We start from the raw sequence: 55785 nt of genomic DNA on the forward strand, positions 1-55785 counted from the left end.
GAGGTGCCTGTGCTGATGTTCAGCATGTCGCCTATCTCTTCGTGCGTGTAACCTTCAATGGCAAATAAGTTAAATATGGTGCGGTAGGCACGTGGTAACTGACTTACCATATTCAATAACTCGTTATAATTTAAATTCCTGTCGGCGAATTCGGTATCGTTAATATGCTCGGCTTTGTCAAGTTCCTCGGTGTATGCCACCTTCAGGTTCGAACGGTAATAATCAATGGAAGTGTTGACCATAATACGGCCAAGCCATGCCTTAAAAGGCTTGGTTATATCGTACTTCGCTAAATTTTTGAATACTTTATAAAACCCCTGGTTCATGATCTCCGAAGCCTCGTACCGGTTGTTGGCGTACCGTAAACAGATGCCTATCGCAAAGCCATAAAAAGCCTTGTACAAGAGCTTTTGACACAGCCTGTCATCTTTTAAACAGCCTTTTACCAGTTGTTGTAATTCTTCTTCGCCCATGCTTTGGGTTTCTGTTTGCCTTAAATTATTACCTTATCTGCATACATCACGAGGGATGTTGCTCAAAGGTTGCCACGGCTTTGAAAAAAATATTGATTGAAGAAAAATAGTGATAATTATCCGTTATAAAATATAGCGATTGCACATTTCAGCGTGGACGCTGAAAACTAAAAAAGCCAGGCGTGGGCGCTCGACTGCTAATTTGAAAAAGGTAATAAAAATTTTAATTCTCTGGTGTTTGATAATAATAAATGGGCGCGTAAACCCCCTCGCTGGTGGTGTAGTAGCCTTTGGCATCGCGCGTAAAAGCAACGGCCTCGCCTTGTTTTTCTTGTTTGTAAACCAATTCTTTGGGCGCGGTTTTAAGAACCCGCCAAATAGGTTCGGCGGCTTGGCGCTGCCAGTAGTACACCTTCTCGTAACTTTTCACCAATATCTGTGTACCATCGGCAGATACATCGGCCGCGGTTATCCATTTAAAGGGTTTTATTCCGCTAAAGAACAACCTTCCCCTAAAGGTTAAGGTAAGTGTATCGTTAGCTTTATATTTTAATGGCGACGTATAAATACCTACGCTGTCGCCACGCTTGGTAATGATATACAGTAGTTTCTCAATCGGGTCTATCGCCATAGCTTCTGCATCTTTGGCTCCATCCGGGTATTTTAGGTTTACTGATACAGGTACAGTGTGCGCAAGGCTATCGGTGCCCCATGCTTTGCGTTCTTCGGTTCGGTACACGGTTATGAATTTACGGTGTGAGGCATTATCGCCTATATCGCCAATGTAAACATAGCTTTTGCCTTTAACAGGGCCGGGGCCTACGGCTATATCCTCACAATCGCGCACGCCGAGGCGTTCTTTTTTATCGCCGGTAAAATAAATGGTTGTTTTGAGTTTGCCATCGGCAGTAATGGCGAAGAAACGGCTGGTGTCGCCGCTATCGTTATGTGCGTAATAAATATTGGGGTTAACGGCTGATGCTACAAGCCCCGATGTTTCGTCCATTTCTTTTGAGTACAAATGGCTTTCGGGCAGGTGCTTATTATCTACCAAACGGTGCTTAGCAAATGCCGCGATAAATAGCAGGCACAATACAGGTATAAATATTTTTAGAGCTTTACTTTTAAACATAACTAAGCTTATAAAACAAAAAACGGCCCATATTATTATGGGCCGTTTTATTTATGCTTTTAAATTGACACTACGAGTTTTGCGGCGCCATAGCAGCACCCTCTTTGCCAAAGCTCATCTCGGCATCTGGTTTAGATACATCGGTAATGGCAACTTTACCACGCTCGCGGCGCAATATCCTGTTGAATAAAGAGATCTCCCTGTCAAACAAAAACTGGAAGAATAATTTGGTCCACGAGGTATGGTAGTATAAAGTTTCGTAATATTCTGGCGCGGTTTTCTTTATCTCCGGCAATTTATTCCATGGGATAGAAGGAAAATCGTGATGCTCATTATGGAAACCTACGTTAAACGCTACAGCGTTAAAGTTACCGTAATAGCTGTAGGTTTCTTGCTCGACACTGTGGGTTAAATAATGCTCCTGGATCCAGCGGGCGCCAAGCGGGTGTAAACCTACCGAGAACGAAAAGCTCAATAGCAAAAATGCTAATGCATGCCATCCCATAAAATAATAGATAAGGCCGGTAAATACTGCTTGTATCAACCAGTTGGTCAGTATCCATCCGTCAAACGGGTGGATCTCGCGTAAACGTGATAAGCGAAATAACTGGAAAACCGGAAAAAACAATAACCAAAGTGCTTTACCAAAGAAAGAGTTGCTTATTAAACGCGCTTCCCAACGGTTTGGCAGATCGGCATCAAGCTCATGTACACCCTGGAAAGAGTGGTGTTTGATGTGATATTTTTCGAACGATATAGCGCTTGGCAGTATTTGCGGCAAGTTTGCAAACATAGATGCCCAACGGTTGGCATTGCGGTTTTTAAATAATAATTGGTGTGTGCATTCGTGAATCATCACAAACAGGGCGTGGTCTGCAAATGCGCCTAACAGGTAAGCGGCACCAAAAACCAACCACCATGATTGGTCGCGAAGGAACCACGCCAATACAACCTGGAATGCTACCAGGCCAATGATGGCCCAAATGGTTTTTGGGTTCTTCCCTATTAAATTCCTTAGCTGCGGAAACTGCTTCAGTATCTTTTTTGTACGTATGCGATGTGGTTCCGATTCCTGGGAATAAACAAAATCAGTTTTCTTCATATTGGGGTTAAAACGATAAAGATAAGAATAACGTGTTATAAAAATGATTTCCTTATAAAAAATCATCACATTTAAGGTGAAAACGCTATTCGATATTAATCGAAAAGAAATTATTTTCCTTTAAAATTGCACGTGATAAATCAAGTCGATAATTATTAATCTGTAAAAACATAAAATTATGTGGTGGATCTATGCTTTACTTTCGGCGCTATTTGCAGCCCTCACGGCAATATTTGCAAAAATTGGTATAAAAGGAGTTGATACCGATCTTGCTACGGCTATCCGTACGGTAGTGATCTTGCTGATTGCATGGGCAATAGTGCTGTACAAAGGCACGCAGCATGGCATTAATGGCTTAACAAAATTGAACTGGACCTTCCTGGTGCTATCCGGCTGCGCTACCGGGTTATCATGGATCTTTTATTTTAAGGCGTTACAGTTGGGTAAGGTATCGCAAGTGGCACCGGTAGATAAGTTGAGCGTTGCTTTGGCTATAATTTTATCGGTTGTGTTTTTAGGCGAGCCGCTTACTTTAAAAACGGGGATTGGCGCGTTGCTAATCATCGGGGGTACAATGGTGCTTATATTTTAGGTAGATATGGTGTATGTAACAATTACGAAACGTACCTAAAAATTCAGTTTTAATCCAAAGTTTCTTGACAGTTTTGCACCTCGAAATAAAGAGGTTATATGCGTACGTTTTTTGTTCTTGTTTTTCTATTTGTTACTACCTTAGATATAAATGCCCAAAATAATGGCGGCGGCAAAGGTAAGATTACCGGTAAAGTTACTGATGCTGTTAGTAAGCAGCCTGTAGATTATGCTACAGTATCCCTATTTAAACAAGGAAGTACAAGCCCGTTCAACGGCTTAAGTACCGACCCCAAGGGCGGCTTTAACTTGAATAACATCCCCGCTGGCGACTACCGCCTCACCATAGATTTTTTAGGTTATAAAAAACATACTGTTGAACATGTTATGGTTGTTGATGGCGGTACAATGGCTCTTGGCAATGTATTATTAGAGCCTGTACAAAACCAACTCAAGGGGGTTAACATCGTAGCCAAGGCGCCCATTATTGAGAACCGGATTGATAAAATGGTTTACAATGCCCAAAATGATTTGACCGCCCAAAGTGGTGCCGCTATAGATGTATTGAAAAAAGTGCCGCAGGTTACTGTTGATATTGATGGTAATGTGGAATTACAAGGCAACGCTAATATCCGTTTCCTGATCAATGGTAAGCCAAGCAGTATTTTTGGTGCCAGCCTTGCCGATGCGCTGCAAGCCATCCCCGGTAGCCAAATAAAAAGCATTGAGGTGATAACCAGCCCCGGTGCAAAATATGATGCGGCCGGTACCGGCGGTATCATCAACATTATATTAAAGGATAGCAAGGTACAGGGCATAAACGGAAGCATAAACCTTACCGCGGGTACACGCCAGGAGAACGGCTCATTTAACTTAAATGCCCGTAAAGGTAACTTTGGGGTTAATGCTTTTTTTAGCGGCAACGCACAGTTAAATACCACGGTTTTAACAACCAATAACCGTTCGTCAACAGATAGCATTGGTAACATAACACGCCTTTTTCAAAATGGTGGCTCAGATTCTAAACGGAGCGGTTACCAAAGCGGGCTAAGCTTTAATTGGGATATTACCCCTAAAGATGTGTTAACAGCAGCCATAGGCTTTGATCATTTTGGGAACCATAATAATGGGCTTACCAACCAACAGGAGAGTGTAACGGCCGCTACCGACAATATTATCTCGAATTTGTTAAGTTTACGTAATTCGGATAGTAAGTTTACTGCCTACTCTACCGATTACAGCCTTGCCTATAAAAAGAACTTTAAGAAAGAAGGTCAGTCGCTTGAGGCGTTATTTACCAGCAGTTACAGTAAAAACACGGCCAATTATTTCCAAACGCAGGATTACCTGAACGACCCGAGGGAAACCACAGGCATCCGTGGGAACAACCCCGGCAATGACAGGGAAACCAATATTTCTATAGACTATACTCACCCGGTTACTAAAACCTTCACTATAGAAGGTGGCGTAAAGGCAGTAATAGAAGACCTGAAGAACACCACCATTACCGATACGTTACGTAGTGGCAATTACGTAAACAATGCCGATCAAACCTACGGCTTTGACTATAAGCGCAATATTTACGCGGGCTATGTATCGGTATCAACATCGCTTTTCAAAAACTTTTTGGATGTTAAAGCAGGGTTACGCAGCGAATACACCGATACAAAATCAAACTTAGCCGGCGTGGTGATACCGGGTTACAACACCTTTGCACCATCGGCGGTAATATCACACAAACTAACGCCAACGCAAAGTATTAAATTAAGCTATTCGTACCGTATAGAGCGCCCGGATTACGGCGAGATAAACCCGTTTTATAACATCAGCGACCCAAAAAATATCAGCACTGGTAACCCTAACTTAAAGCCCGAGAAAAGCAATAGTTTTGAGTTGGGTTACAACAAGTCGTTTGATAGCGGCGCCAATATTTACATCGGGAGCTTTTACCGCCACAATACCGACGATATCCAGCAGTTTACCACCCGTTACAATCTGCTCACCATTAACGGTAAAGATTACACCAACGTATTGCTAAACCAGCGCGCCAACCTGGGCACACAGGCAACCTTAGGCGGTAATATATTTGCATCGGTACCTGTTACTAAAAAGCTTAACCTGCGTACCAATATATTCCTGGCACAGCGCAACAACAAGGCACCGGGTATCGATTCTGTCAAAGCCTTCCAATACCGTATGAATCTTAATGCCAGTTACCAATTTGGCGGCAACTTTATGGCCGAGGCATTTGGTAATTACAACTCATCATCGCGCACGTTGCAGGGCACAAGGCCGCATTTCTTTTTTTACACCATGGCGGTGCGCAAGCAGTTTTGGGATAAAAAGGCGAGTATTGGTTTAGTTGCCAATAACGCCTTTAGCCAATACATTAACCAGGAATCTACAACCAAAGGGCCGGGCTTTAATCAGACTAGCATCAGGCAACTGCCATTCCGTTCGTTTGGTTTAACGCTGAGTTATAAATTTGGTAAACTGGAGTTCTCAAAGGACAAGGATAAAGACGGCCGTGACGAGGGTGGGAATAATATGCCAAGCGAGCCAGCCGGCAGGTAATTTTAAAAACAATTAGGCGTTTAATAGTATTACTATAATGATATATCTAAAAGCAATATCGTTATGAATACTGCTGACAAACACTATAAATGCATAAACAGTAAGACTGGGTATGTTATTTTCTATTCGTCGTTAAGCGCCAAACTAAGCCCCGAAGAAGTTAAGGCCGAATTGGATAAAGTAAAAGCGCAGGTTGCCATCAAAAATGGCATCTATGAGGGTACGCTTTACTGGGAAGAGATAAAGGAAGAATAAGTTAGGTAATTTTCAGTCCTGTATATCCATACGCAAAAAATACTATTTGGAGTATTCGTCTGAATATCAGTATATTTATATGCCAATTATAACCGGACCAACCATCCGCAATTTATCGCATATAAATATCTCACACCATGAAAAAGTTTTTCTTAATGTTGTTTGCCGCAGGCTGTGTAAATGCGGCTGTACAGGCACAGGTATCGCCTGTAAAAAACGAGGGCACTTTAAAAGATGTTGTAGGCAGGCTGCAATCGTTATCAACAGACAATATCATTGAGAAAGCGTATCTACACTTCGATAAACCTTACTATAACCCCGGGGATATCATATACTTTAAAGCCTACGTAACCGCAGGCGAACAGCACGAACTATCAAAAATAAGCGGCGTTTTGCATGTGGATCTGGTGAGCAAGAATGACTCGGTAATGCAATCGCTTATTTTGCAATTAAAAAACGGATTGGCCTGGGGCGATTTTTCGTTGCCTAACTATCTTTCAAAAGGAAATTATAAAGTAAGGGCATACACCCAATGGATGCAAAATGCGGGTAACGTTTATGTGTTTAACAAAACCATAGCTGTGAATGGCAAAAGCATAGCGCAGTTATACCCGGCAAAAGCAGCCAATAACAAAGCCGATGTACAGTTTTTCCCCGAAGGAGGTACATTTATAACCGCAGTGCCTTGCCGTATCGCGTTTAAAGCAGTTGGCAGTAATGGATTGGGCGCTTATGTAAAAGGTATAGTGGTTGATAGCGATAATAAAGAAGTTGCAAAATTTACGTCGGCGCATTTGGGGATGGGGCAATTTTATATCACGGCCGATGCAGGCAAAACCTACAAGGCAAAAGTAACCTATCCGGATGGGTCGGTAAATACGGTTTCGCTCCCGGTGCCCGAAACAAAAGGCATGTCGCTTACGGTTAACAATAGCGATGCTGCTAAATTATCTATCGATATCAATGCCAACAAAACGTATTACCTGGAGAATAAGGATAAAGAGGTGAATGTAGTGATCTATTCGGCTGGCGTTGTTAAAACGGTTAAAACGACGTTAGATAATCAGGGAATAGGATTTGATGTGCCTAAAAAAGAACTAAAAAGCGGCATAGCCCAAATCACCCTTTTCTCGCAAAGCGGGATGCCATTGTGCGAACGTTTAGTGTTTATTCAGAACGATGATGGCGTTAATTTTACGATAAATAGTGATAAGGCGACCTATGTAAATCATGATAAGGCAACCATTACGCTTAACGCAAAAAATGCAGATAAAGCATCTATGGGTAATTTCTCGGTTGCGGTGATCGATGAAAGTAAACTACAAAGCAATGAGGATACCGAAGGTTCGATCCTATCCGATCTATTGCTAACCTCGGAGTTGCGCGGATATGTTGAACAGCCCGTCTATTATTTTAACAACGTTACTTCCGATACGCGCAATAACCTCGATATTTTGATGCTTACCCAAGGTTACCGCCGCGTACAATGGAAAGAGCTGCTTAACGGGCCGCAAGCCCCAATGGCATATAAGCCAGAATTTGGCATACCAATAAGCGGATTAATGGTAAATAAGTCGGGAAGACCAGTGCCAAACGAAAGAATAACCTTGATGTTATCGGCCACCGGGCAAAGTATGACCACTACTACAAATACAGCCGGTAAATTTAATTTCCCTGACCTTGAGTATGCAGACAGGTCACAATTTTTGTTAAATATCGATAACAAATCGCTTCGTGATAAAGCCAAACTAATATTAGATAATTATTATATTGCAGCTGTACTACCTGCTTACAGCCAAACGGCAGAGAAGGTAATTGATAACTTGCCGGAATACACCGGTGTGGTGACCGGGCAACCAGGCAAAACACGCGAATTAAAACCGGTATTTGTGACAGGTAAGACGAGCAATTACCGTACATTGAGCCTTGCAGGTGCGGGTAATGCCGACCAGGTTATTTTTGGTAAAGACGTTAAAAATTTCGCAACGTTATCACAAGGTCTGAGCGGGGTTGCCCGTAACATTGATTTTAATAACGGGAAAGCTTATCTTAAAACTTCACTTACTGTGGCAAACGGGGCAACCATAAGCGAACCTATGTTAATAGTTGTTGATGGTGCTATAACATCGGGCGGGATAGATGTTGTTCAACCCGCTGATGTTGCTTCCATAGAGATATTGAAAGGGGCAAATGCCGTAGTTTATGGTATGGGCGCCGGTAGCGGGGTTATGGTAATCAATACAAAACAAGGTGGGGAACCGGCAGAAATAAGCAAGGAAATGTCGCCGGGTATATTTACATTGTCGCCCGAAGGCTTTTATATAGCGCGCGAGTTTTATTCGCCGGTGTATGATGTAACTAAGAAATACCCTGCCGAAAACCGTAGCACCATTTACTGGAAACCAAACCTGGTTACAGATGCTGCCGGCAATGCGTCCTTTAATTATTTTAATGATGGCCCTGGCCAATATCGCGTAATAGTTGAAGGAATAGATAATATGGGCAATATAGGCAGGGCCGTTTATAAATATAACGTGCAATAACCTACTTGCTGATAAGGTACGCCTTAGAAAGTACCTGGCTACGCGTATCGCTGTTTATAAATTTTGGCAGTATGTTTTCCTGCGGATAATCAATAAAGGCCTGAATGATCTTAAAATTGGTATGGGCGGTGGTAAGATAATCTACCGATGCCTGGCTGGCGAAAAATAGTGCTTTGCCTGTGGGCTTAAAATCTTTAAAGCCTTCAAGCGGTACAAACTCCACAGGTTTATTGCTATAAAACTGGAACGAGTTGTTAGACATGCGCAGGGTGTAAAGCTTTGCGTTGGCAAACTGTTGCTGGCTTGCATACCTGGCGGCAGGTATTTGCGCGTTATAAGACGCAACAAGCGGGAAGAAAACCGTATTCAAATAAAAATTTGCAAACAGTACAGAGCAGCAGGTAAGCATAAAAATCTTGTAGGCCGTTTCTTTTACTTTTATAGTTATAGCAACGGCTATTAATCCAAAAAGCGCAATAGCTAACATAAACAGCAGGTTAGATGGCGGTTTAGCGTAAACATGTATCGCAACAATAACTATTGGTAAAGCAACGGCAAATAAAAGCAGAACCATCTTGCGGTAAATTGTACCTGCCCTGCTAAGTTGTTTAAAGCAATGGGGCGCCATTATAATGGCAAATAATGGGAAAAGGATGTTGGTATAAAAAGGTAACTGAAACCGGGATAAAGAGAAAAGGATCAGCAACAGTAACGCTCCACTCAGGGTGTAATACTCAGGCAAAGTTGCTTTTTGCCAAACACTTTTAAAGCTTTTGTAAAGCGAGTAATAGAATAACAGGCACCACGGCAAAAATGCCCAAAGCAGGGTATGTACAAAAAAGAATTTATCGCCACCTTTTTTTTGTTGGATAGGCCCGTGGTTTATAAAGCGCCCAAACTGGCTATCCCACAAAAACCACTTTATCCCGCTTACATGTTGCCTGTCGAAAACCGTCTTCTCCGGATGTGCGTCAAACTGCACGTAAAGGGAATAAAGTTCGGGCAGGGTGAACAGAAAAGTAAGAGCATATAGCAGTAACCATTTTGGATAAAACAACTGAAAAAACTTTTTTTGCGCGATGAATTGCCCCAGCAACGCTCCGTAAATAGCTACGATTACAAAGATGCCCTTCGTCATGATTGCGCAAGCTGTAAGCAGGGCTGCCAGCAGCAAATGTTTAGCTATTGGTTTATCATTATATCGGGCTATGTGATAAATGCTGCCAATTATCAATGCTAAAAGGTATGGTTCGGCACGCACATCAATATTTGATAGCAGCAGGTGCTGGGCTGTCGTCAGTATTAAAACGGCTGTAAGGGCTATCTCTTTGGTGTAAAACCTGCGGGTAAATAAGTAGGTATAAAGCAGGCTTAACAAAAGGAAGAGCAATGCCGGCAAGCGATACGCCCAGGCACTAACGCCAAATATTTTAAAGCTTACCAATACTGCCCAAAACGGGAAGTGGGGTTTGTCCAGCCAGTCGGTGTTATAAGTAAAGAGTTGGAGTAAGTCATGCTTGTAAAGCATGTTTTTGGAGATAGAGGCGTAAAGCCCGGGGTCGTCGGTAAAAAAATCGGCGTCGATGCCGATGAAGTTAACCACTAGCGCCAGCAAAAACAGTAAAATGTAAAAGGGCTTGTAATTATTGGCCATTGTAATGGCAAATATAAGTGTAATGGCGGCAAATATTTATGACGCCAAAGGCATAAAAAACCCCCACCTTGCGGCAGGGGCCAAAAACTCACAACAATTGTTTAACCTTTCGGTCAATTCCTAACTGCAATGTGAATTCGGCTTATATAACACGCTGTGTTTATGAAAGTTTTAGTAGTTAGCGGTAATAAGTAATTTTTTAAGATGTTAGGCGTTTATGCGTTATCTTTATCCCCATATAAACTACAATAATACCATCATGAAAAAAACATTTCAACTAAAAGCAGCAGTGCTATTTGCGTTTGCCATGCTGTTTACAGCCGTTACTTTTGCCCAAAACAAACCTGTTGCAAGCCCGCGCGATAGCGTTAGTGCTCAAATTGGTGCAGCTACTATCAGCATCAACTACGGCAGCCCATCGGTAAAAGGCCGTAAAATATATGGTGAATTAGTGCCGATAGATTCAGTTTGGCGCGCCGGTGCAAACGAAGCTACCGTATTTAAAACAAGCAGGGATATTTTAGTACAGGGAAAAAAATTACCTGCTGGCACTTATGGGCTTTTCGCTATTCCCGGCAAATCTACCTGGACGATCGTTTTTAACAAGGTGGCCAAACAATGGGGGGCCTACAAATATAAAAAAGCAGATGATGCTTTGCGGGTGACCGTTAAACCGATTGCTGCAAAAGCTACCGAGCGTTTGGTTTACAAGATCAACAAAAAAGGTTTTAGTTTAACCTGGGACAAGCTAACGGTACCCGTTGCTGTAAAATAAGTTATTGCGATTTTACGTAAAAACCCCGGCCAATTTGACCGGGGTTTTTTATTGCGCTATATAAAAATAAAGCGTAATATTTGCCTGTAGCAATTTTACCCTAAACATGCAAAAACAAAGGCCGGGCAAGGTTTTATTAAGGAGATGGTTAATTGTCCTTAGCCTTATGCTGGCGGTAAACCTGCTGCTTGTTTTTGCCGACCACCCCCAAGCGGTTGAGAAATATTATTCGAAAGGGTTTTACCCGTTCATTTGCCACGTACTGCACCCGGTTTTTAATCTGTTTCCCTTTAGTGTTGGCGACCTCATATACCTGTTTGTGATAGGCTACCTGGTTTATGCGCTGATCCGGCTAATTGTACTCTGCATCAAAAAAAAGTTTATGCACGCCGGTATTTTTGCAGCTGGCATTGTAATAGCAGTGATGGCAGGCATATTGATGTTTTACTCGTTTTGGGGACTTAACTACTTCCGTCCATCGGCAGGGGAGCGGCTTAATCTTCGCGATAGCACTTATACCAAAGCCGAATTGCAAAGAGTTACCACTATACTGATAGATAGCGCTAACGCTGCCCGTGCAAGGGTTACAGCGGCAGATCTGAAACAGGGCAACGATTCTATTTATAGCATTGCAAACAAAGCGGTTATCAAACTATCGAACACCAATGCCCAATACTATACTTACAGCCCTAAAATAAAACCATCGCTATTAACAGGACTGCTAAATTATATTGGTACATCCGGCTACTATAACCCGTTTACAGGCGAGGCGCAAATGAACTACCAGATGCCGGTGGTTAACCGGCCGTTTGTGGCCAGCCACGAGATGTCTCACCAAATGGGTTACGGGCCCGAGGATGAAGCAAACTTCGTTGGCTTTATAGCGGCAACAGGTTCTAACGACAGACTGCTAAGATACTCGGCCTATAACCTCGCGGTTAACGAGTTTATGCACACTGTGCGTTATACGGATACCGTTGTGTTTAAACAATTAAAAATCAAAATATCCCCGCAGGTACTGGCGGATTTTAAAGAAGAGCGCCTTTATTGGCTATCGTATCAAAGCAAAATAAACACCATTACCAGTGTTTTTTACGACAACTTTTTAAAGGCCAACAACCAACCCCAAGGGCTGGATACCTATAACCGAATGGTGTTATTAGTCCTCGCAACATATAAGGGTAAGAAAGTGGCGTCCCGATAGCTATAGGGATTGTTGGAAAACTAATCGGTGAAATTAATCTTAATCTAACTGCTGTAAGCGCAATTGATGTAAACAAAAAAATGCGTTCCGTATCTCACCCCGGAACGCACTACAACATCATTCAAATAATGTTGATCAACTAAACCTCAGATAACATGTTTAAAAATTACCCAAGCTCTTTATAGCAAAGCCATTGCGGCTGCATATTTCCTAATATATTCTGTCTGTGTAAGTTACACTACAAAAAGTGTTCCCAAGCACACTAAGTGTCAAATATACACAATGAACGAATGGGATAAAAGCTTATTATAGTAAAAGACTGTTTAAACACATAAAAGTTACAAAACTGTGAAAAATACAGTTCTGAAGTAATACGGGGGGCTAAACACATCTGCAACAGATGAAATGAATTTTGTTTAAAAAATTGACCTTTTGCGCTAACGGGCCAAATGTGTTTAATGGGTGATGCCCTTTAAAGTATACAACCATAAGTAATTACAAAAAATGGTTAGGGAATGTGAGTTTACCGGCTATTCCTAAAAGCGATAGGCGCGGCAGTACCGAAAACAAGGCCAGGTAGTGGTTCATCAAAAAGAATTTATAGGTTATTAATCAAAAATCCCCGGCATTCGCCAGGGATAATTATTATAATTTCTAAATCCACTTCCATACCATAGCGGGGTCAATACGCTTTTGTACAGCGGTTGCCTACAAAATCAGGTTTAATATTAAGCGGTTAACTCTTCATAAGCGGCGGTAAGGCCACGTTGGATGCCATCGCCCTGCCAGTCGGTAACGCCGGGGATAGCCGTTGCGGCCAGGATCTGTTCTTTGGTTTTACCTGCTTTTATGCTGCCATCAACAAAGGCCACAAGCCTTTCCATATAGTTTTGCATAGCCTTAAGGTCGGCCATGGTGCCGGTAACTTTTGTAGGGTCAAAAGCGTGGCCATAAACAAATAGAGTATCCTTGTTAAATTGTTTTTGTGCCTGCTCAAGCGCTACGGGCCAATGCTTGCATGATGCGCCCGCACTGCGGTCGATATAAGGGTACAAGCGGTTAAACACCTGGTCGCCGCAATGCACAATGTTGGCGTTTTCGAAATGTATAAAGCTATCGCCATTGGTGTGGCCCGCGCCAAAATAATGCGCGGTGATGTGTTCGTCGCCAACTTTTACTTTCCATTTATCTGTAAAGGTGGTATCGGGGTAAAGCTGTTTATCTTCCGACTTTTGTTTAACGGCGGCGGCCTTTTGGTTAATGAGCGAGTTGGCGTGCGCAGCCACGTTTTTTACCGTGCCTTTAAAAGAGATATTGCCGCTGGTATGGTCGCCGTGGTGGTGGGTGTTTATCAGCCATTGAAAAGGCTGGTCCGATTTTTTCTTCAGCTCGGCTATCAAATGGCTCGCTGGTTCCGGGAACTCGGCATCAATACAAACAACACCTTCCTTATTCACCATCCAAATAATAGTACCTCCCTGCTCTGTAAAAATACCCACGTTGTTGCGCAAAGCGGTTAATTTATACTCGGGTGCTGTAAGTATGGATGCAATGCTTTTGTTGTTTAAAAAAGCCAATGCCCCTGCTGTTAAAGCTGTATTTCTTAAAAATTTGCGGCGTTCCATAGATAAAAGAATAGAGATTAGATAAAATTGAGTTCAGTTAAAGTTACGTTTTATTAGGCGAATAGTAAATAGCTAACTGATCATTAAATCCATTTCTATTTACCATCACCCATTAGTTATCAACTTATTAATACTGATGAAACGCCTGTGATACAAACTCCAGCACATTGGGTAACGATGCCCGCCAGTACGTCCAGTTATGGGCGCCATCCCTAACACGGTACTCGTGCGGGATATTGTTTTTACGCATCAGGTTATGCACCAATCCGTTGCCTTCGTATAAAAAGTCGTCGTCGCCAACATCCATAAACCAGCGCACGTCCTTCTTTTTAGCGTCGGGTATGGCGTTCATCAATTGTGATACGCTGTATTTGTTATAATAGTTGCTTATCGCGGTATCTGTAACCTGCGGATACTCTTCTTTGCAATAACCTTTGGCCTCATCCAAATTCCAGAAACCGGTAGCGGCACTCAATGGGCATGCCGACGAGAAAAGTTCGGGATGGTGCAGCGCGTAAATAAAACTGCCTTCGCCACCCATGCTTAAACCGGCAATGGCGCGGTAATGCTTCTCCGCTTTTATCTTGTACTTTTTCTCTACAAAAGGCATCAACTCGGTAAAAAAGAAATTCTCATAATTCCAGTCGCCTTTAACATTGTTAAAATAGCCCCTGTGGCCGGTGTTGGCATCGGGCATAATAATGATCATGGGCGTAGCCACGCCATCGCGGATAGCCTTATCTGTAATGCTAAGCACCTCACCAAACTGCACCCAGCCTGTTTGGTCGTCGCCTGCGCCATGCAACAGGTAAAGCACCGGGTAAGTGCGTCCACTGGTTTCATAATCTGGTGGCAGGTAAATGGCATACTTGCGTTCGCTTTTCAGGATCTTGCTGTTAAGGGTTAAGTTATCATATACTTTACCCGTTTGTGCAAACAGCGCTACAGGGCAAAGCAGTAGTAATAAAATAGCTAATTTTTTCATAAAGGTGTAATTGTAATTAAGCAACAAGGGTTATTGCTTTGGCTAAAATTAGTGATAAATATCAATGTCTGAACCGGGATCAAACAGATTTTAAAGATTAACAGGATTTGTTTTCATGGCGGGGCGGATGGCTTTTATCCCTAACACAAATCTCAAATCCGGTATCTCAAATCTCACATCTAAAATCTAACTTTGCGCCGCATGCAACAACCCAATCCGGATCAATACAAATGGCTGTACTGCTTTATAGGGCTGGCGGTACTGCTTAATTTTACCGGGTTGTTTATTCCTATTCTGGCGCCCGATGGCACGCTTTACGCGGTCATAGCCAAAACCATGGTACAGCGTAACGACTATATTAACATCATCGTAAATAACACTGACTGGCTGGATAAACCGCATTTCCCATTTTGGGTGGCTGCCCTGTCGTTAAAGGTATTTGGCATAAACACCTGGGCGTATAAACTGCCCGGTATATTGTTTATGCTGATGGGGGCTTGGTACACTTACTTGTTAGCCAAGCAACTTTATACTAAGCAGATAGCGCTATGGGCGGTGTTGATATTGCTTACCTCGCAGCACATCATACTATCCAACAACGATGTACGTGCCGAGCCTTACCTTACGGGATTGATAATCGCATCGGTATATTATTTTTACATCGCGTATACCCAAAATAAGTTTTGGCAACTGGTGTTGGGCGCCTTGTTCGCCGCCTGCGCCATCATGACTAAAGGAATGTTTGCATTGGTGCCGATAGGCGGCGCCATAGTATGCCACCTTGCTATCACCAAACAATGGAAACAGCTTTTTAACCTGCGCTGGCTGCTTGCCGCGGTGTTGATATTGGTGTTTGTCCTGCCAGAGATCTATTGCCTGTATGTACAATTCGACAGCCACCCCGAGAAGCTTGTTTTTGATACGCATAACGTATCGGGTATCAAATTCTTTTTTTGGGACAGCCAGTTTGGGCGCTTTTTTAATACCGGCCCTATTAAAGGCCACGGGGACCCTTCCTTTTTTATACATACTACGTTATGGGCATTTTTGCCATGGTCGCTAATATTATTCGCGGCTATTTGGCATTTTATTAAAACAGGCATTAAAGATGTGCAAAAGCGCGAGTGGCTTTGCATTAGCGGGGCTATGTTAACCTTCCTGTTGTTCTCGGCATCAAAGTTTCAGTTACCGCATTATTTGAATATCGTTTTCCCGTTCTTCGCTATCATTACGGCGCAGTACCTGGTTGGATTGAGATCAGAGAGTAGCATTAAAGCCATCCGTATTATGCAAATGGGGTTGGTTGTATTGCTTTTATTGATAATTGCCACCCTGCACTACTTTTTTAAACCACAGGAGTTTAGGTGGGATATCGGCATAACGGTCTTAATTTGGCTGGCAATGCTGTTGATAATACCCGGCAATTTTAGCGATACCGATTTCAGGCAAACGGCATTCCGAACAGTTATCATCGCCTTTGTGGTGAACCTGTATTTGAACATGGCTTTTTACCCGTCGCTGTTAAAATACCAGGCCGGGAGCGAGGCGGCGTTTTGGATAAATGATAATAATAAGGAAGGCCTCCCTGTTGCACGCAGTTTTGAATTTGCCTCCTTTCCGATGGAGTTTTATTTGAAGCAACCTATAGTGGAGTTAAATGAAGATGGCAGCGGGCATTTACCAGCGACACCGTTCATATTCTACGGCCCTGCAGAAACAGCGGCGTCATTTGCCGCAAAAGGTTATAAAGTAACCACGCTGGCTAAATTCGAACGTTTCCATATCTCTAAACTAAAGCCCGCCTTTTTAAACAAGGCCACCCGCGATAAACAGGTAGCGCAAATGGAAGTAGTGCGAATTTCTAAATAATCCTGCCCATCACCGGGTCCGAGAAGCTGGAATGGCCGGTTTCTACCCTGCCTGCATAACGTTTCTCAAACTCAGCAAAGCCTTTTACTTTCACGGTAAAATCATACCATCCGTGGTTTTTGCTTAGATCCAGTTTTATCGTTTGCGCCGCGAAACTTTCCTGTTGGATGGTCAATTGTTTTGTGCCTGTTTTGTAGGCGTTATCTACCACCTCAACGGTTAGCGGCACGTTTGTGCCAATAAGCCAAAAAGTAAGGTCGACGTTACCGTTTAGCTTTTTACCCGCCGTTTGGTAAGCGAATTGCACACCTATACCCGGGTCTTTAAAGTTGCCTTTATAAGCACGGTAAAAGCCGTTAGGGCCATAAGTGCGCAGGTAGTAATTGCTGCCCTTAAATTCATTTAGCGGCCAGGAGTCGGTAAGGGTGTCACCTGCTTTGGCAGCATAACTCCAGGTGCGCACGGCTTCCATTTTCTGCGGATCGTTAAAGGAAGCATATTTACCTGGTGCGTACACGTTAAACGGCGCACCAATGGCTTTATCGCCAAAAGCCGTATTACCTGCTTTAAATTTTATCTCGAATGCGGTTTTGTCTTCGTTCAATTGTCCATCCGCATAAAGCTCGTAAGGCAAGGCGCATGATGGTTTTATGCCGGGTTCCTGCTTGGGCATATATGGCGATGATGCAGGATGTTTCTTAATAACAGCTATCTCATCTGCCGAAAGGTTTTTATACCCCGAAGGCAGTTTTTTAAACTGTGCCTTGTGGATGCCTTCTACAAACTCATTCTTTTTTAGCGGCGCAGGGGCGGCAAACTTTTCACCGTGGTAGGCACGGAATACCGAGGTAAGGTCGCCGCAAATGGTGCGGCGCCAATCGCTGATGTTGTGCTCCTTTATTTTTTTACCTGTTTTTTTGGTAAGAAAGGTTTCTAAAAATTGTAGTGACGAAGTGTGGTCAAATACTTCCGAGTTTACATATCCGCCACGGCTCCACGGCGACGCAATAACCATAGGAACCCGGTAGCCCAGGCCAATGGCATTTTCACGGTCGTAATTATTAGGGAAACCTTTGCGTTCCTGCTCCTGCTCAAGGGTTACAAATTCAACGCGCGTATCAATGCCGTCAGATACCTTTCCTGTTCCCTTTTTGTGCGAATGGGGGGCAGTAAAAGGTGGAATATGGTCAAAATATCCGTCGTTTTCATCGTAGGTAAGAATGAAGATCGTCTTCTTCCAAACATCCGGGTTTTTGGTAAGGATGTCCAAAACCTCTGATGTGTACCAGGCACCATACCAGGGTGCGCCGGGGTGGTCAGAGAAATTTTCGCCGGCGGTTAACCACGATACGGTGGGTAAGTTGCCTGTTTTTACATCCTGCCTAAACTGGTAAAGTACATCTCCTTTTGGCACCAGCATTTCGCGTTCGGTGCCGTTATCGTTGTATTTTAGTGTAGTTAATTTGTGGTAATCGGGGTCGGCTTTGTTGGTTGTAAAAGCTTTTAAGTGCAGGTTTTTTTCTTTAGCGCTCAGTTTATCAAACGCGCCAGGCTCTAAAATAGCCTTGTTGTTATTTATGCTATCCAGTGCCTCTTTTAGTTGCTTAAGCTGCTTTTTTAGCTTGGCAGGGCTTGCATCGCCGGTAGGCAAACCATCTATTTTAGCCTGTGTTTCGGCAATTTCTTTCGGTAATACAGTAAGCTGTTTTTTTAGATAAGCAATATGTTTATCGTGCAGCTTAACGTTGTATTGTTTAAAAAACTCCAGGTTGTTATCGGTAAAGTTTGATAGCCAGGAGTCCTCTTCCCCTTCAAAACCCACGCCTACCGAGATCTCGTTCTGGTAACATTTCCATGAAATGCCGGCATCTTCCAATCGCTCGGGGAAGGTGGTCCAGTTATGCGATTCAAAGTCCGAATCCTCGTTCCACACATTAGGGCGCGAGTTTTCACTCTGTTCCTTACGGATGGTGCCCGTCCAAAAAAAGTGTCGGTTGGGGGTTGTGCCGGTTAACGATGAGCAAAAATTTTGGTCGCATACCGTAAAGGCATCAGCCAAAGCATAGTTAAAAGGCAAGTCGGCACGGTTGTGATAACCGAGCGTTAAAGGCATATTTTTATAGTCTTTATTACCCGATTGCTTTTCCATTAGCCATTGGTCAAACTTGCCATCGTTGCGGGCATTTACCTGGTTGTTCCAGCTATGCGGCAACGAACTCATCCAGGTAGAGCGGGTGTTTTTTATATCGAGATGGAACGGCGCATAAGTTTCGCCTTTAGCGTTAGATTGTAGCCAAACCGGGTTTTTGTTAGGCAGATCAATAGCACGTGGGTCATTAAATCCCCTAACCCCTTTAAGTGAGCCAAAGCAATGGTCGAACGAGCGGTTCTCCTGCATTAAAAAAACAATATGCTCAGCATCTGCCCAGGTAGTGCCCGGCAACGGGTTTATTGCCATTGCTTTTAGGATAGAGGCGGGGAGTATATTTGCTAAACCGGCGGTACCGGCAAGCATGGCTGCTTTTTTAAGGAAATCTCTGCGTGTATCTGGCATCGTAATAAATTATTTACCGCTTCAAATATCTGTACTGTTTAGTAACGGTAGTATTATGTTATTGTAAAATCAACGTGTAAAGCAAAAGCGCTTCGCCTCCCGGTGGGGTTACTGTGCCAGTTAAGGTAAATCCGCACCTCTCCAATAAACGCCGCGATCGCAAATTAGTGTCGGTAGTAGTGGCATATAGTTTATCTATAGGGTAATGCCCGTTTATGTAAGCTAAGGAAGCTGTGCAAGCTTCATAGGCAAGCCCGCGGCCCTCATAACCCGGCATAAAGGCAAAGCCAAGGTCGGGGCGGTCAAGGTAGTCGCGTTTAAACAGGCCGCACATGCCAATGGGTACTCCGCCCTCATTTAGTTCTACCATCCAAGGGCCAAAACCGTGCTGGGCATAAATAGCCGTAGGGCCGTTAAGCAAGTAATTAACGGCATCTGTTTGGGTGTTTATGTTGCGGTCGCCGATGAATTGTTTCCATGTAGGGGTATTAAGCAGCTCAAAGATAAAACCGGCATCGTTAAGCGTGAAACGGCGCAGGTTAACATTGGTGGATGGGATCAAAATAGCGCTCATAAATTACTAAGCTATGAATTTTACCGAAAGCTATTGGCACCGCTTGCTTTTACGCCAAACATTTGCTTACTTGTATTATCGTTGTAACCCCCGTTTACCTTACCAGATGCCTATGAAAAAGTACTGCCTTACCCTCAATTTGAAAGACGACGAAGACCTTATTGCCCAATACGAAGAGCACCACAAAGCGGTTTGGCCCGAAATTTTGGACAGTATTACCGCGTCGGGCATTACCAATATGGAGATCTACAGGCTGGGAACAAAGCTGGTGATGATCGTGGAGGCTAACGCCGGGTTTAGCTTTTCTAAAAAAGCTGCAATGGATGCGGGCAACGCCAAAGTGCAGGAGTGGGAAGACCTGATGTGGAAGTACCAGCAACCTGTAAAGGGCGCGTTTGCCGGCGAGAAATGGGTGCTGATGGATAAGATATTTCAGCTATAAATTATGGTTATGAAGAAGAGACTACTTGCAATATGCTTGTTTGTTGCTATCGCGATAAATGCATCGGCACAAAACACTTATACGCCAACAGCCGAAAATCTTGCCCAAAGGAAGAAATTCCAGGATATGAAATTCGGGCTGTTTATTCACTGGGGAATCTATAGTATTTTGGGCGATGGTGAGTGGGTGATGCATAACAAAAACATCCCCTACGATAGTTATAAAAGGCTTGCAGGTTTTTTTAATCCGCAGGAATTTAACGCTAAGGAATGGGTGGCTTTTGCCAAACAGGCGGGGATGAAATACATCACCATTACATCGCGCCACCACGATGGGTTCAGCATGTTCGGCACCAAAATGTCGCCTTATAATATTGTGGATGCCACGCCTTACCACCAAGACCCGCTGATGGAGCTGGCAAAGGAATGCGAGAAGGAAGGCATCGAGCTGCACTTTTATTATTCGTTGCTTGACTGGGGCCGGCCCGATTACGCCTTTGGCAGCCCGATAGTTAACGGGAAACCCACAAAAGGAAATTGGGACAGCTACATTAAATTCATGAAAGACCAGCTAACCGAATTGATAACTAAATACCCCGGCGTAAAAGGCATTTGGTTTGATGGCGATTGGGAACGCACCAAAGTAAATTGGCATTATAAGGAGATCTACGGGCTGATACACAAACTGAATCCAGCCATAATGATAGGTAACAACCACCACGTTGCAGTGAAGGATGGTGAGGACTTCCAGATGTTTGAGAAGGACCTGCCGGGTGGAAATACCACCGGCTTTGCACCAGATCAATCCATAGGCAAGCTGCCGTTGGAAACCTGCGAAACCATTAATAACAGTTGGGGCTTTAGCATCACTGATCGCAGCTTTAAATCTTCTAAACAGATCATCCATTACCTGGTGGGCGATGCCGGGCGCAACGCCAACTTTTTGCTGAATATCGGCCCGATGCCAAACGGAAAGATCCAACCGGAGTTTACCGATACCCTCGCTATTGTTGGGGCCTGGATAAAAAAGAATGGCGAAAGTATTTACGGCACCCGCGGCAGCTACATGCCACCGCAGCCCTGGGGCGTAGTTACAGTTAAAGATAAAACGATGTATGCCCACATAACTTCGCCACAGGGCGAGGGCTATATATTTATCCCGCAACTAAAAGAGAAGATAAGTAAAGCCGTTTTGTTAGCCGACGGAAGCGAGGTTAAATTTAAACAACAGCCCGAAGGCTTGTTTATTTATACTAAGGGGTTGGCAATGGATGGTGTAGATACGATTATAAAACTGACGGTTAACTAAGCATGAAACAATTGGTTGAGCCCGCAAACCGCGAAGCATTGCATCAAATGTTGCAGAAACTGGATGCAGATGCCAAACCCATTTGGGGCAACATGGTGCCGCAGCAAATGGTAGAGCACATGATAGATCAGGTACGGTACACCAACGGGAAACTCACGTTTGTTTTTGATGTGCCCGAAGATGAGGCTAAACAGGCGAAGCAAAAGTGGATCTATACCGATGCGCAGATCCCACGTAATTTAATATTAGGCTCTTTGCCCGCCGTAAACGAATATCCCAACTTGCAAACCGCAGTATCCCAACTAATGCAGGAGCTAAAAGACTTTGATAAGTATTTTGAACCCGCCGGTATTTTGGTAAACCACGGAGGATACGGTGCTATGGATTATGATGAGTGGCTGATATGGCATGGTAAACACATGGCGCATCACTTAACGCAGTTTGGGCTGCTCTAAACTATTGTTTATTTCGAATTTTTCAGAGTTAGATAATTTTCAAGGTTTCCAGCTAATTTTTTTTCAAATTATTTATTTGCTATGCATGCATAATAAATTTATCTTGCTGCGTTTAAAGATGATATTTATACCAAATACCGTTTTGGTGTTGATTTAGGCGCTTTTTAAGGTGCTGTTATTAGACAAATTAATACTTAGTTTTACTGCCAACCAATTATAAATCTACTTTTTTTACATGGAACATTTGTTAACCGATAGCCCCGCTGGCTACGATTTTAGTGTAAGCGACAATCAAAAAATGATAGGCCAAATGGCCAAAGATTTTGCTGAAAAGCACATCCGCCCAAATGTAATGCAGTGGGACGAAGAGCAGCATTTCCCGCTGGAGTTGTTTAAACAACTTGGCGAACAAGGTATGATGGGCGTGCTTGTTCCTGAAGAATTTGGCGGCTCGGGCCTCGGTTATGCCGAGTATGTTACCACCATAGTAGAGATAGCAAAGGTTTGCGGGTCGATAGGCCTATCGGTTGCGGCGCATAATTCGCTTTGTACCGGCCACATTTTGGCGTTTGCCAATGATGAGCAAAAACACCGCTGGTTACCAAAACTGGCAACTGCCGAGTGGCTTGGTGCCTGGGGATTAACTGAAGCCAATACCGGCAGCGATGCTATGCGTATGGCTACAACCGCGGTGTTAGATGGCGACCATTACGTAGTGAACGGTTCTAAAAACTGGATCACACACGGTAAAAGCGGTGATATTGCGGTAGTAATGGTACGCACCGGCGAAAAAGGTGATAGTAAAGGGATTTCTGCCCTGGTGATAGAGCGCGGTACGCCGGGCTTTAGTGCCGGTAAAAAAGAAAATAAACTGGGCATGCGTGCATCAGAAACCACCGAAATGATATTTGACAATTGCCGCGTACCTAAAGGAAATTTACTTGGCGTAGAGGGTGAAGGCTTTAAACAAGCCATGAAGGTATTGGATGGTGGCCGCATCTCTATAGCGGCATTATCTTTAGGCATAGCTAAAGGCGCTTTTGAAGCTGCTGTTGCTTATTCTAAAGAGCGCCACCAGTTTGGCCAACCTATTAGCAATTTCCAGGGGATATCGTTTAAACTGGCTGATATGGCTACCGAGATAGAAGCTTCCGAATTGCTAATTATGCAAGCCGCTGACCTGAAGAACCGCCATTTGCCTGTTACCAAGCAATCTGCCATGGCTAAATATTTTGCATCAGAGGTTGCGGTGCGTTGCGCTAACGAGGCTGTACAGATCTTTGGCGGATACGGCTACACGAAGGATTTCCCCGTAGAGAAATTTTACCGCGATGCCAAGCTGTGTACCATAGGCGAGGGGACATCAGAGATACAAAAAATAGTGATCAGCAGGGAAGTGTTGAAATAGAGTTAGTTAAAGCTACGCGCCAATAATTAAAACAAATTAGTACCAAGCGGTATTGTATGTGAAACACATAACTATGAAAAAGAAAATATTTGGCCTTTTATTAGTTGCTGCGCTAGGCGCAATACTGGGCACAGGCTGCGGAAGCCTTCCACGACATTCAGCACCGCCAAAACCGCCCGGAGCACCGCGGTAATACTTACCAAGCGGCCCTGGGGGCATGGGCGAACGCCCTAAAGCAGGTATGGCTTAAGCTAAACCTGCTTTTTTTTATCCCGAATTTTTAAGTCAGCGTATGTTAAATAAAAAAGAGCAGGATTGGCCTTGCGCTATACCTGCTCTCATAAATTTTTAATTAACTAATAACTGACAGTTTGATTAAATCTGTTAGTTGAAACAAATATATAAATTATCTTATTAATATAATTTATATCCTACAACTTAAAATGGATAATTTATCCCAATATTGCAATTCGTTTACAATCTGCTGATGATTAGCCGGTTACTGGGTAACTTTCACCGGGATAGGCGTAACATAGTAAAATGCGCTGCGATCAACATTTTTGATATTTACATCCATCGTTTCGTTCATGCTATTAATATTTACGTTGATGCTGCCATCGGCGTTAGCGGGGAGGGTAACATACTTTTTGGTATCGGCCATGGCGGGGGTAATGCTGCTTTTAACCAGGTTAAGGGTTAGGGCAACTGCGATAATGGTTAGGATAACTTTGGTGTAAAGGTCTGTCTTCATGTTATTTGGTTTATAGGTTCAATATAGATAAACCGAAATAACAATACAAAACAAAAAAATCCTTCCCGGTTACGGGAAGGATTGGAGCGAAAGACGAGATTCGAACTCGCGACCCCGACCTTGGCAAGGTCGTGCTCTACCAACTGAGCTACTTTCGCGTTGGGGTGGCAAAAGTATAATTTTAGTTTAAATGGCAAAAAAATATTTTGAAATAGTTGGAAGCCATGAAACCTAAACCCGATTGCAGCGGATACCGGCCCAGTGCCTAAGGCATATGCCGTATAAGCGGAAAGCGGGGCTGGCGGGAGATAGCATTACCAACAAATGCTTTTTAATTATGGCGGAAATGTTCACGTTCACGGCCGTGAACGCACGCAAATATTTATAAATAGCTGATAATAAGCAGTTTCGTAAAACACAACTACTGACAAAATATCGCCACCATTATATATGATATAATTACTATACCAGATCGGACTTAATTAAAGGGGAATTAAACGGGGCGTGACTCTACTGTTCAGTAAAAATTCCAGCATTACAGGTACCACGATAAAGGCAATGAACCTCAAATAAAATTTGTACTCATCAGTTTGGTAGGCGTTGTGCAGGCTAATGGCAATAAAAGACAAAGCTGTAAAAATGCCTGCTAATACTAACAAGCCGCCTTCGAGCATTGGCTGAAGAAACAAATTATATGCATTGCACCATAACAAGCAGTAAATTAAATAAAAAAACACCGAAAAAGGATGTTGCTTTACGCTTTGCCAGGCTGCTTTCATGCTTATTTTAGTATTGATACCACAACTTGAAAAAGGTAACCTACAGGCGAATTACTGAACTCTGCTATTATCTCGCACGCTAAGTTGAAAGCTTAATTACTATAGCCCCGGCTACTTGGCACACTCAATCAATCAGTTACTGAAAAAACTTTTCGCCCAAGCCCTTGAAAATCAAAAAATAGTGTCTACCTTTGCAGTCCTTAAAATAAGGATAAAACAGTAAATACAAAAAAGGAAAAATGCCTACTATTCAGCAATTAGTTAGAAAAGGTAGAGTAGCTATGGTTGACAAGAGTAAGTCACCAGCGTTGGACAGCTGTCCACAGCGAAGAGGAGTATGCACACGTGTGTACACCACTACCCCTAAAAAACCAAACTCAGCAATGCGTAAAGTTGCACGTGTGCGCCTTACAAATGGTAAAGAAGTTAACGCCTACATCCCTGGTGAAGGCCACAACTTACAGGAACACTCTATTGTACTGATCCGCGGTGGTCGTGTTAAAGATTTACCTGGTGTACGTTATCACATCATCCGTGGTGCGTTAGATACATCTGGTGTTGCGGGCCGTAACCAGCGCCGCTCTAAATACGGAACTAAACGCCCTAAACCAGGACAGGCAGCTGCCCCGGCAAAAGGTGCACCTAAGAAAAAGAAATAATTAAAGGAGGATAGTAACAATGAGAAAATCAAAACCGAAAAAAAGAATCCTTCTTCCTGATCCAAAATTTAACGAAGTATTGGTAACCAGGTTTGTAAATAACATGATGTTTGATGGTAAAAAATCTACCGCTTACACCATATTTTATAATGCAATTGATATTGTTGAAAAGAAAACAAGCGAAAACGGCTTAGACAGCTGGAAAAAAGCTTTGAACAATGTAATGCCTGCTGTAGAAGTAAAAAGCCGCCGTGTTGGTGGTGCTAACTTCCAGGTACCTACAGAAGTTCGCCCGGAGCGTAAAGTTGCCTTGGGTATGAAATGGTTGATCAGCTATGCTCGTCGCCGTGGTGAAAAAACCATGATGGAGAAGTTAGCGGGCGAGATCATATCTGCTGCTAAAGGTGAAGGTGCTGCCGTGAAGAAGAAAGAAGATACGCATAAAATGGCTGAAGCCAACAAAGCGTTCTCTCACTTTAGATTCTAAATAAAATAATTAGTGCGGGAGTAGGGTGCGAGGAGTGGATTAAAACGCTCTGAATACCCCGCTCCCGCACTTAATAAAAAAGAATATGTCAAGAGATCTAAGATATACAAGAAACATAGGTATTGCCGCTCACATTGATGCCGGTAAAACCACTACTACAGAGCGTATTCTGTATTACTCGGGTGTTAGCCATAAAATTGGCGAAGTACACGAGGGTGCAGCTACAATGGACTGGATGGCGCAGGAGCAGGAACGTGGTATTACCATTACATCTGCTGCTACTACTATCGACTGGAAATACAGGGACCAGAAATACCACATCAACATTATTGATACCCCGGGCCACGTGGATTTTACCGTTGAGGTAAACCGTAGCTTACGTGTATTAGATGGTTTGGTTTTCTTGTTTAGTGCAGTTGATGGTGTTGAGCCACAATCAGAAACCAACTGGAGGCTTGCTAACAACTATAACGTTGCCCGTATAGGTTTCGTTAACAAGATGGACCGTAGCGGTGCCGATTTCTTGAATGTTGTTAAACAGGTAAAAACTATGTTAGGCAGCAACGCTGTTCCGCTTCAGTTGCCAATTGGCGCAGAAGAGAACTTTAAAGGTGTTGTTGATTTAATTAACTGGAGAGGTATTGTTTGGAATGAGGCCGATAAAGGTATGACCTTTACCGAAGTGCCTATCCCTGAGGATATGATCGAGGAAGCTACCGAGTGGAGAGAGAAATTATTGGAATCAGTTGCTGATTACGATGAGAGCCTGATGGAGAAATTCTTTGAGGATCCTGCTTCTATCACCGAGCGCGAAATTTTAGATGCATTGCGTAAAGCAGTGTTAGATGCTAAAATTGTGCCTATGGTGTGTGGTTCATCTTTCAAAAACAAAGGTGTACAAACCATGCTTGATTATGTGATGGAATTACTTCCGTCACCTATGGATGTTGATGGTATTGTTGGTACTAACCCTGATACTGGCGAAGAAATTATCCGTCAGCCATCAGAAAAAGAACCATTTGCAGCTTTGGCGTTTAAAATCGCGACGGATCCTTTCGTAGGCCGTTTGTGTTTCATCCGCGTTTACTCTGGTAACTTAGAGGCCGGTTCTTATGTACATAACATGCGTTCTGATAACAAAGAGCGTATCTCCCGTATATTCCAGATGCACGCTAACAAGCAAAACCCTATACCTAATGTAGGTGCAGGTGATATTGCAGCGGTAGTAGGCTTTAAGGATATCAAAACAGGTGATACACTTTGTGATGAGAAATTCCCTATCATTCTGGAGTCGATGAACTTCCCTGAGCCGGTTATCGGTTTAGCTATCGAGCCTAAAACTCAGGCTGATGTTGATAAATTGGGTATGGCTTTAGGTAAATTATCTGAAGAAGATCCAACCTTCCACGTTAAATCTGACGAAGAAACCGGCCAAACCGTAATTAGCGGTATGGGTGAGCTTCACTTAGATATCATCATGGACCGTCTTAAACGTGAGTTTAAGGTAGAGGTTAACCAGGGTGCGCCACAAGTTGCTTTCAAAGAGGCTATCACAGGTACTACACAGCACCGCGAAACTTACAAGAAACAAACTGGTGGCCGTGGTAAATTTGCCGATATCCAGGTTATTATATCACCAAACGATGAAGGTAAAGAAGGTTTAACTTTCGTTAACGAGATCTCTGGTGGTTCTATCCCTCGTGAGTTTATCCCATCTGTTGAAAAAGGCTTCGCGGCTTCATTGGCAAATGGTGTGTTGGCAGGTTACCCGCTTACAGGTTTAAAAGTTCGTTTAATTGATGGTTCGTTCCACGCAGTCGATTCAGATGCGCTATCTTTCGAGTTAGCTGCTAAGATCGCTTACCGTGAAGCGTTGCCAAAATGTAAACCGGTATTGCTTGAGCCGATCATGAAGATCGAGATCTTAACCCCTGAAGAAAACATGGGTGATGTTATCGGTGATATGAACCGTCGTCGTGGCCAACTGTTAGGTATGGATAGCCGCGCAGGTGCACAGGTAATTAAAGCTACTGTACCACTTTCAGAAATGTTTGGTTACGTAACCCAGTTGCGTACTATTACATCTGGCCGTGCTACTTCAACCATGGAGTTTGATCACTATGCTGAAGCACCACGTAACGTACAGGAAGAAATAGTTGCTAAAGCAAGAGGCAAAAAAGCTGCTGCAAACGCATAAATATTGATTTGAAGATGAGGCAATTTGAAGATTTGAAAATGATCTTCAAATTATCAAATCTTCAAATTTTCAAATAAACCAATCACCCTAATAAATAGCTCTTAGGGTGGTTTAAATCAAAAACAAAATGAGCCAAAGAATCAGGATCAAATTAAAATCGTACGATTACAACTTGGTTGATAAATCAGCCGAGAAGATCGTTAAAACAGTAAAGCCAACAGGCGCTGTAGTTAGCGGACCACTTCCGTTACCAACCGAAAAGAAAATTTTCACTGTTTTGCGTTCTCCGCACGTTAACAAAAAAGCACGTGAGCAATTCCAATTATGTTCTTACAAACGTTTATTGGATATCTACAGTTCAAACTCAAAAACTGTAGATGCGCTAATGAAGCTTGAATTGCCAAGCGGTGTTGAAGTTGAGATCAAAGTATAACCGTACCGGAAGATCTATAGAAAAATTAAAAGTCAGGATACAAAGATCAGGACTTGAGATAATATTTTGAAAGTCATCAGTTTTACAACTGATGGCTTTTTTAGTTTTCCTAATTTTGATTAATTAATAGAACCAGTGACTACCAAACTGTTTCTTATATTTGAATTCAATAAGGAAAAGATTATGCCCGAAAATGTTAAACTTAAATCCTTCACTATTAAGGGATATAAAAGTATAAAAGTCATAGAAGAATTCGAACCACATGCATTAAATATTCTTATAGGTCCTAATGGCGCGGGGAAGAGTAATTTTATATCTTTTTTTAAATTTCTGAGTTGGATGTTGAACTCTGACGGAAAGTTGCAAGAATATATCTCATACCTTGGAGGTGCTAACGATATATTACATGACGGCGCAGATGTAACAAAATCTATTGAAGCGAAGATATGTATAGAAACTGTTACAGGAACAAATGAATATGCTTTTAGTCTAATGTTTGCTAAGCCTGATAGATTGGTTTTTAGAGAAGAGAAATATAGATTTTCTGCCAAAAGAATCAAAGGAGAGTCAACGTGGAGTTCGTGTGGGATTGGCCATGTAGAGGCTCAACTACCAGCGGTTAATAATGCTACATCTAAAACCATATTGAATTTATTAAGAAAGTTGATAGTTTATCAATTTCACAACACCAGCGATACCGCACCCATGCGTTTGAAATGGAGTATTGCCGATGGCCGGTGGTTAAAACAAAACGGCGAAAATTTAGGTAGTTTTTTATACCATCTTCAACGAGATGAACAGCCCTATTATTTCAGGATAATTAAATATATTAGATTAGTGTTGCCATTTTTTGATGATTTTGAGTTTTATGATGAATTCGGTCAAATCCTTTTATCATGGAAAGAAAACGGTACAAATAAAGTATTTAACGCCGGGCAGGCATCCGATGGAATGCTTCGAACAATTGCATTAATTAGTCTTTTAGCACAAAACCCTAAAAACCTACCAACAGTTTTGTTTTTAGATGAACCGGAATTAGGCCTGCATCCAAGTGCTATCGATGCAGTAGCAGGGTTAATAAAAACCGCATCGACTTATTGTCAAGTATTTGTAGCTACACAATCTATTAGTTTGGTCAATAATTTCGATTTGGATGATTTGATTGTAATTGATAGAAAAGGGAGAGATTCAGAGTATCACAGGCCTGCAACTGAGAGTTTGCAAGCCTATTTAGAAGACTTTTCTACTGGTGAAATTTGGGAGAAAAACATAATAGGGGGGCGTCCATGATATTTTTAAATATCGTTGTCGAAGGTAGTTCTGAAGAGGCTTTCGTTAAAGATGTTTTAGTTAAACACTTTGCAGTCCTTAATATATTTATCTCGGCCCGAAGAATCAGAACTGGTTGGGATAGCCAAAATAGTAAACCCGCTAAAGGGGGATTGTTAAAATATACAAAATTTCGCAATGATGTTGTAAACTGGATTGAGTCCGACCAAAATCGGGCAAATACATACTACACGAGTATGCTCGACCTATATGCATTTCCTAAGGACGATAAAAGTCCTTTTACCAAAAAGATTCAAGCAGTTATCGATCCTTACACGAAAATCAAAGAGTTAGAAAATGCAATTAAATTAGACATTAATCACCATACATTTATTCCTTACGTACAATTACATGAATTTGAATCATTTCTTTTAGTCAATCCAGATAAATTGATTACAATGTTTCCTGAAAGCCAAGGTGCAATCAATCGTTTAAAAAAAGAACTTGGAAACCTCGCACCTGAGGAAGTAAACGAGTCTCCCCATACCGCGCCTTCGAAAAGAATAATAAAATATTTGCCCAACTATGAAGGTCAAAAGGCCCAAGTCGGTCCATTGGTTGCTGAAGATATTGGATTGAACGAGTTGAGGAAGAATTGCCCTCACTTTAATGCTTGGATTACTAAAATTGAGGAATTAAAAGAAAATTAATCTCATATTACCAAAGTTATAGAAATGCCCTTTTACGCTTGCGGCGGGCCGGCAGGGTCCATCCACATAAACTCCCAGTGGTGGCCATCAAGATCGGCAAAACTGTGTTGGTACATAAAACCGTAGTCGGTAGCCGGGTTAGGTATGGTGGCACCTGCTGCCTCTGCTTTGTTCACCATCTCGTTAACCGCATCTTTGCTTTCGGTAGATATACATATCAGGGATTCTACTTCCTTATGTGCATCAATGATCCTTTTTTCGGTAAATGTCTGGAAGAAAGGTTTAGTTAGCAGCATCACGTAAATGGTATCGCTAATGATCATGCAGGTTGCTTTATCGTTGGTAAACTGAGGGTTAAAAGTATAACCAAGTTTGGTGAAAAACGCTATCGACTTATCAAGGTCGTTAACAGCCATGTTTAAAAAAATTTGAGTTGCCATAATTGTTGGTTGTTTGTTTATTCAAAAGTACGGTCGTAAACTCATACTTCAAATGTGTAAAAACGACAAGTTAAGGGGGCTTTTGCGACAACAGCCGCGAGGGATCTATAATTGCCCATAATAAGTATCCGACAAAAAATCAAGCCATACTCCCTCCAATTCATCAACCAGTTGTGGCCTTATAGATATGCCGGATGCCTGTGGCGCCCAGGTTTGTTCAGCAAGGTTGCCGGTTTTCAAGGTGTCGAAAGTAAGGATGCGCTCCTTGTCGGGGTTAAGCAAAGCATCTATCCCGATATTAATGCGGTGATAAACGCGCCCATTGCGCGATGCAAGATAAGGTGCTGACACGATAAGCCCCGAGCCGAAAATCCCTCTGGGTTCGGCACCCAGGCGTACAAGATAGGCGCGGTCGCCAATTGCTATATTTTTGTGGCTGGCAACGCTCCAGTTATCTACAAGTTGGCCGGTGGTTTTTAGCTTCTCAATATCTTCATCGATATTTTCCCATTTGAATTTAATGGGGTTCCAACCAAATAAAAAGGCTTTCATGTAAGGGCTATCCGTTGCCGGTTAATTCGTCATTTTTATTGCGCTCGGTTTGCAATTCGCGGGCAAGCTTCTTTTCTTTTTCGTTGGCTTTGGTTTTGTAGGTTTTGTACTCTTCTTCCAGTTCGTTATAAAGCTTGGTACGGTAGCTTGCCGCGCGGCTGTGGCTGCCGCTGCGGGCTATTACTATTGCTGCTATCACGCCAAAGCCTATAACCAGCCCCCACATAATAAGGTTGTAGGTGCTTTTTGAAAGTGGTACACCAACCAGGCTCACCTCATCAACTTTGGCTTTTGATTCGGCCACTTGTTGGTCTTTACCGGTTGATGATTTTTTTAAGGTATCAATTGTTTTTGACTGCTCTGCAACTGTTAATTGTGCCTGCTTTAATTGTTTGCGGGTAATGCTAAGCGTATCGTTATAGTTTTTAAACAACGCGGCAACTAAGGGCTGCTGGTAGTTGTAAACTTTGGTAAGCAGGTATTGGTATTGGCCACGCAGGCTTTTATCTACAGGGGCAACAGGAGCTAACGGGCGTTGTTGCACCGCAACAGGCGCTGCTGTTACGCCTGCCGCGCCTGATACAGGCACAGTAGTAACCGCGGGCTTTTTATATGCGCTGTATTTGGGTTTAGCGGCAACAGGTTTAGCAGCGGTTACTTTTTTGGTAGAATCCTGCGCGAGGCAAAAGCCTGCGCTTCCTAAAATAAATATCGCTAACAAGGTGATCCGTAAATTCAAAAGCTTGGTCATATAGTTGTAGGTATCGTTTATAAGATCGGGTTACGCTGTGTAAATGTATAATATGTTAAACGTAACAAATTAATTTAAAGTTTATAAATATTGTTTAAACAAATGGCATTTATCACCACCATCTTTACAAAAGGTGTTAAGTATAGCGGTATATAACAAGGTGTAATTAGCAAAAAGCATATATTAGGCCTTTATTTTATACTATGCGCATAGGTATTATAGGTTTAGGGGATATGGGCCGTTTATACGCCAAAGCTTTTGCGAAGGCGGGCTACGCGGTGTGCGGATGCGATATGCCCCATAACCGCGAACGACTGGAGAACGAACTTAATCCCTTAGGCATCGCCCTGATGGATAACGGTAAAGATGTATCGCGCGTGAGCGACCTTATCATATATTCTGTTGAAGCCGACAAATTGGAGCAGGTGGTGGGCATGTACGGTCCGTCGACAAAGTACGGGGCTATTGTAGCGGGGCAAACGTCTGTTAAGCATCCCGAGATTGCCATATTTGAAAAGTACCTGCCTGCCGATGCGCAGATCATCACCTTTCATGCCATGCACGGCCCGGGCTTTGAGCCTAAAGGCCAAAAACTTATCCTGATCAATCACCGCAGCGAGCCTGATGCTTATCAGCGCATGCTTGACCTTTTTACGGCCTTAGAAACCGACATTGTTGAGATCCCTGATTACCACGAGCACGATAAAATTGTGGCCGATACACAGGCTGTAACCCACGTAGGTTTCGAAAGCATGGGCACCGCCTGGAAATCGGCAGGTTTTTTCCCTTGGGAGAATGCTTCTTATATAGGCGGTATCGATAATGTAAAGATCCTGACCACCCTGCGCATTTTTAGCTATAAAGCACACGTTTACGCGGGGTTGGCTATCCTTAACCCTTATGCAAGGCAACAGGTTAAAAGGTATGCCGAGTCGGAATCAGAGTTGTTTAAGCTGATGATAAAGGAAGAAGAGCAGGAATTTAGGAAGCGCCTTTACCGCGCCCGCGACTTTGTTTTCCATGAAAGCCGCAAGCCTATTATGTTTAATGATAGCATTATGCGCGAGTTTTCGCTTGCGCGCGATGCGGGGCACCAAAAGCCCAACTCGCACCTAAGTATCTTAAGTATGGTTGATGCCTGGTACCACCTGGGCGTAAACCCTTATGATAACCTGATTTGCCAAACCCCGCCGTTCCGCCTGCGTTTGGGTATTGCCGAATATTTGTTCAAGAACGAGGAGTTGCTGGAAGAATCTATAGAAACAGCCCTTTACGATAAAACCATCCGCGGAGACGATCTGGAATTTCATTCCGCAGTGCGGGAGTGGAGTGCCATCATCGGTTACGGCGATATGGAAGGCTACAAGAAACACTTTAACGAGGTGCAATCCTTTTTTGCAGGCAGGCTGGAAGAAGGCAACAAGCAAAGCGCCGAGCTGATTAAGCGGTTAATGATGACTTAAAAGTAGGTGAGCTAATCGTTAGTTTCTATTTTACCCCAATCAACACGCAGTTCGTTTATATTATTGGTAACATTGCTTATCTCGTCCCGGTATTTATGATTATCGTTGTCGCTAAATTCTTTGTAAAGCAATTTGTAAAGGCGGCATTCCAGTAATATAATTTTAGATTTTATTGCAGCTACCTTCTTGTCTTTAACAGGCAGGGCCAAAGCGTCCATCTGTTTGCCTATGTTAGAAAGGGTATCCACCCGGCGCATGGTTTTATTATTAAGCATAGCCAGTTTATCGGAGCGTGAGAGATCATAACTATGGTAAAAATCGTTGTTAAGCCGGGCAAAAAGGGTGTCGGTTTTAGTTGAAAGCTGCCGCATTTCCTTTAGTTGATATACAGGAGCAAGAAATATACATAACGCAGTGTAAGCTATTGTAATGCCCAAAGCGGTTGTTGCAATAAGGCTTTTATTTTGATGCATTAACCCGATATAAGCTATCCGGCCGAATATAAAACCGGATACCAACCCACCCAAATGTGCTGCATGGTCTATGTCTCTGCCAATCGGAATAATACTATAGCCAATAAATATGGCGGTACTTATAAGCAAAGCCCTGCGTGCGTTCTTTTCGTAAAAGTCGGTGGTTAACAATGCCAGCAGTACGCCAAACAATCCAAAAATTGCGCCTGATGCGCCCGCCATTACGCCCTCCTGGTTCCATATAACAGAGGTTGCACTGGCACAAATGCCGGTAAGCAGGTAAACAAAAAGGTAATTCCATTTGCCAAGCTTGCTCTCAATCAGGGAACCGATGTAGATCAGCACAATCATATTACCTACAATATGCAGGACAGAAAAGTGGAGGAACGTGCTGGTTACCAGCCGCCATAATTGCCCGTGCAGCACTTGGTTCCGCCCGCTAAAACCAATCGAAAGATAGATCTCTTCTAAGTTGATCTCTGCAGCAGCCGGTGCGCCCTGTTTGTGTTGCATAATCAGCGCAACATACATGCCTATCAATACAGCTGTACTTATAATATATATACCAATGTTTGCCAATACCAGGATAGGGGTAACGCTGTAGCCCCGGTTGGGATTAAAATGTGATAAAAAGCCGCGAAGTTTTTCCTTATAACCTAATGGAGGGTTATCAAAGCTGATAAACTGGTTATCGGGGATGTTATCAATAAGTTGCTGGGTTGTTTCCTCCAGGTTATTTTGCAAATGATACTCGGCATAAGTTATCTCGCCAAACAGTAATTCTACATTTTTCTCGTTTTTGCCATAATCGGTAAAAAGGGCCTGATAACCAACGCATTCACTTTTTATGACGGCCTGGTTGTCTATTATATGTACAGATACTTCTTCGGCGTATGATGACCACGAAATATTGGTATATGCAATTATCCCATCGTGGTTAAAATAGCCTATGCGCCAGCCAAGGTTAATAAACGCATGATAAACAAGCGTAAGATAATGGCTGGTGTTATAATCATCAAGTGGAACGGTGGTGGTTTTACGTGGCGAAAGGCCCCAGCTCATATTAAAAGTTTAGGTGTAAGTTATAAAGATACATCATCGTTTTAAATACACAAGTTAAAGGGTGGTTATCATTAAATTGAATGGTAATTACGTTGCGTTAATATTTATTTAAAAATAACTTGATAACTATTTGAAAATTAATGTAAAGTTTCTATCTTTGCCGTCCCTTAAGGGGGAAATAATATGCCTTGAACGAAGCCCTACTGCTTCGATGGGCACAAATAAAATAAAGAAAATGTCAGGAATTATTGGTAAAAAAGTAGGAATGACCAGCATTTTCGATGAAGCGGGGAAAAACATTCCTTGTACTGTAATCGAAGCTGGCCCTTGCGTAGTAACCCAGATCAGGTCTGTTGAAACAGACGGATATGCAGCTGTACAGTTAGCATATGGCGAGAAGAAGGAAAAAAACACTTCAGGCCCGTTAAAAGGCCATTTCCAAAAAGCCGGTACTACTCCAAAACGTAAACTTGTTGAATTTAAAACATTCGAAGACGAAAAAGCTCTTGGTGATATGATCACTGTTGAGATTTTTGCCGCAGGCGATTACGTTGATGTAGTAGGTACTTCAAAAGGTAAAGGATTTCAGGGTGTTGTAAAACGTCACGGTTTTGGTGGTGTGGGTATGCAAACTCACGGTCAGCACAACCGTTTACGTGCTCCAGGTTCATTGGGTGCATCATCATGGCCTTCACGTGTATTTAAAGGTATGCGTATGGCTGGTCAAATGGGTAACGTTCGCGTTAAAGTACAAAACCTTGAAGTGGTTAAAGTATTTGCCGAGCAAAACCTAATCGTAGTTAAAGGTTCTATCCCCGGAGCTAAGGGTTCATTCGTAATAGTGGATAAATAAGATGGAAATCAACGTATTAAATCTATCAGGTAAAGAAACAGGTGCCAAGGTGCAACTGCCTGAGTCCGTATTCGGAGTAGAGCCTAACGATCATGCAATTTACTTAGATGTAAAGCAGTTCTTAGCTAACCAACGCCAGGGTACGCACAAATCAAAGCAACGTAATGAAATTGCAGGTAGTACCCGCAAATTACATAAACAAAAAGGTACAGGCGGCGCCCGTGCCGGTAGCATCAAATCTCCATTGTTTAATGGTGGTGGTCGTGTTTTCGGTCCGCAGCCACGTGATTACAGCTTCAAGTTAAACAAAAAGCTTAAATCATTGGCCCGTGCTTCGGCTTTATCATACAAAGCAAAAGATAACAACATTTTGGTTCTTGAGGACTTCAGCTTTGACGCCATCGCAACCAAAACGTATATTAAAATGGAAGCCGACCTGAATGTTACTAACGATAAAACGTTATTAGTATTAGCAGGTGCCGAAAATAACAACGTTTATTTATCAAGCAGGAACCTGAAGAAAACTAAGGTTATATCAGTTGAGCAGCTTAACACTTATGATGTGTTAAACGCCGGCAAACTAATCTTAACTACAGGCGCTGTTAAAACTTTGGAGGAAGCATTAGCTAAGTAATTATGGAAATTTTAAAGAAACCCTTACTTACTGAAAAAGTAGCTCAACTTACTGAGAAACTTAACCGCTACGCGTTTAAAGTTGACCACAGGGCTAACAAAATTCAGATCAAAGGCGCTATTGAGACTATGTATGGTGTTAACGTTACAGCAGTTAACACAATGAAATATGTAGGTAAACTTAAAACCCGCAACACAAAAGCAGGTGCAGTATCTGGCCGTGCCGCTACTTATAAGAAAGCCATCATCACGCTGAAGGATGGTGAAACAATAGATTTTTACAGCAATATATAATTAGGACATGGCAGTAAAGAGATTTAAACCGGTTACGCCGGGTACCCGTTTCAGGATTGATGTAATCAACTCCGATATTACTACAAATGTTCCCGAAAAATCGTTGGTTGTTTCGGCCAACACAAGATCGGGCGGTCGTAATCACAGCGGTAAAATGACTATGCGCTACCTTGGTGGTGGCCATAAACAAGCATACAGGTTAATTGACTTCAAACGTAATAAGTTTGACATCCCTGCAAAAGTTGCAACTATCGAGTACGATCCAAACAGATCTGCGCGTATAGCCCTGTTACACTTTGTAGATGGTGAAAAAAGATATATGATAGCTCCGGAAGGCTTAACAGTTGGAACGGTAGTTGTATCTGGCGAGACTGCAGCACCAGAGGTTGGTAATACCATGCCTTTGAAAAACATCCCGTTAGGTTCTATCATCCACAATATTGAGTTAAACCCAGGCCAGGGTGGTGTTATTGCCCGCAGCGCCGGTACTTACGCTCAGTTATCAGCACGTGATGGCAAATATGCCATTATCAAATTGCCTTCAGGCGAAACACGTATGATATTGTCAACTTGTTTGGCAACTATCGGTACCGTTTCAAATGGCGAAAAAGCAAATGCCGTGTTAGGTAAAGCTGGCCGTAACCGCTGGTTGGGCCGTCGCCCAAGAGTTCGTGGTGTTGCCATGAACCCGGTAGATCACCCTATGGGTGGTGGTGAGGGTAGATCATCAGGTGGTCATCCACGTTCACGTAAAGGTTTGTTAGCTAAAGGCTTCAAAACTCGTGACAAGAAAAAAGGGTCAGATCGTTATATCATTGAAAGAAGGAAGAAATAATAATGGCACGTTCAATTAAAAAAGGACCTTACATAGATCATAACCTGGAAAGAAAAGTTCTGACCTTGAATGATGCAAGTAAAAAATCAGTTGTAAAAACATGGTCGCGCCGTAGCATGATCTCTCCTGATTTCGTTGGTCATACATTCGCAGTACACAATGGTAACAAGTTTATCCCTGTGTATGTAACAGAAAATATGGTTGGTCACAAGTTGGGAGAATTTGCACCAACCCGCACATTCCGCGGTCACGCAGAAAAGAAAAAATAAGGCATGGAAGCAACAACTAAAATCAAAAAGTCTGTACTGATCAGGCAACAGAAAGAAGCGGCTAAACTCGTAGTGGGTGGCTCTTCGGTTGCTAAACTACAGAACTGTCCAACTTCACCACGTAAAATGCGTTTGGTGGTTGATCTGATCCGTGGTGAAAACGTTGAGAAAGCGTTATACATCTTAAAATTTACTAACAAAGAAGCAGCTATACGTGTAGAGAAACTTTTGTTATCAGCCATTAAAAACTGGGAAGCAAAAAACGAAGGCAAACGTGTTGAGGATAGTGCTTTATTTGTAAAAGAAGTATCAGTAGGTGGTGGCCGTCAATTAAAGAGGTTACGCCCTGCACCACAAGGTAGAGGTTTCCGTATCCGCAAACGTTCTAACCATGTAACTCTAATTGTGGATAGTAAAAACGATAACAACTAATTTGAAATGGGACAAAAAGCACATCCAATAGGTAACAGGTTAGGCATCATCCGCGGTTGGGATTCTAATTGGTTCGGTGGAAATCACTATGCCGACAAATTAGTTGAAGACGAAAAGATCCGCAAATACTTATCAGTACGTATCAACAAAGGTGGCGTATCTAAAGTAGTTATAGAACGTACTTTAAAACGCATCACTGTAACCATCCACACTGCCCGTCCGGGTATTGTAATTGGTAAAGGCGGTGCCGAGGTTGATAAGATCAAGGAAGAGTTAAAAAAATTAACAAAAAAAGATGTTCAGATCAACATCTTCGAGATAAAACGCCCTGAGCTTGATGCCCAGTTAGTTGCCGAAGGTATTGCTAAACAACTTGAAGCACGTATCTCTTTCCGTCGTGCCATGAAAACTACAATTGCTTCTACCATGAGAATGGGTGCCGAAGGAATTAAAGTGATGACATCAGGCCGTTTAGGTGGCGCTGAGATGGCACGTACCGAACAATATAAAGAAGGAAGAATTCCTTTGCATACTTTCCGTGCCGATATTGACTATGCTTTGGCAGAAGCCTTAACTACTTATGGTAAAATAGGTGTTAAAGTATGGATCTGTAAAGGTGAAGTTTACGGCAAACGCGATCTATCTCCAAACATTGGTGGTACAAGCAGCGCAAGCGGTAAAGGCGGACGCCCTGAAGGTGGCGCACCAGGTTTCGGCGGCCGTGATAATGCACGTGGCGGCGGCGAAAGAGGTGGCGAGCGCAGAGGCGATCGTAAACCAGGTGCCGGTGGCAACAACGACCGCAGAGGCGGTGGTGGTGGCCGCCCGGGTGGGCCAGGTCAAGGTGGTGGTAACCGTCCAGGCGGCCCCGGAAGAAGATAACAAGAATTAGAAAAGACATATCCGTAAGGATATAAAAGCTTAATAAAATGCTACAGCCAAAAAGAACGAAGTTCAGAAAGATGCAAAAAGGCAGGATGAAAGGTTTAGCCAGTCGTGGTACTGAACTTTCATTCGGATCTTTCGGTATAAAATCACTCGAAGCCGCCTGGATAACCAGTCGCCAGATCGAGGCTGCACGTATTGCTGTAACACGTTTCATGAAACGTGAAGGCCAGGTGTGGATCAGGATATTCCCTGACAAACCTGTAACCAAAAAACCGGCAGAGGTACGTATGGGTAAAGGTAAAGGTGCACCAGAATACTGGGTTGCAGTTGTACGCCCGGGCAGGATGATATTTGAAGCAGAAGGTGTGCCTTTAGATGTTGCTAAAGAGGCTTTACGCCTGGCAGCACAAAAGTTACCTGTGCAAACAAGATTTGTAACACGTAGGGATTACGTAGAAGCATAAATTTAAGGTTGAAAGTTGTAAGTGTTGAAAGGTTGTAGAGTTATTTGCAGCCGCCATAAGGTAACATTAACACATTTAAACTTTCCAACATTACAACAACAATAAAGAACATGAAGAACTCAGAAATTTTAGAGCTTACAACCGAAGAATTGTCAGCAAGACTGGGCGAGGAAAAATCAACTCTTACTAAACTGAAATTTGCACACGCGGTTTCGGCTATTGAGAACCCAACCCGCATTACTAAAGTGCGTAAGGATATTGCTCGTTTAACTACTGAATTAACAAAACGCAAGGCGGCGTCAGCTTCTGAACAGAATTAATTTTTAAGCGTCGGAAAACAATGGAAAGAAATTTAAGAAAAACACGTACCGGCCTGGTAGTAAGCAATAAGATGGAAAAGTCTATTGTGGTTGCTGTAGAGCGGAAGGTGAAGCACCCCATCTATGGTAAATTCGTAAAGAAGACTACCAAATTTATGGCTCATGACGAAGCAAACACCTGTGGTGTTGGCGATACCGTATTGATTATGGAAACCCGTCCGTTGAGCAAAAACAAAAACTGGAGATTAGTTCAAATTATAGAGAGGGCTAAATAAGATGGTACAACAGGAATCAAGATTAAATGTAGCCGATAACAGCGGAGCTAAAGAAGTTTTAGTGATACGCGTATTAGGTGGTACAGGTAAAAGATATGCTTCTATTGGCGATAAGATAGTAGTTACCGTAAAAAGCGCTTTACCATCAGGTAACGTTAAAAAGGGTACTGTATCTAAAGCAGTAGTAGTTAGAACCAAGAAAGAGATACGCAGGAAAGATGGTTCATATATCCGCTTTGACGATAACGCAGCCGTTTTGTTAAACAACCAGGATGAGCCAAGGGGCACACGTATCTTCGGCCCTGTTGCCAGAGAATTACGTGAAAAACAATTTATGAAAATTGTATCATTAGCACCGGAGGTATTGTAATATGGAAAAGAAAAACACAAAACCAGCTAAATTAAAGATCCGCAAGGGCGATTTAGTTAAGGTAATAGCCGGAGATTCAAAAGGATCACAAGGTAAAATAGTTGAAGTTATCATTGAAAAACACAGGGCTATAGTAGAAGGTGCCAACATGGTATCAAAACACACTAAGCCTAATGCAGCCAACCCTAACGGCGGTATTGTAAAGCAGGAAGCTGCTATACATATATCTAACCTGGCACTGGTTGAACCATCAACAGGTAAAACAACCCGTGTAGGCCGTAAATTAAACGATGCCGGCAAATTGGTTAGAGTATCAAAAAAATCAGGGGAGGAAATTAAGTAATGACTTACGTACCAAGATTAAAAACAAAATATAAGGAAGATATCCGCACAGCGCTTAAGGACAAGTTTGCCTACAAAAGTGTAATGCAGGTTCCTAAATTGCAAAAAATTGCTATCAACCAGGGTGTTGGCGGTGCTACTACCGATAAAAAACTTATCGAGAACACGATCACCGAATTAACCACCATTACCGGCCAGCAAGCTGTTGCATCTAAATCTAAAAAGGATATCTCAAACTTTAAATTACGTAAAGGTATGCCAATAGGTGTACGTGTAACTTTACGTGATAACACCATGTATGAGTTCTTAGACCGCTTAATTGCTGTTGCCCTGCCACGTATCCGTGACTTTAAAGGTATCAACGACAAAGGTTTTGACGGCCGCGGAAACTATACATTAGGTATATCGGAGCAAATTATCTTCCCGGAGATCAACATTGACAAGATCAACAAGATCCAGGGTATGGATATTACCTTTGTAACCTCGGCAACTAACGATGTTGAAGCATTGGAGTTACTGAAACAATTTGGTTTACCATTTAAAAATCAAACACCAATTAACAATGGCTAAAGAAGGCGTAAAGGCTCGTGAAGTAAAACGTGCCAAATTAGTAGCAAAATTTGCTGAAAAAAGAGCAGCGTTAAAAGCAGCCGGCGATTACATAGGTTTAGACAAATTGCCTAAAGCTTCATCACCGGTTAAATTACATAACCGTTGCAAGTTAACCGGCCGCCCCCGTGGTTATATGCGCCAGTTTGGTATATCACGTGTTACATTCCGTGATATGGCATTAGCTGGTAAAATACCAGGTATTAAAAAGGCAAGCTGGTAAGCAAAATATCGGCCTTGAACTGAAATTCAAAACATAGTACAATATGTTTTGAATTTTTTTGTATTTTCGCGGCTCGAAATTTTATAATGAATTAACCGATAGAAGGTCGCCCGGGATGTTACCGGGGTTGAAACCACTATCATAAACAACAATAATGAATACAGATCCAATCGCAGATTATCTTACAAGAGTAAGGAATGCTATTAAAGCCAACCATAGGGTTGTTGAAATTCCTGCATCAAATCTGAAAAAGGAAATCACTAAAGTGCTTTTCGAAAAAGGTTACATTGCTAATTACAAGTTTGAGGATAACGGCCCTCAAGGCACTATTAAAGTTGCTTTGAAGTACCACCCTATAACTAAGATCCCTGCTATCCGTAGCATTTCACGTATTAGTAAACCAGGTTTGAGGAAATACGCAGGTACAGACAACTTACCACGCGTATTAAATGGTTTAGGTATCGCTATCTTATCGACTTCGAGAGGTGTAATGACCGACAAAGAAGCTCGTACACAAAATGTGGGTGGCGAAGTTTTATGCTACGTTTATTAATAGGAGGAAATTAAGCAATGTCAAGAATAGGAAAAGCACCTATTGCAATTACCGGCGGTGTTACCGTTACCGTATCAGCAGATAATGTTGTTACCGTTAAAGGCCCAAAAGGTGAATTGCAACAGGCAGTTGATAGAGATATCATCATTGAGCAAGAAGGCGGCGAGTTATTAGTAAAACGCCCTTCAGATCAAAAACGTCACAAAGCGTTACACGGTTTATACCGTTCGCTTTTAAACAACATGGTTATTGGTGTAACCACCGGTTACAAAATTGAGCAGGAATTAGTAGGTGTGGGTTACCGCGCAACTAACACCGGCAATACATTAGACCTTGTGTTGGGTTATTCTCACCACTATGTGTTTCAATTACCAGTAGAAATTAAAGTTTCAACCACTGCTGAGAAGGGTAAAAACCCAACCATCATCCTGGAATCAAACGATAAACAATTGATTGGACAAGTTGCGGCGAAAATTCGTTCGTTACGTACTCCGGAGCCTTACAAAGGTAAAGGTATCAAGTTTGTTGGCGAAATATTGAGAAGAAAAGCAGGTAAATCAGCATCTAAAAAATAATCGTCATGAAATTATCAAGAAGAGACAGGATTAAAAAAGGCATCAGAAAACGCCTTTCAGGATCAACAGCACGCCCACGTTTATCTGTATTCAGAAGCAACAAAGGCATCTACGCACAAATTATTGACGATGTTACTGGTAAAACTATTGTATCAGCTTCATCATTATCAAAAGATTTTGTTGCAAGTGGTACAACCAAATCAGACCAATCTACTGCCGTAGGTAAATTAGTAGCCGAAAAAGCTATTGCCGCAGGTATTAAAGATGTAGTGTTTGACAGGAATGGTTACCTGTATCACGGCCGTATCAAATCATTGGCCGAAGGTGCACGTGAAGGTGGTTTAAACTTTTAATCGAAACAGGAAATGTCAACAATCAACATAAAAAGAGTAAAAACCAGCGAGATCGAATTAAAAGATCGCCTGGTGAGCATACAACGTGTAGCCAAAGTAACCAAAGGTGGCCGTACATTCAGTTTTTCTGCCATTGTGGTAGTAGGTGACGAGAACGGTGTTGTAGGTTACGGTTTAGGTAAAGCGAAAGAGGTTACCGAAGCTATTGCTAAAGGTATTGATGATGCTAAAAAGAACTTGGTAAAAGTTCCAATTATCAACAACACTATCCCTCATGAGCAAATAGGTAAATTCAGCGGTGGTTTTGTATTCTTAAAACCTGCTGCAAACGGTACTGGTGTAATAGCCGGTGGTGCAATGCGTGCAGTATTAGAGAGTGCCGGTATACACAATGTATTGGCAAAATCAAAAGGATCATCAAACCCGCACAACGTGGTTAAAGCAACCGTATCTGCATTATCACAATTACGTGATGCAGTTACTGTAGCGCAACAACGCGGTATTAGTTTAGGTAAAGTATTTAACGGATAATTAGTCATGTCGAAAATTAAAATAACACAAATTAAAAGCGTTATCGACAGAAGCGAGCGCCAAAAGAAAACCGTTGAGGCATTAGGCCTTAAAAAAATTAACCACAGCGTGGAAGTTGAAGCCACTGCGGCTATTATAGGTATGGTTAGAAAAGTTAACCACCTGGTAGCAGTAGAAAATATTTAATATCATGAATTTAAGTAATCTTAAACCTGCAGAAGGTTCTACTAAAAATAGAAAAAGAATTGGCCGTGGTACAGGTTCTGGCCGTGGCGGTACATCAACCCGTGGCCATAAAGGTGCCGGTTCACGTTCAGGAACATCTACCAAGGTGGGTTTTGAAGGTGGCCAGATGCCATTGCAACGCCGTGTGCCTAAGGTTGGTTTTAAAAACCCTAACCGTGTTGAATACACAGGTGTAAACCTTGATGTGTTGCAACAATTGGTTGAGAAATTTTCACTGGTAACAGTAGATTTCGATATCTTGAAAGAGCACGGTTTAGCCTCTCGTAACGACTTGGTGAAAATCCTTGGCCGTGGCGAATTGAAAGCTAAATTAGAGGTTAAAGCACACGCATTTACTGCTACTGCACAAAAAGCTATTGAAGCAGCCGGCGGAACTATTGTAAAGTTATAATTTCGATGAAGAAATTTTTCACCACATTATCCAATATCTGGAAAATAGAAGATCTAAGAGTGCGTATTATAAACACACTCTTATTTCTTTTGATATATCGTGTTGGCTCGTATATTGTTTTGCCTGGCGTAAAAGCGGCATCACTTAATGCTGCACAAAGTAAAGAGGGGCTTGTAGGCCTGTTAAACATGTTTGCCGGAGGATCGTTCTCACGTTCGTCTATTTTGGCATTAGGTGTTATGCCTTACATCTCTGCTTCAATTGTGGTGCAATTATTAGGTATCGCGGTACCGTACTTTATTAAATTGCAAAAAGAAGGCGAAAGCGGCCGTAATAAAATTAATCAGTGGACACGTTACCTAACAATAGGTATTACAGCGTTGCAAGCTATTGGTTATTTGAAATCACAGGTGCAGCCCGATGCCATGTCTATAGCTAACCCGTTGTTTACTATACTTAACGTTTGTGTATTAACTGCAGGTACGTTATTTGTAATGTGGTTGGGTGAAAAAATTACCGATAAAGGTATTGGCAACGGTATCTCATTGATTATCATGACGGGTATTATTGCCCAGCTGCCAAGCGCGGTTGTTGTGGAGTTTGACTCTCGTACAAACGGTGCCGGCGGTTTAATTACCTTCATTGTGGAGATTGTGGCACTGCTTGGTGTGGTAATGTTTACCATATTAATAGTACAAGGTACACGTAAAATTGCAGTACAATACGCAAAACGTATTGTGGGTAACAAACAATATGGTGGTGTGCGCCAGTATATACCATTAAAGGTAAATGCCGCTGGCGTAATGCCTATCATTTTTGCGCAGGCATTGATGTTTATCCCGGCAACAGTTGGCCAGTTTTTCCCTAACGCAAGTTCAAACGGTTTGTTAATAGCATTATCAAACTATAACTCATGGCAGCATAATGTAACGTTTGGTATATTAATTATACTATTCACTTACTTCTACACTGCTATTACAGTTAATCCTAACCAGATGGCTGATGATATGAAAAAGAACGGTGGCTTTATTCCGGGTGTTAAGCCGGGTAAATCTACGGCCGATTATATCGACGGGGTTATTTCAAGAATAACTTTGCCGGGTTCTATTTTCTTAGCCATCATCGCTATCATCCCGGCCCTGGCCAGTTTGGTAGGTGTGAGCAGCATTTTTGCAAGGTTTTTTGGCGGTACATCATTGATCATCCTTGTGGGTGTAGTGTTAGATACTTTACAGCAGGTTGAAAGCCATTTATTAATGCGTCATTATGATGGGTTGATGAAAACAGGGCGTATCAAAGGCCGTGCAAGTATCCCTACAGCTTCGGGTGCAACCCCGCCGGTTATCTAATAAACATGTCAAAGATCATCTATAAGTCTGTCGAAGAGATAGAACTGATAAGAGAAAGTTCTTTACTTGTTGCTAAAACACATGGCGAAATAGCGAAAGTTATTGGCCCTGGTATCACTACTTTAGAATTAAATAAACTTGCCGAAACCTTTATCCGTGACAACGGAGGGGTTCCGGCATTTTTGAACTATAACGGGTTCCCTTTTTCATTATGCATTTCGCTTAACGACCAGGTGGTACACGGTTTCCCTACTAAAAAAGCTTTGGTTGAGGGCGACCTCGTATCTGTTGATTGTGGCGTTGTATTGAACAAGTACTACGGCGACTCTGCTTTTACCTTCGCTATTGGCGAGGTTGATGAAACCACTAAGAAACTGATGCGCGTTACCCGCGAGTGTTTAGACCTTGGTGTGGCAAAAGCTGTTGTAGGCATGCGCGTTGGCGATATAGGTTACGCTGTGCAGGAGCACGCTGAGAAGAATGGCTTTGGTGTAGTAAAAGAGCTGGTAGGCCACGGTGTAGGCACACGCTTACATGAAAAGCCCGAAGTACCTAACTATGGCAAACGTGGTGCAGGCATTAAATTAGAGGAGGGGATGGTAATAGCCATTGAGCCTATGATCAATGCAGGCCGCGCCGGTGTTAAGTTTTGGGACGATGGATGGACGGTATCAACCGCTGATAAAAAACCATCGGCACATTACGAGCATACAGTAGCTGTTGGCAAGGGAAAACCAGACATTTTATCGACGTTTGATTACATTGATAAAGTTTTAGAAGAAAAGAATAAAAAGTAAATAATTTTTATTAATTTTGCATCCCGGTTTTGGGGTGGATAATTAAGTAATAATCAATAAAATATGGCAAAACAATCCTCGATTGAGCAAGATGGTACAATTCGCGAAGCATTATCAAATGCTATGTTTAGAGTTGAACTTGAAAACGGCCACGAGATTATTGCACACATATCCGGAAAAATGCGGATGCACTATATCAAAATATTACCTGGCGACAGAGTGAAATTAGAGATGAGCCCGTATGATTTAACAAAAGGAAGAATAACCTACAGATATAAATAACAAACGAGATGAAAGTTAGAGCATCCATTAAAAAACGCAGTGTTGATTGTAAGATCATCCGCCGTAACGGGAAACTTTATGTGATAAACAAAAAGAACCCTAAGTTTAAGCAGCGTCAGGGATAATTAAAAGGAATTGTAATTAGCCGCACAACGGTGGCCCGCCGTTCGGTATTACTTAAAAACAAAAAACAAATATGGCAAGGATCTCCGGTATTGATTTACCAAAAAATAAAAGAGGCGAGATAGGTTTAACCTACATTTACGGTATAGGCCGTACAACCGCTACAAACATACTTACTGAAGCAGGTATAGATGTTAACATCAAAGTTCAGGATTGGAATGATGATCAGTTAACTGCTATCCGTACTATCATCAACGATAAAATCAAAGTTGAAGGTTCACTACGTTCAGAAGTTCAGCTTAACATCAAACGTTTAATGGATATCGGTTGCTACCGTGGTACCCGTCACCGTAAAGGTTTACCTCTACGTGGCCAACGCACCAAAAACAACTCACGTACCCGTAAAGGAAAACGTAAAACAGTTGCTAACAAAAAGAAAGCTACTAAATAGTAAATAGTTGATTGGTGAGCGGTGAGTAGTTGATACTTTAAGCTTACCAGGAATATAAAATTATAAAAAACGGTTAGTGGGTCCGAGTTTAAGATATAACTCCGTAATTCATTAATTCAATAATTAAGAAAATGGCGAAAAGCAAAAAAGTTACCAAAAAGCGCGTTGTTATTGTTGAGTCGGTAGGCGAAGCACATATCAACGCAACTTTTAACAATATCATTATCACCCTTACCAACAAAAGCGGGCAAGCTGTTTCATGGTCGTCTGCAGGTAAAATGGGTTTTAAAGGTTCTAAAAAGAATACCCCATACGCTGCCGGTCAGGCTGCTGCCGATTGCGGTAAAGTTGCTTACGACTTAGGTCTGCGCAAAGTAGAGGTGTTTGTTAAAGGTCCGGGTTCAGGCCGCGAGTCTGCTATCCGTACACTGCAAACAACAGGTATCGAAGTAACTACTATAAAAGACATTACACCGCTTCCACACAATGGTTGCCGTCCGTCTAAACGTAGAAGAGTTTAATTAACTAAATTTTTAAAGCTAAGATTCGACAGCTGCGGGCTGTTTGATACTTTAAAACACACAAATAATGGCAAGATATACAGGCCCCAAATCAAAAATTGCGCGTAGGTTCCGCGAGCCGATCTTCGGTCCGGACAAAGCGTTAGAAAGAAAAAACTACGGTCCAGGTATGCATGGTGCTTCTAAAAGAAGAGGAAAGCAATCTGAGTACGCGGTACAGTTAATGGAAAAACAAAAAGTTAAATACACTTACGGTGTATTAGAGCGTCAGTTCGAAAACTTATTCCACACTGCATCTGCAAAAGAAGGTATCACCGGCGAGAACTTGTTAAAGTTCTTAGAAGCACGTTTAGATAATGCAGTTTACCGTTTAGGTATTGCTCCTACACGTTCTGGTGCACGCCAACTGGTAGGCCACAAACACATCACTGTTAACGGTAACGTTGTAAACATCGCTTCTTATGCATTAAGAGCTGGTGACGTTATAGCAGTGCGCGAAAAATCAAAAACACTTGAAAGCATTACTAATTCAGTAGCTGGCCGTAAAGTAAATAAATATAGCTGGTTAGAATGGAACGCTGATGAATTATCAGGTAAGTTCTTAAACTACCCTAACCGCGATGAGATCCCTGAGAACATCAAGGAGAACCTAATCGTCGAGTTATATTCAAAATAATAACGATAATTATCCGGGAAGTGGTTGGCATATTATGTCAATCATTTTCGTGGTTAAAATCAATTCAAATTAGTTAACAATAAACAAAAGATATAAATGGCAATTTTAGCATTTCAAAAACCAGACAAGGTTATCATGCAGAAATCAAATGATTTTGATGGCACGTTTGAGTTTCGTCCGTTAGAACCAGGCTTCGGTGTAACCATTGGTAATGCTCTGCGTCGTATCTTACTTTCTTCATTAGAAGGTTATGCTATTACATCAGTACGTTTTTCTGGTGTAACGCATGAGTTTTCGACCATCAAAGGTGTGGTTGAAGATGTAACCGAGATCATACTTAACTTGAAACAAGTACGTTTCAAAAAAACAGGTGAATCGGGCGATAATGAGAAAGTATTTGTGATCATTAACGGCCAGGATGCTTTTTCTGCAGGCGACATTACTAAGTTTTCAAACAACTTTACAGTATTGAACCCTGATCTTGTTATTTGTAACATGGATTCATCAGTAACGCTTGAAGTTGAGCTTACGGTTGCTAAAGGCCGTGGTTACATCAGCAACGAGGAAAACAAAAATCCTGATGCTAACGTAGGTGTGATAGCTATCGACTCTATCTTTACACCTATCAAAAATGTAAAATACACTTTAGAAAACTATCGTGTTGAGCAAAAAACAGATTACGAAAAACTGATCCTTGATATATCTACAGATGGTTCTATCCACCCTGAAGATGCATTAAAGCAGGCGGCTAAGATCCTTATCCAGCACTTCATGCTGTTCTCTGATGAGAACATGATGCTTGAAGCGCAGGCTAAAGAAGAAACTAAAGAAGTTGACGAGGAAATTTTACATATGCGTAAGATCCTTAAAACCGAATTGGTTGATCTTGACCTTTCAGTTCGCGCGCTTAACTGCTTAAAAGCTGCTGATATCCGTAGCCTTGCAGACCTGGTTTCTTACGATGTTGCTGATATGTTAAAATTCAGGAACTTTGGTAAAAAATCATTAACTGAAATTCAGGACCTGGTTAAATCAAAAGGTTTATCTTTTGGTATGAACTTGTCTAAATTTAAGTTAGACGAAGAATAATTAAAGATTAGCGATTAGATGGTTGAGATAGTTCTCAAGTTTCTAATCGCTAATTTTTTATAATAATAACGGGGCGAATGATCAGGCCTAATCTCTGATCACTTACCTCTGATCACTAATAATAAGCGAGGGCATAATTCCGATGGCTTGATTAAGTTCGCCTGACGGTATGCACGTGCACAAATTAACAAACAAATGAGACACGGAAGAAAAGTAAATCACTTAGGTCGTACAGACAGCCACCGCAAAGCGATGATGGCTAACATGGCGTCTTCGCTTATTCTACACAAGCGTATTACAACAACATTGGCAAAAGCAAAAGCATTACGCGGTTATGTTGAGCCACTTTTAACTAAATCAAAAAACGATACTACGCACTCTCGTCGTACCGTATTTAGCTACTTACAAGACAAAGACACTGTGAACATCCTGTTCCGTGAAATTGCTGAGAAAATAGCTAACCGCCCGGGTGGTTACACTCGTATCGTTAAGTTAGAGAACCGTTTAGGTGATAACGCTGAAATGGCGATCATAGAATTGGTTGATTACAACACTGTTTACGGTAAAGACGTTGACGCTAAAGCTGAGAAGAAAACAACACGTAGACGTGGTGGTGCTTCTAAAGCAAAAGCTGAGCCTGCTGCTGCCGCAACAGAAACTGTTGCCCCTGTAGCTGAAGCTGCACCGGCTGTTGAAGAAACTCCTGCTCCTGCAGCTGACGACAAGGAAGAAAATGCTGAAAAAGGCGTATAATTAATTATTCACCTTAAAGTACATAAAGCCTCCCGAATTTCGGGGGGCTTTTTTTGTGCACAACGTTTTGCCGAATTTTAAAACCCCCGGCTACTAATTGGGTTTAAATAGTATAATATAAAAACGTACTATGAACGTAGCAGACCAAATGGTTGAAATGCTGGTAAACGCGGGTATCAAAAGGATATACGCGGTAACAGGTGATAGCTTAAATGAAGTGAACGATGCCGTAAGGCGCGAGGGAAGCATCCAATGGGTGCATGTACGCCACGAGGAAGCAGGCGCGTATGCGGCGGGTGCAGAAGCGCAGCTTACAGGTAACTTAACCTGTTGCGCAGGCAGCAGCGGGCCCGGCCATGTACACTTGATAAATGGTTTGTATGATGCGCACCGTTCGGGCGCGCCGGTTATCGCCATAGCATCAACCGTTCCCAGCTTCGAGTACGGTACCGAATATTTCCAGGAAACTAATACCATTAAACTATTTGATGATTGCAGCTACTATAACCATGTGGCCACCACGCCAAAGCAGTTCCCGCGGATGCTACAGGGGGGCATACAGGCTGCCTTGCACCGTAAAGGAGTATCCGTAATTGGTGTCCCCGGTGATCTGACCAGCATGGATGCCGAAGAGATCACCACATCTACCCAAAATTTTGACCCTGTTGCAGTAACCCGCCCCAATGATGAAGATATTGCCAAGCTTGCCGCGCTGGTTAATCAGCATAAAAAAATCACCATATTTTGTGGGATAGGTGCCGCTGATGCGCATGCTGAGGTTGTTGCCTTATCGCAGATGCTTAACGCGCCTGTAGCCTATTCTTTCCGCTCTAAAATGGATATCCAGTACGATAACCCTAACGAAGTGGGGATGACGGGCCTGCTTGGCCTGCCTTCGGCATATCACAGCATGCATGAGAGCGATTTGCTGATATTGTTAGGTACCGATTTCCCTTACACGCCATTTATGCCTACCGATTGCAAAATTGTGCAGGTAGATATTAAACCCGAACGCATTGGCCGACGTGCTAAGGTTGATGTGGGTTTAAGTGGATCTGTTAAAGATACTTTAGGCGCCCTGTTACAACAGGTAGCACAGCACGAAGATGATAGCTTCCTGAAAGCACAGTTGGAGTTTTACGGGCATGTGAAGGAGAACATGAAGATCTACGTAAAAGATACCGGCAAAAAAGAAAATATCCATCCAGAATATATTACCAGCCTAATAGATGAGTTAGCTACCGGCGATGCCATTTTTACGGTAGATACCGGCATGTCATGCGTGTGGGGTTCGCGTTATATCAATGCTACGGGCAAACGCAAGATGATAGGCTCGTTCAACCACGGTTCTATGGCTAACGCGATGCCGCAGGCTATTGGCGCCGCTTTGGCGTTCCCGAACCGGCAGGTTATTGCTTTGTGTGGCGATGGAGGCCTATCTATGTTAATGGGCGATCTGGCTACCATTACACAATACAACCTGCCAATAAAAATCATCGTGTTCAACAACAGATCGTTAGGGATGGTGAAACTGGAGATGGAGGTTGCAGGCCTGCCCGATTGGCAAACCGAAATGCACAATCCCGATTTCGCGATGGTTGCTAAGGCCATGGGCATAAAAGGTATCACCGTAAAAGACCCTGAAGAGGCCAGGCAGGCATTAATTGAAGCGTTAATATACAAAGGCCCGGCTTTAATAAATATATTTACAGACCCTAACGCATTAGCCATGCCGCCAAAAATAGAATTGGGACAGGTAAAAGGCATGGCATTATCCATGACCAAACTAATGCTGAACGGACGCATGGATGAGGTGGTAGATACCATTAAAGCCAACTATAAACATTTAAAAGATCTTATCTAAATTAATGAATATACGCAGGCAAAACATACTGCTGTTAGTACTTGCCCTTATCACCGTAGGGTTTATAGGCTTATCCGTTTTGGTAGCGATATATCCGTCTATGCCTATTGATCTTAAGGTTTCGGAAGAGATCCAGGAGCACCACAACGTTTTTTTTGATAAGTTGATGTACCTGATAAGCACGCCGGGTTTTATGCCCGAATCGGTGATATTAGTTTTGGGTACCAGCCTGCTGTTTTTCTTGTATAAATATAAAAAAGCAGCGGCGTTTGTGTTGGCAACAGGTTTAACCGGATTGATAAGTACGATTATAAAAGCATTGGTTAACAGGCCACGGCCCTCAAAAGATCTTGTTAAGATTTTGTATGAAACTACCCAGCAAAGCTTCCCCAGTGGGCATGTGTTGTTTTATGTGGTGTTTTTTGGCTTTATGATCCTGTTGATGTTTCAGTTAGATCATATCCCGAATTGGCTTAGATATGCCGTTGGGTTGCTGAGCATATTATTGATATTTAGCATCCCTTTCTCGCGCATTTACCTGGGCGCACATTGGTTTACCGATGTAGTGGGTGGGTTTTTGTTAGGCCTGCCTTGCCTGTGTCTATTATCGTGGCTTTATTTACGCAAACCAGCCGCTAAACAGGAAGCACCCGTAGCAGAAACGAAATAATTACTCATCTAAAAGTTCATAATTATCTGATTAGCAGTCTGATAGTGTAATTTTTAGGCAAGACTAAAAATTAGATTGTTGATTATCAGCGTGTTCATGGAAATGCTGCTTATGTTTACACCGTGAACGTGAACACTATCTACGCTTCATTAATCCTACTATACTTTTATTCAACAATAATTATCATTAATTTCAGGTCGTTAAAAACCTGCTAATAACCACAATGCCTGCAACCGTAGCAACTAAACAACGCATCCAGTCTATAGACATTCTTCGCGGTGTAATTATGCTGATCATGGCGATAGACCATACCCGCGACTATTTCCACTTAGCAGGCGCCACCAGCGACCCAACCAACCTTGCAACCACAACCCCGCTGCTGTTTTTCACTCGTTGGATAACGCACTTTTGCGCGCCAACTTTTGTATTCCTGAGCGGGTTATCGGCATACCTTGCCGGCACGCGCCGCACAAAAAGCGAATTAAGTAGCTTCCTCATCAAACGTGGCTTTTGGCTTTTATTTGTAGAGGTTGCAATTATCACACTCGCGCTTACGCTAAATCCATTCTATAATGTAATAGGGCTGCAGGTAATATGGGCTATAGGGCTAAGTATGATATTGCTCGGGCTTATGGTTCGTTTGCCCTTGCGTGTCATTGGAGTGATAGGCTTAATTATCATTATAGGGCACGATATGCTCAACAACCTTAAATTAACACCTAATAGTGCCGAAGACGTGCTGATGAAACTATTTTTTACAGCCCGCGGAACAGTACTCCCGCTTGATAAAACACACATCGTATTTGCACTTTACGCCGTTATCCCATGGACGGGGGTCATGCTTTTGGGTTATGCCTTTGGTAGTTTGTACCACGCCAAATATAAACCCGAGAACCGGAAAGCAATTCTGCTCATTTGCTCTGCCTTAATGTTCTTGTTATTTTTAGCCTTGCGACTGGTAAATATCTACGGCGACCCGGCGCCATGGTCGGTACATCAAACGGGTGTTTACACATTCCTGTCGTTCATCAATGTGAGCAAATACCCGCCATCGTTAGATTATTGCTTGCTTACGCTATCCGTAGCGCTGCTGGTACTGGCCTTTACTGAAAACGCGATGGGGAAACTGGCCGGCTTTTTTAAAGTTTACGGCAGCGTGCCCTTCTTTTATTATGTGTGCCATTTCTACCTCATCAGGATACTCACAATGATCGTATTCTTTGTACAAGGCTATAAAACCTCGCAAATTGAAACGCCCGATGCGCCTTTTCTGTTTACACCACCAGGTTTTGGATTTAGTTTGGGATGGGTGTATTTGATTTGGCTGTGTATCATACTTAGCCTATATTACCCGTGTAAATGGTTTTCCAATTACAAGAAAACCCACAAGCAGTGGTGGCTAAGTTATTTGTAGGATAGCTATTTTATATACTGCTGAATAACCTGCTGTAACTGGTTGGCCTGCATTACACCGCTTTGGCGCCATTTGCTTTCACCGTTCTGGAAGATCATGAGGGTGGGTACGCTTTGTACACGGTAGGCATTTGCCGCTGCCGGGTTTTTATCGATATCTATTTTAATAATGGTGACCTTATCGCCAAGGGCGTCTTTTACCTGTTTCAAAATTGGCGGCATCATTTTACACGGGCCGCACCACTCGGCAGCAAAATCTACTAATACGGGTTTGTCTGAAGCTATAATATCCTGGAAGTTTGCCATTGCTGTATCTCCTTTTAGTAATAACGTTAAAGGTGACAATACGTTTCTACAGATTGATCATTTATATGCCATATATGTTGCGTACCTACGGCACGCAAAACTGATTTGGTTATGTTGCTACAAAGCGTTAGTCCCTACGGGACACGGGGGGATTGCTGTGGTTGCATTAACGCTTTGATGTATTTTTTAAAGATGCCCCATCGGGGCTACCGCTTTGTAGAAACATAAGCAAAGTGTCTTTTGCTCCGTGGGAGCTACCTTTGGCGCTTTTGCGATAAACAAATATTAATGCATTACTTTCTTTCGTTCGGGTTTCAAAATGTTACTATCCTCCAGCCAGTCGGCCAGGCGTTGCGGCCAGTTATTGATGGATTTTAATTTGCGATTGGTGCCCATATTAAAGGCATGGTCACCGCGCGCGTACATATGCATTTCTACAGGTACTTTTGCTTCGCGATAACGTTGCAGCAGTTGGATAATGGGTAA

The 55785-nt window shown here is 42.5% G+C and carries 65 protein-coding genes and 1 tRNA gene (2 of these 66 only partly in view); 50 read left to right on the forward strand and 16 right to left on the reverse strand.

Features of this window, described 5'->3' with window-relative positions; genetic code table 11:
- From ACVW0P_RS14245 to ACVW0P_RS14255, 3 genes are all read right to left on the reverse strand, one after another.
- A protein-coding gene (locus ACVW0P_RS14245; RefSeq protein WP_457132708.1) for an RNA polymerase sigma factor crosses the window boundary here: on the reverse strand, positions 1-473 show its 5' portion. 169 nt of this gene lie to the left of the window's left edge; 473 of the gene's 642 nt are visible here — the first part of the coding sequence; the start codon lies at positions 471-473; its stop codon lies beyond the left edge, outside the window.
- Positions 474-696: 223 nt separating this feature from the next.
- Positions 697-1605: a hypothetical protein gene (locus ACVW0P_RS14250; RefSeq protein WP_354431805.1), complete on the reverse strand. Its 909-nt coding sequence runs from the start codon at positions 1603-1605 to the stop codon at positions 697-699.
- Positions 1606-1675: 70 nt separating this feature from the next.
- Positions 1676-2707 (reverse strand): fatty acid desaturase, encoded by a 1032-nt coding sequence (locus ACVW0P_RS14255; protein ID WP_457132709.1) that lies wholly within the window; start codon positions 2705-2707, stop codon positions 1676-1678.
- Between the two features lie 178 nt (positions 2708-2885).
- Here ACVW0P_RS14255 and ACVW0P_RS14260 point away from each other — a divergent pair, with 178 nt between their 5' ends.
- The 4 genes from ACVW0P_RS14260 to ACVW0P_RS14275 all read left to right on the forward strand — a co-directional run bounded on the left by ACVW0P_RS14260 (position 2886) and on the right by ACVW0P_RS14275 (position 8670).
- Positions 2886-3299 (forward strand): EamA family transporter, encoded by a 414-nt coding sequence (locus ACVW0P_RS14260; protein ID WP_354431807.1) that lies wholly within the window; start codon positions 2886-2888, stop codon positions 3297-3299.
- 98 nt (positions 3300-3397) lie between these two features.
- Positions 3398-5872, forward strand: coding sequence for a TonB-dependent receptor domain-containing protein (locus ACVW0P_RS14265; RefSeq protein WP_457132710.1), 2475 nt, complete (start codon positions 3398-3400; stop codon positions 5870-5872).
- 63 nt (positions 5873-5935) lie between these two features.
- Positions 5936-6127 carry a hypothetical protein gene (locus ACVW0P_RS14270; RefSeq protein WP_354431809.1) on the forward strand — a complete coding sequence of 64 codons (192 nt, stop codon included), beginning with the start codon at positions 5936-5938 and terminating at the stop codon, positions 6125-6127.
- Between the two features lie 137 nt (positions 6128-6264).
- Complete coding sequence (locus ACVW0P_RS14275; protein WP_457132711.1) at positions 6265-8670, forward strand: TonB-dependent receptor plug domain-containing protein; 2406 nt, start codon at positions 6265-6267, stop codon at positions 8668-8670.
- 1 nt (position 8671) lies between these two features.
- On the opposite strand, the gene ACVW0P_RS14280 is transcribed toward ACVW0P_RS14275, so the two are convergent.
- A complete protein-coding gene (locus tag ACVW0P_RS14280; protein WP_457132712.1) occupies positions 8672-10324 on the reverse strand; it encodes an ArnT family glycosyltransferase in 1653 nt (550 codons plus the stop codon).
- Between the two features lie 259 nt (positions 10325-10583).
- Between ACVW0P_RS14280 and ACVW0P_RS14285 the strand changes: the two genes are divergently transcribed.
- Both ACVW0P_RS14285 and ACVW0P_RS14290 read left to right on the forward strand, forming a co-directional pair.
- A complete protein-coding gene (locus tag ACVW0P_RS14285; RefSeq protein WP_457132713.1) occupies positions 10584-11099 on the forward strand; it encodes a DUF2911 domain-containing protein in 516 nt (171 codons plus the stop codon).
- Positions 11100-11205: 106 nt separating this feature from the next.
- Entirely contained in the window at positions 11206-12303 is a 1098-nt protein-coding gene (locus ACVW0P_RS14290; RefSeq protein WP_457132714.1) for a DUF3810 domain-containing protein, read from the forward strand.
- Between the two features lie 728 nt (positions 12304-13031).
- Here the strand turns inward: ACVW0P_RS14290 and ACVW0P_RS14295 are convergent.
- Both ACVW0P_RS14295 and ACVW0P_RS14300 read right to left on the reverse strand, forming a co-directional pair.
- Positions 13032-13928, reverse strand: coding sequence for an MBL fold metallo-hydrolase (locus ACVW0P_RS14295; RefSeq protein ID WP_457132715.1), 897 nt, complete (start codon positions 13926-13928; stop codon positions 13032-13034).
- Between the two features lie 127 nt (positions 13929-14055).
- A complete protein-coding gene (locus ACVW0P_RS14300) occupies positions 14056-14913 on the reverse strand; it encodes an alpha/beta hydrolase (RefSeq protein ID WP_457132716.1) in 858 nt (285 codons plus the stop codon).
- Between the two features lie 201 nt (positions 14914-15114).
- Here ACVW0P_RS14300 and ACVW0P_RS14305 point away from each other — a divergent pair, with 201 nt between their 5' ends.
- Complete coding sequence (locus ACVW0P_RS14305; protein ID WP_457132717.1) at positions 15115-16782, forward strand: ArnT family glycosyltransferase; 1668 nt, start codon at positions 15115-15117, stop codon at positions 16780-16782.
- Here the strand turns inward: ACVW0P_RS14305 and ACVW0P_RS14310 are convergent.
- Both ACVW0P_RS14310 and ACVW0P_RS14315 read right to left on the reverse strand, forming a co-directional pair.
- A complete protein-coding gene (locus tag ACVW0P_RS14310; protein WP_457132718.1) occupies positions 16775-19336 on the reverse strand; it encodes a phosphocholine-specific phospholipase C in 2562 nt (853 codons plus the stop codon). The two genes, ACVW0P_RS14305 and ACVW0P_RS14310, sit on opposite strands and share 8 nt — an antisense overlap.
- A 58-nt stretch (positions 19337-19394) precedes the next feature.
- Complete coding sequence (locus ACVW0P_RS14315) at positions 19395-19910, reverse strand: GNAT family N-acetyltransferase (RefSeq protein WP_457132719.1); 516 nt, start codon at positions 19908-19910, stop codon at positions 19395-19397.
- 112 nt (positions 19911-20022) lie between these two features.
- Between ACVW0P_RS14315 and ACVW0P_RS14320 the strand changes: the two genes are divergently transcribed.
- The 4 genes from ACVW0P_RS14320 to ACVW0P_RS14335 all read left to right on the forward strand — a co-directional run bounded on the left by ACVW0P_RS14320 (position 20023) and on the right by ACVW0P_RS14335 (position 23523).
- Positions 20023-20352, forward strand: a complete 330-nt coding sequence (locus tag ACVW0P_RS14320; RefSeq protein ID WP_457132720.1) for an L-rhamnose mutarotase — start codon at positions 20023-20025, stop codon at positions 20350-20352.
- A gap of 9 nt (positions 20353-20361) precedes the next feature.
- A complete protein-coding gene (locus ACVW0P_RS14325) occupies positions 20362-21660 on the forward strand; it encodes an alpha-L-fucosidase (RefSeq protein ID WP_457132721.1) in 1299 nt (432 codons plus the stop codon).
- 2 nt (positions 21661-21662) lie between these two features.
- The gene (locus ACVW0P_RS14330) at positions 21663-22115 is read left to right on the forward strand and encodes a DUF1569 domain-containing protein (RefSeq protein WP_457132722.1); all 453 of its coding nucleotides are present in this window, start codon (positions 21663-21665) and stop codon (positions 22113-22115) included.
- 235 nt (positions 22116-22350) lie between these two features.
- A complete protein-coding gene (locus ACVW0P_RS14335; protein WP_457132723.1) occupies positions 22351-23523 on the forward strand; it encodes an acyl-CoA dehydrogenase family protein in 1173 nt (390 codons plus the stop codon).
- A 499-nt stretch (positions 23524-24022) separates the two neighbouring features.
- Here ACVW0P_RS14335 and ACVW0P_RS14340 read toward each other — a convergent pair whose 3' ends face one another.
- Both ACVW0P_RS14340 and ACVW0P_RS14345 read right to left on the reverse strand, forming a co-directional pair.
- Positions 24023-24274 (reverse strand): hypothetical protein, encoded by a 252-nt coding sequence (locus ACVW0P_RS14340; protein WP_354431824.1) that lies wholly within the window; start codon positions 24272-24274, stop codon positions 24023-24025.
- 82 nt (positions 24275-24356) lie between these two features.
- Positions 24357-24432 (reverse strand) — tRNA-Gly (locus ACVW0P_RS14345).
- 860 nt (positions 24433-25292) lie between these two features.
- Here ACVW0P_RS14345 and rpsL point away from each other — a divergent pair.
- From rpsL to ACVW0P_RS14375, 6 genes are all read left to right on the forward strand, one after another.
- Entirely contained in the window at positions 25293-25712 is a 420-nt protein-coding gene (gene rpsL, locus ACVW0P_RS14350; RefSeq protein ID WP_191161789.1) for a 30S ribosomal protein S12, read from the forward strand.
- A gap of 19 nt (positions 25713-25731) precedes the next feature.
- Entirely contained in the window at positions 25732-26199 is a 468-nt protein-coding gene (rpsG, locus tag ACVW0P_RS14355; protein ID WP_121245903.1) for a 30S ribosomal protein S7, read from the forward strand.
- Between the two features lie 85 nt (positions 26200-26284).
- Positions 26285-28396: an elongation factor G gene (gene fusA, locus ACVW0P_RS14360; protein WP_354431828.1), complete on the forward strand. Its 2112-nt coding sequence runs from the start codon at positions 26285-26287 to the stop codon at positions 28394-28396.
- 127 nt (positions 28397-28523) lie between these two features.
- Positions 28524-28829 carry a 30S ribosomal protein S10 gene (gene rpsJ, locus ACVW0P_RS14365; RefSeq protein ID WP_022830652.1) on the forward strand — a complete coding sequence of 102 codons (306 nt, stop codon included), beginning with the start codon at positions 28524-28526 and terminating at the stop codon, positions 28827-28829.
- Between the two features lie 135 nt (positions 28830-28964).
- Positions 28965-30119, forward strand: coding sequence for an AAA family ATPase (locus ACVW0P_RS14370; protein ID WP_457132724.1), 1155 nt, complete (start codon positions 28965-28967; stop codon positions 30117-30119).
- Entirely contained in the window at positions 30116-30808 is a 693-nt protein-coding gene (locus ACVW0P_RS14375; RefSeq protein WP_457132725.1) for a DUF4276 family protein, read from the forward strand. The genes ACVW0P_RS14370 and ACVW0P_RS14375 overlap by 4 nt, the downstream gene beginning before the upstream one ends.
- Positions 30809-30840: 32 nt before the next feature.
- Here the strand turns inward: ACVW0P_RS14375 and ACVW0P_RS14380 are convergent, their stop codons facing one another.
- From ACVW0P_RS14380 to ACVW0P_RS14390, 3 genes are all read right to left on the reverse strand, one after another.
- Complete coding sequence (locus ACVW0P_RS14380) at positions 30841-31248, reverse strand: VOC family protein (protein WP_457132726.1); 408 nt, start codon at positions 31246-31248, stop codon at positions 30841-30843.
- 105 nt (positions 31249-31353) lie between these two features.
- Positions 31354-31800 (reverse strand): hypothetical protein, encoded by a 447-nt coding sequence (locus ACVW0P_RS14385; RefSeq protein WP_457132727.1) that lies wholly within the window; start codon positions 31798-31800, stop codon positions 31354-31356.
- Positions 31801-31807: 7 nt separating this feature from the next.
- Positions 31808-32551, reverse strand: a complete 744-nt coding sequence (locus tag ACVW0P_RS14390) for a hypothetical protein (protein WP_457132728.1) — start codon at positions 32549-32551, stop codon at positions 31808-31810.
- A 203-nt stretch (positions 32552-32754) separates the two neighbouring features.
- Between ACVW0P_RS14390 and ACVW0P_RS14395 the strand changes: the two genes are divergently transcribed.
- The gene (locus ACVW0P_RS14395; RefSeq protein WP_457132729.1) at positions 32755-34014 is read left to right on the forward strand and encodes an NAD(P)-binding domain-containing protein; all 1260 of its coding nucleotides are present in this window, start codon (positions 32755-32757) and stop codon (positions 34012-34014) included.
- An 11-nt stretch (positions 34015-34025) separates the two neighbouring features.
- Here the strand turns inward: ACVW0P_RS14395 and ACVW0P_RS14400 are convergent, their stop codons facing one another.
- Positions 34026-35549, reverse strand: a complete 1524-nt coding sequence (locus ACVW0P_RS14400) for a rhomboid family intramembrane serine protease (protein ID WP_457132730.1) — start codon at positions 35547-35549, stop codon at positions 34026-34028.
- 235 nt (positions 35550-35784) lie between these two features.
- Between ACVW0P_RS14400 and rplC the strand changes: the two genes are divergently transcribed.
- The 32 genes from rplC to ACVW0P_RS14560 all read left to right on the forward strand — a co-directional run bounded on the left by rplC (position 35785) and on the right by ACVW0P_RS14560 (position 54994).
- Positions 35785-36402 (forward strand): 50S ribosomal protein L3, encoded by a 618-nt coding sequence (gene rplC, locus ACVW0P_RS14405; RefSeq protein WP_354431883.1) that lies wholly within the window; start codon positions 35785-35787, stop codon positions 36400-36402.
- Position 36403: 1 nt separating this feature from the next.
- The gene (gene rplD / locus ACVW0P_RS14410) at positions 36404-37036 is read left to right on the forward strand and encodes a 50S ribosomal protein L4 (RefSeq protein ID WP_252757832.1); all 633 of its coding nucleotides are present in this window, start codon (positions 36404-36406) and stop codon (positions 37034-37036) included.
- A gap of 2 nt (positions 37037-37038) precedes the next feature.
- Entirely contained in the window at positions 37039-37329 is a 291-nt protein-coding gene (gene rplW / locus ACVW0P_RS14415; protein WP_354431835.1) for a 50S ribosomal protein L23, read from the forward strand.
- A 7-nt stretch (positions 37330-37336) separates the two neighbouring features.
- A complete protein-coding gene (gene rplB / locus ACVW0P_RS14420; protein WP_354431836.1) occupies positions 37337-38164 on the forward strand; it encodes a 50S ribosomal protein L2 in 828 nt (275 codons plus the stop codon).
- 2 nt (positions 38165-38166) lie between these two features.
- Positions 38167-38433, forward strand: a complete 267-nt coding sequence (rpsS, locus tag ACVW0P_RS14425) for a 30S ribosomal protein S19 (protein ID WP_067059750.1) — start codon at positions 38167-38169, stop codon at positions 38431-38433.
- A gap of 3 nt (positions 38434-38436) precedes the next feature.
- A complete protein-coding gene (rplV, locus tag ACVW0P_RS14430; protein WP_067059749.1) occupies positions 38437-38865 on the forward strand; it encodes a 50S ribosomal protein L22 in 429 nt (142 codons plus the stop codon).
- A gap of 6 nt (positions 38866-38871) precedes the next feature.
- Positions 38872-39747, forward strand: a complete 876-nt coding sequence (gene rpsC / locus ACVW0P_RS14435; RefSeq protein WP_457132731.1) for a 30S ribosomal protein S3 — start codon at positions 38872-38874, stop codon at positions 39745-39747.
- Positions 39748-39794: 47 nt separating this feature from the next.
- Positions 39795-40217: a 50S ribosomal protein L16 gene (gene rplP, locus ACVW0P_RS14440; RefSeq protein ID WP_129876197.1), complete on the forward strand. Its 423-nt coding sequence runs from the start codon at positions 39795-39797 to the stop codon at positions 40215-40217.
- Positions 40218-40327: 110 nt separating this feature from the next.
- Positions 40328-40537, forward strand: coding sequence for a 50S ribosomal protein L29 (rpmC, locus tag ACVW0P_RS14445; protein WP_252757837.1), 210 nt, complete (start codon positions 40328-40330; stop codon positions 40535-40537).
- A 20-nt stretch (positions 40538-40557) separates the two neighbouring features.
- The gene (rpsQ, locus tag ACVW0P_RS14450; protein ID WP_354431838.1) at positions 40558-40812 is read left to right on the forward strand and encodes a 30S ribosomal protein S17; all 255 of its coding nucleotides are present in this window, start codon (positions 40558-40560) and stop codon (positions 40810-40812) included.
- Between the two features lies 1 nt (position 40813).
- Entirely contained in the window at positions 40814-41182 is a 369-nt protein-coding gene (rplN, locus tag ACVW0P_RS14455) for a 50S ribosomal protein L14 (protein WP_073405786.1), read from the forward strand.
- Between the two features lies 1 nt (position 41183).
- Positions 41184-41525 (forward strand): 50S ribosomal protein L24, encoded by a 342-nt coding sequence (gene rplX, locus ACVW0P_RS14460; protein ID WP_354431839.1) that lies wholly within the window; start codon positions 41184-41186, stop codon positions 41523-41525.
- Positions 41525-42094 (forward strand): 50S ribosomal protein L5, encoded by a 570-nt coding sequence (gene rplE / locus ACVW0P_RS14465; protein WP_354431841.1) that lies wholly within the window; start codon positions 41525-41527, stop codon positions 42092-42094. Before rplX ends, rplE begins: the two co-directional genes overlap by 1 nt.
- Positions 42087-42356, forward strand: coding sequence for a 30S ribosomal protein S14 (gene rpsN, locus ACVW0P_RS14470; RefSeq protein WP_354431842.1), 270 nt, complete (start codon positions 42087-42089; stop codon positions 42354-42356). Before rplE ends, rpsN begins: the two co-directional genes overlap by 8 nt.
- Positions 42357-42510: 154 nt before the next feature.
- A complete protein-coding gene (rpsH, locus tag ACVW0P_RS14475) occupies positions 42511-42909 on the forward strand; it encodes a 30S ribosomal protein S8 (RefSeq protein WP_457132732.1) in 399 nt (132 codons plus the stop codon).
- A 17-nt stretch (positions 42910-42926) separates the two neighbouring features.
- Positions 42927-43484 carry a 50S ribosomal protein L6 gene (gene rplF / locus ACVW0P_RS14480; RefSeq protein ID WP_354431843.1) on the forward strand — a complete coding sequence of 186 codons (558 nt, stop codon included), beginning with the start codon at positions 42927-42929 and terminating at the stop codon, positions 43482-43484.
- A gap of 5 nt (positions 43485-43489) precedes the next feature.
- Entirely contained in the window at positions 43490-43837 is a 348-nt protein-coding gene (gene rplR / locus ACVW0P_RS14485; RefSeq protein WP_252757840.1) for a 50S ribosomal protein L18, read from the forward strand.
- Positions 43838-43849: 12 nt separating this feature from the next.
- A complete protein-coding gene (gene rpsE, locus ACVW0P_RS14490; protein WP_067059737.1) occupies positions 43850-44368 on the forward strand; it encodes a 30S ribosomal protein S5 in 519 nt (172 codons plus the stop codon).
- Between the two features lie 6 nt (positions 44369-44374).
- On the forward strand, positions 44375-44554 hold the full coding sequence (gene rpmD, locus ACVW0P_RS14495; protein ID WP_067059736.1) for a 50S ribosomal protein L30: 180 nt from the start codon (positions 44375-44377) through the stop codon (positions 44552-44554).
- Between the two features lie 4 nt (positions 44555-44558).
- Complete coding sequence (gene rplO / locus ACVW0P_RS14500; RefSeq protein ID WP_354431844.1) at positions 44559-45005, forward strand: 50S ribosomal protein L15; 447 nt, start codon at positions 44559-44561, stop codon at positions 45003-45005.
- A gap of 5 nt (positions 45006-45010) precedes the next feature.
- Positions 45011-46354, forward strand: a complete 1344-nt coding sequence (gene secY / locus ACVW0P_RS14505) for a preprotein translocase subunit SecY (RefSeq protein WP_457132733.1) — start codon at positions 45011-45013, stop codon at positions 46352-46354.
- Positions 46355-46359: 5 nt separating this feature from the next.
- A complete protein-coding gene (gene map, locus ACVW0P_RS14510; RefSeq protein WP_457132734.1) occupies positions 46360-47151 on the forward strand; it encodes a type I methionyl aminopeptidase in 792 nt (263 codons plus the stop codon).
- Between the two features lie 63 nt (positions 47152-47214).
- Positions 47215-47433 carry a translation initiation factor IF-1 gene (gene infA, locus ACVW0P_RS14515; protein ID WP_022833270.1) on the forward strand — a complete coding sequence of 73 codons (219 nt, stop codon included), beginning with the start codon at positions 47215-47217 and terminating at the stop codon, positions 47431-47433.
- 8 nt (positions 47434-47441) lie between these two features.
- On the forward strand, positions 47442-47558 hold the full coding sequence (rpmJ, locus tag ACVW0P_RS14520; protein WP_082855993.1) for a 50S ribosomal protein L36: 117 nt from the start codon (positions 47442-47444) through the stop codon (positions 47556-47558).
- 71 nt (positions 47559-47629) lie between these two features.
- The gene (rpsM, locus tag ACVW0P_RS14525; protein WP_457132735.1) at positions 47630-48007 is read left to right on the forward strand and encodes a 30S ribosomal protein S13; all 378 of its coding nucleotides are present in this window, start codon (positions 47630-47632) and stop codon (positions 48005-48007) included.
- A gap of 131 nt (positions 48008-48138) precedes the next feature.
- On the forward strand, positions 48139-48528 hold the full coding sequence (gene rpsK / locus ACVW0P_RS14530) for a 30S ribosomal protein S11 (RefSeq protein ID WP_354431848.1): 390 nt from the start codon (positions 48139-48141) through the stop codon (positions 48526-48528).
- 67 nt (positions 48529-48595) lie between these two features.
- The gene (rpsD, locus tag ACVW0P_RS14535) at positions 48596-49204 is read left to right on the forward strand and encodes a 30S ribosomal protein S4 (protein WP_354431849.1); all 609 of its coding nucleotides are present in this window, start codon (positions 48596-48598) and stop codon (positions 49202-49204) included.
- Between the two features lie 96 nt (positions 49205-49300).
- Positions 49301-50293 carry a DNA-directed RNA polymerase subunit alpha gene (locus tag ACVW0P_RS14540; RefSeq protein WP_354431850.1) on the forward strand — a complete coding sequence of 331 codons (993 nt, stop codon included), beginning with the start codon at positions 49301-49303 and terminating at the stop codon, positions 50291-50293.
- 195 nt (positions 50294-50488) lie between these two features.
- Positions 50489-51046: a 50S ribosomal protein L17 gene (gene rplQ / locus ACVW0P_RS14545; protein WP_457132736.1), complete on the forward strand. Its 558-nt coding sequence runs from the start codon at positions 50489-50491 to the stop codon at positions 51044-51046.
- Positions 51047-51176: 130 nt separating this feature from the next.
- Positions 51177-52910, forward strand: coding sequence for a thiamine pyrophosphate-dependent enzyme (locus tag ACVW0P_RS14550; protein ID WP_457132737.1), 1734 nt, complete (start codon positions 51177-51179; stop codon positions 52908-52910).
- Positions 52911-52914: 4 nt separating this feature from the next.
- Complete coding sequence (locus ACVW0P_RS14555) at positions 52915-53580, forward strand: phosphatase PAP2 family protein (protein ID WP_457132738.1); 666 nt, start codon at positions 52915-52917, stop codon at positions 53578-53580.
- Positions 53581-53803: 223 nt separating this feature from the next.
- Positions 53804-54994 carry a DUF1624 domain-containing protein gene (locus ACVW0P_RS14560; protein ID WP_457132739.1) on the forward strand — a complete coding sequence of 397 codons (1191 nt, stop codon included), beginning with the start codon at positions 53804-53806 and terminating at the stop codon, positions 54992-54994.
- Positions 54995-54999: 5 nt separating this feature from the next.
- On the opposite strand, the gene trxA is transcribed toward ACVW0P_RS14560, so the two are convergent.
- Together trxA and ACVW0P_RS14570 are read right to left on the reverse strand one after the other, a co-directional pair.
- Positions 55000-55299: a thioredoxin gene (trxA, locus tag ACVW0P_RS14565; protein WP_354431855.1), complete on the reverse strand. Its 300-nt coding sequence runs from the start codon at positions 55297-55299 to the stop codon at positions 55000-55002.
- 285 nt (positions 55300-55584) lie between these two features.
- Positions 55585-55785 carry the final stretch of an alpha/beta hydrolase gene (locus ACVW0P_RS14570; protein WP_457132740.1) on the reverse strand. It continues 675 nt past the right edge of the window, so the window shows 201 of its 876 coding nt (coding positions 676-876); the start codon falls outside the window, past its right edge — the gene reads right to left on this strand; it ends in the stop codon at positions 55585-55587.

This window comes from Mucilaginibacter sp. UYNi724, from assembly GCF_054057495.1.

Bases quoted from the DNA above. Each gene is read 5' to 3' on its own strand.
- ACVW0P_RS14335 (WP_457132723.1), top strand. From the start codon at position 22,351: ATGGAACATTTGTTAACCGATAGCCCCGCTGGCTACGATTTTAGTGTA.
- fusA (WP_354431828.1), top strand. From the start codon at position 26,285: ATGTCAAGAGATCTAAGATATACAAGAAACATAGGTATTGCCGCTCAC.
- rplC (WP_354431883.1), top strand. From the start codon at position 35,785: ATGTCAGGAATTATTGGTAAAAAAGTAGGAATGACCAGCATTTTCGAT.
- ACVW0P_RS14270 (WP_354431809.1), top strand. From the start codon at position 5,936: ATGAATACTGCTGACAAACACTATAAATGCATAAACAGTAAGACTGGG.
- ACVW0P_RS14395 (WP_457132729.1), top strand. From the start codon at position 32,755: ATGCGCATAGGTATTATAGGTTTAGGGGATATGGGCCGTTTATACGCC.
- ACVW0P_RS14300 (WP_457132716.1), bottom strand. From the start codon at position 14,913: ATGAAAAAATTAGCTATTTTATTACTACTGCTTTGCCCTGTAGCGCTG.
- rpsN (WP_354431842.1), top strand. From the start codon at position 42,087: ATGGCTAAAGAAGGCGTAAAGGCTCGTGAAGTAAAACGTGCCAAATTA.
- ACVW0P_RS14330 (WP_457132722.1), top strand. From the start codon at position 21,663: ATGAAACAATTGGTTGAGCCCGCAAACCGCGAAGCATTGCATCAAATG.
- ACVW0P_RS14375 (WP_457132725.1), top strand. From the start codon at position 30,116: ATGATATTTTTAAATATCGTTGTCGAAGGTAGTTCTGAAGAGGCTTTC.
- rpsD (WP_354431849.1), top strand. From the start codon at position 48,596: ATGGCAAGATATACAGGCCCCAAATCAAAAATTGCGCGTAGGTTCCGC.
- rplF (WP_354431843.1), top strand. From the start codon at position 42,927: ATGTCAAGAATAGGAAAAGCACCTATTGCAATTACCGGCGGTGTTACC.
- rplR (WP_252757840.1), top strand. From the start codon at position 43,490: ATGAAATTATCAAGAAGAGACAGGATTAAAAAAGGCATCAGAAAACGC.
- trxA (WP_354431855.1), bottom strand. From the start codon at position 55,299: ATGGCAAACTTCCAGGATATTATAGCTTCAGACAAACCCGTATTAGTA.
- rplD (WP_252757832.1), top strand. From the start codon at position 36,404: ATGGAAATCAACGTATTAAATCTATCAGGTAAAGAAACAGGTGCCAAG.
- ACVW0P_RS14380 (WP_457132726.1), bottom strand. From the start codon at position 31,248: ATGGCAACTCAAATTTTTTTAAACATGGCTGTTAACGACCTTGATAAG.
- ACVW0P_RS14540 (WP_354431850.1), top strand. From the start codon at position 49,301: ATGGCAATTTTAGCATTTCAAAAACCAGACAAGGTTATCATGCAGAAA.
- rpsS (WP_067059750.1), top strand. From the start codon at position 38,167: ATGGCACGTTCAATTAAAAAAGGACCTTACATAGATCATAACCTGGAA.
- ACVW0P_RS14265 (WP_457132710.1), top strand. From the start codon at position 3,398: ATGCGTACGTTTTTTGTTCTTGTTTTTCTATTTGTTACTACCTTAGAT.
- rplX (WP_354431839.1), top strand. From the start codon at position 41,184: ATGGAAAAGAAAAACACAAAACCAGCTAAATTAAAGATCCGCAAGGGC.
- rpsL (WP_191161789.1), top strand. From the start codon at position 25,293: ATGCCTACTATTCAGCAATTAGTTAGAAAAGGTAGAGTAGCTATGGTT.
- ACVW0P_RS14315 (WP_457132719.1), bottom strand. From the start codon at position 19,910: ATGAGCGCTATTTTGATCCCATCCACCAATGTTAACCTGCGCCGTTTC.
- rpmC (WP_252757837.1), top strand. From the start codon at position 40,328: ATGAAGAACTCAGAAATTTTAGAGCTTACAACCGAAGAATTGTCAGCA.
- ACVW0P_RS14290 (WP_457132714.1), top strand. From the start codon at position 11,206: ATGCAAAAACAAAGGCCGGGCAAGGTTTTATTAAGGAGATGGTTAATT.
- map (WP_457132734.1), top strand. From the start codon at position 46,360: ATGTCAAAGATCATCTATAAGTCTGTCGAAGAGATAGAACTGATAAGA.
- ACVW0P_RS14390 (WP_457132728.1), bottom strand. From the start codon at position 32,551: ATGACCAAGCTTTTGAATTTACGGATCACCTTGTTAGCGATATTTATT.
- rplN (WP_073405786.1), top strand. From the start codon at position 40,814: ATGGTACAACAGGAATCAAGATTAAATGTAGCCGATAACAGCGGAGCT.
- rplV (WP_067059749.1), top strand. From the start codon at position 38,437: ATGGAAGCAACAACTAAAATCAAAAAGTCTGTACTGATCAGGCAACAG.
- infA (WP_022833270.1), top strand. From the start codon at position 47,215: ATGGCAAAACAATCCTCGATTGAGCAAGATGGTACAATTCGCGAAGCA.
- secY (WP_457132733.1), top strand. From the start codon at position 45,011: ATGAAGAAATTTTTCACCACATTATCCAATATCTGGAAAATAGAAGAT.
- ACVW0P_RS14320 (WP_457132720.1), top strand. From the start codon at position 20,023: ATGAAAAAGTACTGCCTTACCCTCAATTTGAAAGACGACGAAGACCTT.
- ACVW0P_RS14280 (WP_457132712.1), bottom strand. From the start codon at position 10,324: ATGGCCAATAATTACAAGCCCTTTTACATTTTACTGTTTTTGCTGGCG.
- ACVW0P_RS14400 (WP_457132730.1), bottom strand. From the start codon at position 35,549: ATGAGCTGGGGCCTTTCGCCACGTAAAACCACCACCGTTCCACTTGAT.
- ACVW0P_RS14550 (WP_457132737.1), top strand. From the start codon at position 51,177: ATGAACGTAGCAGACCAAATGGTTGAAATGCTGGTAAACGCGGGTATC.
- ACVW0P_RS14250 (WP_354431805.1), bottom strand. From the start codon at position 1,605: ATGTTTAAAAGTAAAGCTCTAAAAATATTTATACCTGTATTGTGCCTG.
- ACVW0P_RS14305 (WP_457132717.1), top strand. From the start codon at position 15,115: ATGCAACAACCCAATCCGGATCAATACAAATGGCTGTACTGCTTTATA.
- rplO (WP_354431844.1), top strand. From the start codon at position 44,559: ATGAATTTAAGTAATCTTAAACCTGCAGAAGGTTCTACTAAAAATAGA.
- ACVW0P_RS14325 (WP_457132721.1), top strand. From the start codon at position 20,362: ATGAAGAAGAGACTACTTGCAATATGCTTGTTTGTTGCTATCGCGATA.
- rpsC (WP_457132731.1), top strand. From the start codon at position 38,872: ATGGGACAAAAAGCACATCCAATAGGTAACAGGTTAGGCATCATCCGC.
- rpsG (WP_121245903.1), top strand. From the start codon at position 25,732: ATGAGAAAATCAAAACCGAAAAAAAGAATCCTTCTTCCTGATCCAAAA.
- ACVW0P_RS14555 (WP_457132738.1), top strand. From the start codon at position 52,915: ATGAATATACGCAGGCAAAACATACTGCTGTTAGTACTTGCCCTTATC.
- rpsM (WP_457132735.1), top strand. From the start codon at position 47,630: ATGGCAAGGATCTCCGGTATTGATTTACCAAAAAATAAAAGAGGCGAG.
- rpsQ (WP_354431838.1), top strand. From the start codon at position 40,558: ATGGAAAGAAATTTAAGAAAAACACGTACCGGCCTGGTAGTAAGCAAT.
- ACVW0P_RS14310 (WP_457132718.1), bottom strand. From the start codon at position 19,336: ATGCCAGATACACGCAGAGATTTCCTTAAAAAAGCAGCCATGCTTGCC.
- rplQ (WP_457132736.1), top strand. From the start codon at position 50,489: ATGAGACACGGAAGAAAAGTAAATCACTTAGGTCGTACAGACAGCCAC.
- ACVW0P_RS14285 (WP_457132713.1), top strand. From the start codon at position 10,584: ATGAAAAAAACATTTCAACTAAAAGCAGCAGTGCTATTTGCGTTTGCC.
- rpsH (WP_457132732.1), top strand. From the start codon at position 42,511: ATGAATACAGATCCAATCGCAGATTATCTTACAAGAGTAAGGAATGCT.
- ACVW0P_RS14255 (WP_457132709.1), bottom strand. From the start codon at position 2,707: ATGAAGAAAACTGATTTTGTTTATTCCCAGGAATCGGAACCACATCGC.
- rpmJ (WP_082855993.1), top strand. From the start codon at position 47,442: ATGAAAGTTAGAGCATCCATTAAAAAACGCAGTGTTGATTGTAAGATC.
- ACVW0P_RS14560 (WP_457132739.1), top strand. From the start codon at position 53,804: ATGCCTGCAACCGTAGCAACTAAACAACGCATCCAGTCTATAGACATT.
- ACVW0P_RS14295 (WP_457132715.1), bottom strand. From the start codon at position 13,928: ATGGAACGCCGCAAATTTTTAAGAAATACAGCTTTAACAGCAGGGGCA.
- rpsJ (WP_022830652.1), top strand. From the start codon at position 28,524: ATGAGCCAAAGAATCAGGATCAAATTAAAATCGTACGATTACAACTTG.
- rplW (WP_354431835.1), top strand. From the start codon at position 37,039: ATGGAAATTTTAAAGAAACCCTTACTTACTGAAAAAGTAGCTCAACTT.
- rpsE (WP_067059737.1), top strand. From the start codon at position 43,850: ATGTCAACAATCAACATAAAAAGAGTAAAAACCAGCGAGATCGAATTA.
- rpsK (WP_354431848.1), top strand. From the start codon at position 48,139: ATGGCGAAAAGCAAAAAAGTTACCAAAAAGCGCGTTGTTATTGTTGAG.
- rpmD (WP_067059736.1), top strand. From the start codon at position 44,375: ATGTCGAAAATTAAAATAACACAAATTAAAAGCGTTATCGACAGAAGC.
- rplB (WP_354431836.1), top strand. From the start codon at position 37,337: ATGGCAGTAAAGAGATTTAAACCGGTTACGCCGGGTACCCGTTTCAGG.
- ACVW0P_RS14385 (WP_457132727.1), bottom strand. From the start codon at position 31,800: ATGAAAGCCTTTTTATTTGGTTGGAACCCCATTAAATTCAAATGGGAA.
- rplE (WP_354431841.1), top strand. From the start codon at position 41,525: ATGACTTACGTACCAAGATTAAAAACAAAATATAAGGAAGATATCCGC.
- ACVW0P_RS14340 (WP_354431824.1), bottom strand. From the start codon at position 24,274: ATGAAGACAGACCTTTACACCAAAGTTATCCTAACCATTATCGCAGTT.
- ACVW0P_RS14275 (WP_457132711.1), top strand. From the start codon at position 6,265: ATGAAAAAGTTTTTCTTAATGTTGTTTGCCGCAGGCTGTGTAAATGCG.
- rplP (WP_129876197.1), top strand. From the start codon at position 39,795: ATGCTACAGCCAAAAAGAACGAAGTTCAGAAAGATGCAAAAAGGCAGG.
- ACVW0P_RS14260 (WP_354431807.1), top strand. From the start codon at position 2,886: ATGTGGTGGATCTATGCTTTACTTTCGGCGCTATTTGCAGCCCTCACG.